The sequence below is a fragment of the Clostridia bacterium genome (assembly GCA_017410375.1).
GTDB lineage: Bacteria > Bacillota > Clostridia > RGIG6154 > RGIG6154 > RGIG6154.
In genome coordinates, this window is sequence record JAFQQW010000061.1 from 1 (window position 1) to 57,671 (window position 57,671).

The following is a 57,671-nucleotide window of genomic DNA, read 5'->3' on the forward strand; positions in this document are numbered from 1 at the left end:
AGGGGATGTAAAAAAAGTCCGGATCGCAAAAACGCGAGTATAAAGGCAAACAAAGTTTGTACAAACTTACAAGAACGACACCAAATGAAGAAAACACGCAAAGTTTTGCGTGTTTTCTTTTGATAAATGCGTTTTTGCTATCCCCCAAAAAGGAGCTGTAATAAATTTACAGCTCCCTTGTTTTTATTCTGCTTCGTAGGGTTTGGTGGTATCAATGTAAATGGAGCCTGTTGCTTCATCCCAGAGAACCGCAAAGTCAAACACCTCACCTAAATCTCTGAGCATAAAATAGTTGTTGTCCCCGATGGTGTAAGCGGTAAAGCCGATGGGCAATCCGTCTTTATACATGCGCGATGCGGTTGCCTGCGCGGTTTTAACCTTCATTTCTCCCATACTAAGCTCCCCGCCTACCGCTGTGTAAGGGGTAAGGCTCAGCAACTCGATTGCCTGTTTTTCTTCGTCCCATACCACATTATACTGCTTTTCAGTTCTGGAAATAGCCATCGCCACATCCCGAAGCTTAAAGTAATTGTTGTCTGCGATATTATACGCTTCAAATGCCGTTTCCACACCGTTTACATAAACCTTTGACGCGGTGGGCTGTGCATCACCGATAACGTTTAAGTATGCCGCACCAACCCCCTCGTAAACCGCCGGGAACAATGCTCCGATTTCATAGATGCCCGGTTTTGTGATGGTAATTGTTCCGCCTTTTACAAAGCCGGAAACATCATGAACCTCCGGATTATACGGAACAATCGTTTGGGTTGCCTGCTGTGTCTGTTCGTCATAGCTGTATTCATAAATGTTGCCGACAGGCTCTACAGACATACTGCTGTAATAAAGCTCTCCATCCACCGGAATCAGCTGTCTTGCCGGGAAAAAGCAAATATCGTCAATCACATTTGTAACGGTTACCGGTGCCTGGCAAAGATAAGACTCGCGCACACCCATCCCCGTATCTACACCGAAAACGGTATCCCAGCCAAGAACATTGGTCACCTCTAAAACCGGCTCAGTCAGATTTCCGTACAAAACCTTTGTTTCTGCCGCCATAACCGCCGATGCATTTGCAAAAAGCAACACCAGAACGGTTAAACAAACAATCATTCTCTTGTAATTTTTCATGCTAAACACTCCTTTTTGTCATTATGGCGATATTATATCAAATATACCGTTTTTTGTCAATCACGTCAAAAGCTGCGTTTCTTGTTCGGATTCCCATTTGTAATCCACCTTTCTCGCTTGCTTTCTCCTTTTTGCGAAACAAGCCACGGTTGTTTCGCAGATATCGGCTTCGCCGTTTATGATTACGTCGATGAATTCAAATTTGAAAGCACCGCCTATCGGCGGTGCTTTCGAATTAAAGCTTTATTTTGCAGGATACAACGTCAGATTTTCCCAGGTGTATTTCTTTTCGCCCTCTGATGTGGAATTGTATTGTGTAGCGCTCTGGTTACCCGAAACCACCAGCACGCAGGTTGTACCGCGGTCTTCGTAATCTTCAACCGTGCCTTCAAAATCCAGAGTACTCTGGTCTGCTTTGTGACGGATGATACCTTTAATTACAAGACCCGTTACATTTTCTGCATTGGGTTCAAAGGGAAGTCCTTCTTTGGCAATTACAAAACGGAATTTACCGTTGTTCTGCCCCTGTGTATTAAGCTTGAGCAATACGGGGTCAAACCGCAACTCACTTACCTTCTTTTCTGCCGCTTCAATTTCGCCGCTGCTGCTATAGGGATGAATTGCCATGTTTTCCCAGCTGTGTGCCACATCCCCCTCGGAAGTACTGCTGTATGAGCCTACATCTATATTGCCCTTTACCACCAGTACGCAGGTTGTACCGCGGTCTTCAAAGCCTGTGATATAGCCTTTGAACGCTTTCTTGCCCTCACTGCGGGTAATCAGGTCTGCTGTAATCAGCAAGCCCCTCACATTCTCCGCTGTGGGTGCAAACGGAATGGAATCCTTTGCAACAACAAAGCGGAACTGGTTGCTGCCCGCGCCTTGGGTATTGAGCTTAATGAAGGTGGGTTCAAACTGAAGTGCCATTGCCTCTGCACTCACGTCTGCCGCTGTGCCTGTATCCGATACAGCAGGCGCTTCATATTTGATGCCCTTCTGATCCGAAACTTTCTTAGTCATCAGTACGCCTTCGCCCGAATCCTCGGTAGAGCCGTCTGTCTTCTGAACCTTCAGTTTATAATTGAATTCTGCGTTCACATCATCCACACGAACGATAAACTCGTAAGGATATACGTTGTCAGTTAATGTCTTTTCCTTGCCGTTTACGGTATAGGTTAAGGTTGCACTCTTTGCCTGAGACGGCTTGTAGGTGGTGTAAACATACGCAAAGTAGTTGTCGCCCGACATCTGGAGGGTATAACCCTTACCGGTCTTGTGGTTGGAAATGGTACCGCCGATTTCGGTCTTTTCAGCCGGGTCATAAGCAATAGATGCAAATGCCGGAGCTTTAACGGATGCAATGTTTAATTTAACCGCCTGCAGAGATTTGGCAGGGATAGTCAAAGTGAATTTACCGTCTTTAACATCAACTGTACCGATTTTACCGGTCTTGTCATAAAGGGTTGCAGTGCCGGTATAATTCTTGTCTGCACCGAATTTTTCGCCTAAAGTGATGGTTGTGGTGGTTGCCACTTCGTCCTCGTTCATGAACGCAATACCTGCCACACCGTCTTTTCTTGCCGCCATCCAGTCAACCTGAATGGAATCGGGATGTACGGTATCCTCAGCCAGCCATGCCCACATGTTATCCTCATCATAGAACTTACCTGCTTCATGACCGTACTGGTTGGAGTTAAAGTATGCATAACCCTGCTGACGGAGTGACGGGAACGAAATGTTTCTGCCCGACCATGCAAAGGTCTGGTTAATCAGGAAATCTTCCAGCATTGCCAGGAAAGGCGGAATATGATGCCAGTAGATACCTGTGTAATCAGGACCGTCTACGGGATAATTGCTTTCCTGCTGATAGGTAATAAATGCATTTCTGTAGTAACCGTCATAGCTTCTGTATCTGCCGATGATGGCATTTCTTGCAGCGGTTGCTAAGAATTCGTTGCCTGTGTATGCAGAAAGACGCATAAAGTCGCCCACAAAGGACTGCATAACAATGTTCGAGCTTGCGCCAAAGGTGGATGCCTGCTCAACGCCTAAGCCTACACGGGAAGGAATCCAGCCTTCAACCTCACGGGTTCTTTCGGTGATAATTTCGTTGTTGTGGTCAATATCGGTTAAGGTTTCACGACCGATACGCATCTGCTTAGGACCTGCCCACCACATGGATGCAGAAGTCTCAGAACCGTAGTGGAAACGCTTTTTCATTTCAGGCAAATCGTTTGCCATAACGGGTGCAGTTTTCTTTTCACCGTCCACGCCGGGCACCCAAAGACCGGTCGCCATCCATTCTGCCACGTATTCTGCGGCATCTAAGTATTTCTGATCCTTGGTTACTTCATAAATATCCATCAGGGATGCCAGGTTCGGATAGTAGGAAATGTAGATAAAGCTGGTCCAGCCGGGGAGTGTATTGCTTTCCGCATAAACGGTTTTTTCTAAGTATGCATCCGCCCCTGCGATTGCTTTATCCAAGTATGTTTTATCGCCTGTATACTTGTACATAGAAAGGTCATTCACGAATGGTGCAATAGAGCCGTAGGAGTTGGTTACCGCTTTCTGACCTTTTTCCAATGCATAATCATGTAAGAAAGGCAACGTACCGCGGGTCATGTCATACATACCGCCGATTACGTTTGCGTTAAAGCCGGAAACCGGCTCGCCAATGGGGTCGGGCGTGGTCTTGCCGCCGCCTTCTGTCCAGTAGGATGCACCGCCCGAAACACCGATACGGTTAAAGTGAATATAACCGCGGGTCAGCGCGTTTGCCAGGGTCGGGATTGCTCTCTTTTCAAGCATTGCATCGTCTTCGCTTAAAAGATAATCCTGCATAGCAATCATGGAGTTTGCAACAGAGGTTACATTCATACCTTCCATGTTGTAATGCGCCATATCTTCACTGTCCCAGCCACCGTATTTGTCATCTAACATCAGGTTTCGGGTGTTGAAGATGGTATCGTTTAAAGAATTTACATAATTTTTTCTGTAGTCGTTTACATCAAAGAGGTTTGTTACGGTATTGTGGTAGTTATCCGACCAGCTTGCCACGTCGGATACGATACGCACCTGCATATTAAAGGGCGTACCTGCCGTCATTTTAGACTGCTCTGTACCCATGACCGGTGCAAAAGCAGTACCGCGGTACATACCGTCCGCGCTGTGCATGGAAATACCTAAAACGCAGTTGTCTTTGTATACCCAGCGCTGGGGAATCCAGCTCGGTTCAAATACAACACCCTTGGTAACAGGAAGTGCATTGTACTTGTTGTTTGCATATAAGGTATAGGTACCCATGGGAGTAAACAGATACTGTTCGTTAAAGAGTTCGGGAGCTTCAGGCACACGCTTAAACTGAATTCTAAAGGGTGCCAAAGCATATTCAAACTCGTCTCTGATGAATTCGCCGCCTTCCCATGCCGCAACGGTGTAATAGCCGTCGGTAGCCGGGGTAAAGTCAATAGATACCAGCGGATAGGTTTCTTCATCCAAAGACCAGGTTGCTGTAAGCGTACCTGCCTCATTGGCAGAGGTCAAAACAATCTTATCCCCCTCAACCGTGTAATCAGTAGGTACAAAGTAGTAGGGTATACCCGCTTTATACGGGTCAGAGGTCAGACCACCGAAGGTTCTACCCTCATATTGGTAGCTCATCTTCATGCCGTATTTGTCCTGAGATACGCTGTAGCTTGCTTCGTCAGCGCGAATGGCAACATAACCTAAATCCTCAGCACGCGCCTTGGTCTGAACCCAGGCACCGTCATGCTTGGTATAGATTTCATTCTGTACCACCTGCCCCTTTGAGGTCTGTACCTTGGAAAATACAACCTTTGTGCTGTCATTTTCAATGGTGGTGCTGTCCGTAACCATTCCTTGTTCCTTTGCATAAGCCGGGAAGGAACGGTTAACCTGCGGTGTATTATTATAAGGAAGCACCAACTGAGAAACGGTATCATAGCTTTCAGCAGGTACATAGTTTAAATCCTTAGAGAGCAATACCGCGTCAAAACGGGCATAGAAGCCGGAGGTGTCATGCACATAAAGGGTGTTTTCTCCGGCAGGCAGTTCAACCGTACCGCCTGTTGCCCAGGCATAGCCTGTACCGCCGTGGGTACCGTATTTGTGTTCCATCATGGGCTGGTCGTTAAATGCAAGCTGGAAGAAACGGTCACCCTGCTGATTGGTTGCATAGTCCTTAGAACGCGCCCATACTCTGTATGTACCGCCCTGATTCAACTGGAAAACAGCCACTGCCGGCTTGTTGTTTGTGGTATCCGCATCTTCTAATTTTGCTGCCTGCTTTTCGGGCACCGCACCGCGCATTGCCTGTTCTTTAAACGCGCCTTCTGCCGCACCCTCTAAAATCCAGGCACCTACATCATTATAGGATTCCTGACCAAACAATACCATTTCGTCCGGAATTGCCGCTAAAATGGTTACGGTCTGTGTGGGATCATCCCATTTAACCTGTGCACCCAGTGCTTCGGATACGAAACGGAGCGGAACTAATGTTCTGCTGTCCTTTAATACGGCAGGCTGATCCAAATCCAAACCAACGCCTGCCACCGTTACACGGGTAGAGCCAATGGGCAGACGGATTTCCTTACCGTTTCTTTTGCCGATGGCAACCTGATTTTCATCATCCCAGGAAACAGTACAGCCCAGGGCTTCAAAAATCGCACGGAAGGGCACCATGGTTCTGTCATTCATCAAAACGGGGTCAACATCAAAGGTCATCCAGTTGCCGTTTAAGCGAACCGCAATTTCGGAAGCAGGTCTGCCGGTTACATCGCTCGCGGAGTAGCTTAAATCGCCAACCTTGTACTGATGCTCTTTAATAAGCTTTTCAACCGCATCCTTGTCGGATGAGGGGTTAAACTCCAGATCATCGGTGATAACAATCGCCGCACATCTGGAATAATTTCCTTTCATGTCAGCCACTTCAAAGGTGTATTCACCGCCAAAGGTGCCGATTGTATCTGAGCTTTGCCAGAAATACCCCTGCTTGCCGTGGTTACCGGTGTTGCACTTGAAAATATCGCCCAGGCGCACTTCAAAATAACGTGTGCCCGGATTTGACATATAATCCTTGGCATAGGTGTAAATTTTATAGTTGCCGTCTTTGGGCAGGCAAATCTGAATGGTTGCCGGGTCGTTCGGCTCACCCTTACCGGATTTACCACCCATTAAAATTCTGTGATTGGTTTCCTCATCTGCCTGGGGAATCCACGAACCGGATGCAGTAAATCCGTCAGGTCCCAGAACGATGTAGGTTTTGTCTGCTTTAAGCGTGATTTCGCTTCCGGAAGCGGATGCAAAAACAGGCATCATGCCCACAAGCATAACCAATGTGAGCAATAAAGCAATTGTCTTTTTCATACTGATTCCTCCTTTTTTCTTTTATTATATCAAGAATTCTGCTTTATTTACATAGATTTTTGTTGGTTTTCCGGTCAGAATCAAAACCCTGAAAAAATACGTTTTTTAGTTGACAAACCGATTTTAATCATGTTATAATAAATCTAAACTTAGCATTTTGTTGGTTTAAAAAGGAGGAATGGTATGCAGAATTTAGGTTATGTGCAGGACGAGGCGCGATTGCAGTTCCGCCCGCTGTATTACGGACATGAAAACTGTATGCCCGGTCACTCCTACGGTCCGGATATGCGTGCTAACTATTTAATCCATTATGTGGTATCGGGGTGTGGTGTATTTCAGACCGGGGGCAAAGAATACAACGTCAATCCCGGCGAGCTGTTTGTGATTGCCCCGGGCGAAGAAAGCTACTACCGTGCAGACGATAAAAATCCCTGGACCTATATCTGGATTGGCTTTGCCTCCAGCGAGGTGTTGCATTTAGACGATGTGATTCCCTGCCCCGGTGCAAGCGAAATTTTCAATGGTATTCAGCGGTGCGAGCGTTTTAAAAACGGCAGAACCGCATATTTAAAAGCAAGGCTCTGGGATTTGTTCGTCATTCTGATTGACAGCGAAAACTACACCACCAAATATATAGACGAAGCCTTAAAAATCATTCATTCCAGCTACATGCGCGAACTTACGGTAAACGAAATTGCCCAAGAGCTGAATTTAAACCGCACCTATTTTTCGGTGCTTTTCAAAGAAAAAGTAGGCGTAACACCAAAGGAATATTTAACCAACTACCGCATGGACACCGCAGCTTCCCTTTTGAAAATGCACCACAAATCGGTTTCCACCGTGGCACGGTCTGTGGGCTACCCCGACCTTTTCACCTTTTCCAGAATGTTCAAAAAGCGGTTTGGCGTATCCCCCACCAAATACCTGCAATCCCTGCAGGGCAGAAAACGGGATTTTGAAGAAATCCACTTGAACGGAATCTATTTAAAAGAAGAGTAAAAAAGAAACATCGCGTACGCGATGTTTCTTTTTTTTGTTATTTTTCAACAGGACCTAAAATCATGTCCGACCACTCATAAGTGCCCTGTCCTCTGTTGTCACTGCCGTATTTTGCGGAAGTAACCTTTGCGGTTGGCTCTGTAATGAGTACCATGGTTTCGCCTCTGTCCTCATAGCCGATAACCACCGTCTTAAAGTCAATGGTCTCGTTTTCTCTGGTGGTCAGAACACCGCTTAAAGTAAGTCCGACCACATTCTTTTCATCGGGTGTAAAGGAAAGACCTGCTTTATTCAGTACAAAACGAAGCTTGCCTGTGGAATCACAGCCCTGTGCCTTGTAGGTAAGGGTTGTCGGCTCAAATTTTAATTTCTTCGCCTCAGCGGTTGCCTGAACCTCCGTCTTTGTTTCTTCCTTGGGTGCTTGCGTAATCGGGTCTTTAATTCCCTTCTTTGCAGAAAGTGCCGCAGTCATGAGTGTGCCGCCGCCAAGCTCGGTTACCTTGCCGTTTAAATCGGTTTCACTTAAGGTGTAAACAAATTCCGCATTCGGGTCATCCACTTTTACAATAAATTCAAAGGGATATACCGTTGCCGTTTCGGTTTTGGTTTCGCCGTTTACCGTGTATGTCAGGGTTGCACTCTGAATCTTCCTCTGATTGGTTGTGGTGTACACATACGCATAGTAAAAATCAGGTGACATCTGCAAGGTGTAGCCCTTACCGTTCTTGTGTTCGGTTACAGTTGCACCGAGGGTAGACTTTGTTACATCAAAATTTACCGATGCAAAGGAAGGAGCCTTCACTTCCGGAATGTTCAGTTTAACTGCTCTGAAGCCCTTTGCAGGAACGGTTAACGTAAACTTGCCGTTTGCCACTTCCACTGTACCAATCTTGCCGTTTTCATCATACAAAACAGCCGTTCCGCTGTAATTTGCACCGCCCGGCACTTTAGCGCCTAAAGATATAGTCGTTGTGGTATCCACATGGTCCTCGTTCATAAATGCCACACCCATCACACCGTCTTTTCTTGCCGCCATCCAGTTAATCTGAATGGAATCGGGCAGAACGGTATCTTCTGCAAGCCAGGGCCACATACCTTCTTCTTCATAGAACTTACCGGGTGCATGCCCGTACTGGTTGGAGTTAAAGTATGCATACCCGTTCTGACGAAGAGACGGGAAATGAATGTTTTGGTTAGAATCTGCAAAGGTCTGATTAATGATGAAATCTTCCAGCATTGCCAAATAGGGCGGAATGTGATGCCAGTACAGATTGGTATAGTCAGGTCCTTCCTTGGGGTAATCCACTTCCTGCTGATAAGTGGTATACGCCGCTCTGTAATAGCCGTCATAATCGCTGAATCTGCCGATAATTGCATTTTTTGCCATGGTGGCATAATAATCGTTGCCGGTGTAAGCCGCAAGCTTCATGTAGTCACCTACAAACGACTGCATGATGATGTTCAAGCCATTTTTAAAGGTAGAAGCCTGCTCAATACCAAGTCCTGTACGGGAAGCCAGCCAGCCCTCTTCCAAACGGGTTCTGTCTGTGATATTCTTTAAGGACTCGGGGTTTTCTGCCAAGTTTTCTTCACGGCCTGCGCGAAGCTGTTTATCGCCTGCCCACCAGTAGGTTCTGCCGGCTTCATCCCTTGCAATCCACACTCTCTTTTGCATTTCTTCCCAGTCGTTTACCATGACAATCTTGTCTGTCTTTCTGGTTCCGTCCACACCGGGCACCCAGAACGCAGTAGACATCCATTTTGCGGTTTCTTCTGCGGCATCCAAGTATTTTTTATCCCCGGTTACTTCATAAATATCCATCAGCGAACCAAGATTCGGATAGTATGAAATCCAAATAAAGGATTCCCATGCAGGCATAGTGGTATTTTCATTGTAAACCATGTCTTCCACATACTTGTCGGCAGTTGCCACAGCCTTTTGCAGGTATGTCTTGTCGCCGGTGTATTTATACATGTTCAAATCGTTTACAAAGGGTGCTACCGCTCCATAGGAATTGGTAACCGCCTGCTGACCCTTTACCAGCGCATGCTGATGTAAAAACGGCACCATACCGCGGGTCATTTCATACATACCGCCCCAAACGTTTGCGTTAAAGCCGGTAATGGGACCGCTCATCGCTGTCGGATCATCAACCTTTTGGAAATAGTCGGTATCGGTTGTACCTACACGGTTAAAGAACAAACCGCCACGGGTTAAAGCGTTAACCATAGTCGGAATTGCACGACGCGTAAGCATATCCTCATCTTCGCTCAAAAGATAATCCTGCATATACTGCATGGTGTTTGCATTGGAGGTTATGTTACCCGACTCCATGTTATAGTGGTTCTTGTCATAAACATCCCAACCTCCGTATTTGTCATCCAAAGCGGTTTCACGGGTATTGAAAATGGTCTGATTCAACGAAACCACATGATTTTTTCTGTAGTCGGTTACGTCAAACAGATTGGTTACAATATTTTCGTAGTTAGTAAACCAGTCTGCCACGGTCGAAATCATACGAACCTGCATATTATAGGTCTGTCCTGCAGTCATTTTGGATTCCGCAGAACCCAGAACAGGTGCAAATACCGCCCCCTGGTGCAAACCGTTCATATCGTTCATGGTAATGCCGAACAGGTTGTTGTCCGCATATACCCATCTTACCGGAATCCAGCTTGGCTCTACCGCCACACCCTTGGTTACGGGGAGTGTGCTGTATTCGTTGTTTGCATATAAAGTATGTGTACCCATGGGGGTAAAGAGATACGATTCTGTGAATAACTGTGCCTCATCGTTTACTCTCTTATAGGCTACACGGAAAGGCGCCAGTGCATATTCAAAACGCTCAAACTCAAAGCCCTTACCTTCGTTTACACCGATGGTGTAGTAGCCGTCCTTGGCAAAGGTAGTGTCTATAGATACCAAAGGCGCTTTGTTGTCATCTAACGACCACTTCGCGGTCATACTACCCACATCATTTGATGCGTGCAGAGTAACCACATTCCCTTCTACGGTATAATCGGTGGGCACAAACCATGTGCCTACACCTGCTTTATAGGGATTAATGGTCGCACCGCCAAAGGTTTCTCCCTCGTATGAAAAGGTGGTATACATGCTGAGCATTTCTCTGTCTTCGGTATATCTTGCTTCATCGGCACGCATAACAATGTATCCTAACTTCTCGTCTCTGCCGGTGGTTTTTACCCATGCACCGTTGGATTTAGAGTAAATTTCACGCTGAACAACCTGCCCCTTGGAAGTAGGCACCTTATAGAACACAACCTTGGTGTGTTCGTTTTCAATGGAATGGGATTCTGTGGGTGCAGCCTGTTCAAGGGCATAATTCGGGAAGTTAAACTTCACGTTAGCCGCCGCATTTATAGGTGTTGTAAGAGTTAGAAGGTTTGCATACACTTCATCCGGCTTGTATTCGGGGTCTTTTGTCAAAAGCACACCGTCAAAACGGGCATAGAAGCCGGAGGTGTCATACATTTTCAGCTGATGCTTACCTGCCGAAAGGTCTACCGCGCCCAAAAGCTCCCATCTGTAGCCCTGTGCACCGTGGTCACCCATACGGTTTTCCAGCATGGGCATATCATCAAAGCCGACATTCATGAAACGGCTGCCCTGGGCATTGGTTGCAAAATCTTTTGCGTGACCCCATACATAATAGGTGCCACCCTTAACCGAAAAGTTTGCAATGGCAGGTCTTGTGTTGGAAGGATCTGCGTCCTCCGGCTTTGCATTGGGTTTAGCGGGAATCATACCGCGCAACGCGCTGTCGTTAAACGCATCTGAAGATGCAGGCTCTCTTGTCCAGGTACCCACATCTACAAAGGACTGCATGTTGAAAAAGACCGTTTCCTCCGGAATGATTGCCAAAATCACAACCGTCTGGGTTGCATCTATCCATTTTACCTGCGCACCTAACGCTTCCGAAACAAAGCGCAAAGGTACTAGGGTTCTGCCATCTTTTAATACAGCCGGCTGGTCAAGCACTTTCGCTCTGTTCCCGACCAGTGCATTGGACATACCGATGGGCAATTCGATGCGCACACCATTCCGCTCACCGATGGCGGTCTGATTCTCGTCATCCCAGGATACGGTGCAACCGAGCGCTTCAAAAATCGCACGGAAAGGCACCATGGTTCTGTCATTCATCAAAACGGGGTCTACATCAAACTGCATCCATTCGCCATTTAAATTTACTGCAATTTCAGAAGCCGGTCTGCCCGGAAGGCTTGTTTCATCGTAGGAATAGTCACCCTGCTTATACAAATCCAGTGCCAAAGACAAGATTTCAGCCTTCGTGCTTTCAGGATTAAATTCCAAGTCATCGGTAATGACAATCATCGCAACACGCGCGCTGTTACCGCTGGAGTCTTTGATTTCCAGGCTGGTTTCACCGCCGAAATAAGAAAATTCAGGAGAAGCCTGCCAGTTAAAGCCTTCTTCACCGTGATTACCCAGGCGCTGTACTACAGAATCGCCGATAACCACCTCAAAATGTCTGGTGCCGGGTGCGTTGTTTGCAAAATCCTTTGCAATGGCATAAACCTTATAGATTCCGTTGTCCGGCAAAACGATATTGGTCTTGGGGCTACGGGTTGCAGGCTTTGCCGCCGCACCGCCGGTCATATAGGTAATGGAGCTTTCTTTATCCTTTTCAATATGCCAATCGCCTAAGTCTTCAAAGGAAGAATTGTTAAAAATCAGATAATTCTTGCCTTCCTTTAAAGCTTTTGAGGGTTCAACCGGACCCTCCGGCTCAACAGGCGCAGGTGTTATCTCCGTTGCAGGCGCATCCTCCTTGTCTTCGGGTGCACCGCCGGTGGATTCACCAATAATAACCGCATCCTTTGAAGGAAGGGTTCCTTGCACATACGCAGACTCCGCAAGCGCCTTTACCGATGCATCATCCGCGCCCGGCTTAAAGCTTAAGTCGTCGGTGATCACAATCATCGCACAACGGGGATAGTTACCGACTACATCTTTAAAAGAAAAGACCGCTTTACCTGCCTGAACCTTAAGCTCGCCCGAGGACTGCCATGCAAAGCCCATCTGCCCATGGTCACCGGTGCGATAGGACACATCGCCCAGATACACATCATAATAACGGGTGCCCGGGGCTGTGGTGTGGTCTTTGGACAGCGCATAAATTTTGTATGTACCGTCTTTGGGCAAATTGATTTCAATAGACGGATTCTGCTTTACCGCCTTACCATCCTTACCGCCCAAAAGATACTCATACGCGGCACTACTATCTGTAGTAACAGTCCACGCACCGAGATTTTCAAAGGTACGGGGTGTCAGCACGATGTAGGTTTTTCCGCTCTTTAAAGGCGCATCTGCCGCCATTACCCCAAAGGGCATAAGTGCCAAAACCATACAAAGTGCCAACAAAAATGCTGTAACTTTTTTCATATTTTTTCTCCTTTTCTTTTTTTAATCGGTTTAAGCCAACCTTACTCTATTTTTAGTATATCATAATTTAAAATTCTGTCAAATGCAAAAAATTGCTCTCTTGTTGTTTAAAATTATCTTTTTGTTGCCTAAAATGCTATTTTTCATTAAAAAAGTTGCACTAAAAAAAGAAGTGTCGTACTCGACACTTCTTTTGTTTTTTTATTCTACGGGACTTAATACTACATCCGACCAGCTGTATCTGCCGGAAGAAGTCGCACCGTAATTTTGTGCATGTATTGCCTCGGTGGGCGCAACAACCAAAATAATCTGTGTGCTGTTGCGATCCTCAAATCCCAATATTCTGGACTTGAATTTTTCTTGTTTGCCGTTTGCTGTAATGTTGATTACACCGCTGATGGTAAGACCTACCACATTGTCCGCGTTTGCTTCAAAGGGCATGCCCTCCTTTTCGATTACAAAGCGAAGCTCGCCCGTTTTACTGCTCCCCTGAGATTTGCAGGTAACAGGAGTCGGGTCAAATTTCAAAGCCTTTGCCGCTGCAGTCGGTTTCACCTCAGGCACAGGTACCTCTTTTTCAATCTCAACCACAACCGGTTCTTTAATACCTTTCTTTGCAGAAAGGGCTGCGGTCATGAGTGTACCGCCACCCAATTCAGTTACCTTGCCCTCTAAGTCTGTTTCACTTATTGTGTAGGTAAACTCTGCATCAGGGTCATCCACTTTTACAATAAATTCAAAGGGATATACAGTTGCCGTTTCGGTTTTGGTTTCGCCGTTTACCGTGTATGTCAGGGTCGCACTCTGAATCTTTCTCTGATTGGTTGTGGTGTACACATACGCATAGTAGAATTCCGGCGACAGCTGTAAGGTATAGCCTTTACCGTTGGTATGCTCGGATACGGTTGCACCAAGTGTTGCGGAGGTCGCACTGTAATCCATGGATGCAAAGGCAGGTGCTTTCACTTCCGGAATGTTCAGTTTAACTGCTCTGAAGCCCTTTGCAGGAACGGTTAACGTAAACTTACCGTTTGCCACTTCCACTGTACCAATTTTGCCGTTTTCATCATACAAAACAGCCGTTCCGCTGTAATTTGCACCGCCCGGCACTTTAGCGCCTAAAGATACGGTTGTGGTGGTATCCACATGGTCCTCGTTCATGAATGCCACGCCCATCACACCATCTTTTCTTGCCGCCATCCAGTTAATCTGAATGGAATCGGGCAAAACAGTATCCTCTGCCAGCCAGGGCCACATACCTTCTTCTTCATAGAACTTACCGGGTGCATGCCCGTACTGGTTGGAGTTAAAGTATGCATACCCGTTCTGACGAAGAGACGGGAAATGAATGTTTTGGTTGGAGCTTGCAAAGGTCTGGTTAATTAAGAAGTCCTCCAGCATCGCCAAAAACGGCGGAATGTGATGCCAGTAAATACCTGTGTAATCGGGTCCTTCAACAGGATAGTTGATTTCCTGCTGATAGGTGGTGTAGCAGGTTCTGTAATAACCGTCATAGTTGCTGAATCTGCCGATAATGGTGTTCTTTGCAAGGGTTGCATAATAATCGTTGCCGGTGTATGCCGAAAGCTTCAGAAAATCCCCTGCAAACGACTGCATGATGATGTTCAAGCCGTTTTTAAAAGTAGAAGCCTGCTCAATGCCAAGGCCTGTACGGGAAGCCAGCCAGCCCTCTTCCAAACGGGTTCTGTCTGTAATATTCTTTAAGGATTCGGGATTTTCAGCAAGGTTTTCCTCACGACCGATACGCATTTGCTTGTCGCCTGCCCACCAATAGGTTCTGGTGGTTTCCTGTTTTGCTATCCAGTTGTCCTTCTTCATGGTTTCCCAATCGTTGACCATGATGATTTTATCGGTCTTTCTGGTACCGTCCACACCCGGTACCCAGAATGCAGTAGACATCCATTGTGCGGTTTTCTCTGCCGCATCTAAGTATTTCTTGTCACCGGTAATTTCATAAATATCCATCAGCGAACCTAAGTTCGGATAGTACGAAACCCAGATAAAGGTTGTCCATACCGGCATTTCCGCATTTTCTGCGTACACAGATTCTTCTAAATATTTGTCTGCCCCCGCAATTGCCTTATCCAAGTATTGCTTGTCGCCTGAATATTTGTACATATACAAATCATTCACAAAAGGTGCAATGGAGCTGGATGCGGAATTGGTTACCGCCTGCTGCCCCTTAAGCAATGTCTGCTGGTGCAAAAACGGCATCATACCACGGGACATTTCATACATACCGCCCCACACGTTGGCATTAAAGTTTGCAATGGGACTGCCTATCGCAGAGGGATTGCTTACCTTCTCAAAGCCGTCCTCATCGGATGTACCCACACGGTTAAAGTGGAAGCTTCCGCGGGTCAGCGCATTTGCAACAGAGGGAATGGTACGTTTTTCAAGCATCTCCATATCCTCGGTCAGGAGGTAATCCTGCAGAGCCTGCATACCGTTTGCGTTAGAAGTACGGTTGCCGTTTTCCATGTTATAGTATGCCTTATCATACACATCCCAACCGCTGTATTTGTCATCCAATGCGGTTTTACGGGTGTTGAAAATTGCCTGGTTTAAAGAAACCACATAATTCTTTCGGTAGTCGGTTACGTCAAACAGATTGGTTACGGTATCTTCGTAGTTTGCAAACCAGTCTGCCACGGTAGAAATCATACGAACCTGAACATTATAGTTCTGTCCTGCAGTCATTTTGGATTCTGCAGAGCCCAGTACAGGTGCAAACAAGGCTGCCTGATGCATATTGCTTGCATCATTCATGGTAATACCGAACAGATTGTTGTTTTCATATACCCATCTTACCGGAATCCAGCTTGGCTCTGCCACAACACCCTTAGTTACAGGAAGTGCCGCGTATTCGTTGTTGGCATAAAGGGTGTGGGCACCCATAGGTGTAAAGAGATAAGATTCGGTATAAAGCTGTGGTTTTTCACTTACACGTTTATATGCCACACGGAACGGTGCCAGCGCATGCTCAAATCCTTCATACAAAAAGCCCTTACCCTCATGCACACCAACGGTATAATAACCATCCTGCGCAAAGGATACATCTACCGAAACCAAAGGTGCAGTATTGTCATCCAATGACCAGGTTGCGGTAAGTGTACCGTATTCATTGGACGCACAGGAAAGAATTACCTTGTTCCCGTCTACCGTGTAATCGGTCGGCACAAACCATTTTCCGACACCTGCCACATACGGATTTGTGGTGCTGCCTTCAATGGTTTCACCACCATAAGTAAATGTAGTCTGCATATTCAGCAGGTCACGCACTTCGGCATAAGAAGCCTTGTCTGCCCGCACCACATAGTAGCCTAAATCCTCATTTCTGCCGGTGGTTTTTACCCAAGACCCGTTTGATTTGGAATAAATTTCTCTTTGTACCACCTGTCCGTTGGAGGTGGGTACTTTATAAAATACGACTTTCGTCTTGTCGTTTTCAATGGAATAAGATTCGGTCGGCACACCCTGCTCATTTGCATAGCCCGGGAAGGGGAATTTAATATCTGCCGCACCCGAAACAGGTACAACATCCTGTACAATAAGTTCATAGGATTCGGCAGGAACATACTCAGAATCGGTGGTTAAAAGAATACCGTCAAAACGCGCATAGTAGCCGGAGGTATCATATACCTTAAGCTTGTGTCTGCCACGGGTTAAATCCACCGTACCCAAAAGCTCCCACACATAGCCCTGCTTGCCATGGTCACCCATACGGTTTTCCATCATGGGCATATCGTCAAAGCCGACATTCATAAAGCGAGAGCCCTGTGCATTGGTCGAAAAGTCTTTTGCGTGTCCCCATACATAATAGGTACCGCCGTTCACATCAATGTTTGCAATCGCAGGTCTTGTATTTGAAGGATCTGCATCCTCGGGCGTTGATTGTGTGCCCGCAGGTTTTGTACCCTTCATCGCCTGATCATTAAACGCATCGGTAGACTTGATTTCTCTGACCCATGTCCCCATGTCCACAAAGGATTCAAAGGTCAAAAATACTTTTTCGGTAGGTACGGATGCAGAAATCGCAACGGTCTGGGTATCCTCAAACCATTCCACCTGTGCACCTAAAGATTCGGATACAAAGCGGAGCGGAACCAAAGTTCTGCCATCCTTTAATACGGCAGGCTGATCCAAAACCTTTGCCACGTTGTTTACAGAAACATTCAAAGAACCGATAGGCAAAACAATTTTCTGCCCGTTTCGCATACCGATGGCGGTCTGATTCACATCATCCCAGGAAACGGTACATCCCAGCGCTTCAAAAATCGCACGGAAAGGTACCATGGTTCTGTCGTTCATCAAAATGGGGTCTACATCAAACTGCATCCATTCGCCGTTTAAACGAACCGCAATTTCGGATGCGGGTCTGCCGGTCACATCCCCTTTGGTATAGGTATAATCCCCTGCCTTATACAGCTTTTCTTTCAAAGCAGTCATCTGTCTGTCATTGCATTTGGGATCAAAATCCAAATCGTCTGTAATGACCAGCATTGCCACACGCGGTTGATTCCCGCTGGTGTCTTTTAACGTAAGCGCCATTTCACCGCCAAAAACGGTAAAGGCTTCGCTTTTTTGCCATTCAAAGCCGTTTTTACCGTGATTACCAAGTCTTTCGGAAACAATTCCGTCCCCCAGCACCGCTTCAAAATGACGGCTCCCCGCCTTATTGCGTGCATAATCCTTGGTATAGGCATAGAATTTATAGGTTGCATCCTTAGGCAACACAATTTGAATAGCAGGATTGTTCTGTGCAGGATTTTCGTTCGCACCGCCAACCAGATAGGTCACGCCATCTGCCGTCTCAATCTTCCAGTCGCCCAAATCCTTAAAGGAAGTGGTGTCAAAAACCATATAAGTTTTATCTGCCTTCAGTGCATAGGGCGCAACGTTCTTGTCGCGTACCGCACCGGGCAATTCGCCTGTGGAAACGCCTGTAACGGTTGCATCCTTTACGTCTGCGGCAGAAGCCTTTACATTTGCCTTTTCGGCAATGGCAGCCACACTTTCATTGTCAGCGCCGGGATTAAACGAAAGATTATCCGTAATTACAATCGCTGCACAACGGGAATAGTTGCCCGATACATCCATAACCGACAAAGTGGTTTTGCCGGCGGTAACCTCTATTGGCTCGGAAGACTGCCAGCTAAAGCCCTTCTGACCGTGATTGCCTGTACGATAAGCGAATTCGCCCAAAACAATATCATAATAACGGGAGCCTGCCCCCTCGTTGGAATCCTTGCTTAATGCATAGATTTTATAAGTGCCATCTTCAGGCAGAATCACCTCAACAGAAGGATTCTTTTCTGCAGTAACGCCCGCTTTACCGCCAATCAGATAGGAATAGGACTGCTCGTCCGTCTTATCCTTTGTAAGCGACCAGTCTTTTAAATCCTTAAATGCGTGGGGCATCACCACCACATAATTCTTGCCGTCACCAAAATCAGCTTTGCCAACCGCAGAACCGCTTGCAGACGGTTTTGCAGGCTCTGTCGGAGCAATGACTTCGCCCTCTGCATTCGCCTCGCCCTGAATGGTTGCTTTCTTTGTGGTCTGGATTTCGTCCGGCTTGTACTTAATTTTGCTCAAAGCCGCTACAGCTTCGTTATCCGAACCGGGTGCAAATGTCAGATCGTCTGTGATAACAATTGCTGCACAACGGGAATAGTTACCCGAAACATCGGTAAGCGTCAGAGTCGTTTTGCCTGCAGTTGCCTGCAATTCTCCCGAAGATTGCCAGCAAAAGCCGTTCTGACCGTGGTTACCGGTACGATAAGTCACATCCCCTAAAACCACATCAAAATAGCGGGTACCGGGGGCAGAAGTACTGTCCTTGCCCAATACATAAATTTTATAAGTACCATCCTTCGGGATTTCCACATCCACCGACGGATTTTCGGTAACAGGCGTACCTTTTTTACCGCCCAGCATATACCCGAAGGATTGTGCCTGGTCCTTGTCGCTGGTGTGTGACCAACCTGCTTTGTCGCTGAAAACCGCAGGTGTAATTACAATGTAGGTCTTGCCGTCCTTGATGGGTGCATCTGCCGCAAAAGCCGTAAAAGGCACCAAAGACAGTACCATACAAAGCACCAACAGCAATGCTGTCATCTTTTTCATACTTCTCTCTCCTTTTTTCTTCTTAATCAAAAGTGACTTTTATCACTCTATTCTTTCTTTAAGTGTACCATAATTTCAATCATCACGCAACAATGAAAGTTGACCGATTCATGTTTAAAGTTGACATTTGCACAAAAAGCATTCCCTGCTGAGGGTCGCTGTCATGCTGAATACATGTGAAGCATCTCCTGCACAGAACGCACAAAAAACGGAGCGGAATTCTCTAAGAATTCCGCTCCGTTACTTACTTTTAATATGATTAAAACGCTTATTTCTGCAACTTATTGGACTTGGAGGTCTTCACAACAATGCCCGCAAGTGCCACAAGGGCAATAACGTTAGGCAAAACCATCAACTGGTTAAACATATCCATCAAAGCCCAAACCAGATCATTTTTCATAACAGTACCTAAGAAGATACACAAAACGCTGATTACAGAGTACACAATAACTGCCTTTTTGCCGAACAGATACTGTGCATTCACTTTACCAAAGAGATTCCAGCTGAGGATGGTAGAAAACGCAAAGAAGAACAGACAAACCGCTACAAAAATTGCACCGATTTTTGCACCAAGATTCCCTGCGAATACAACCTGGAATGCATTTTGTACCATATTGGTATTTGCAAGACCGCCTTCTACGGCTACCTTTGCACCGTCAGCAGTAGACAGCACACCGTTGCCTGCATAAAGGGTGGTGATAACAATCAACGCAGTCATGGTAAGTACCACAAAAGTATCAATAAACAAGCCTGTCATCGCTACAACACCCTGATCGTGGGGCTTTTCAACCTTTGCCAAAGCGTGCGCATGCGGTGTAGAACCCATACCGGCTTCGTTGGAGAACAAGCCTCTCTTTGCACCCTGGCTGATTGCAGCTTTGAGTGCCGCACCAAACGCACCGCCAATGATTGCCTGGGGCTGGAACGCATATTTGAAAATCATACCAACTGCTTCGGGCAGATACTGGATTCTTGCAATCACAATCGCCAGACCGCCAAGCAAGTAAATAACCGCCATAATCGGTACCATTTTTTCGGTAACGGAAGCCAATCTGCTTACACCACCGATAAAAATAAATGCCGAGATACCTGCAACAACCAGACCCACTACAAAGCTCGGAATTGCCGGTGCTGCGGTTGCCACAGAGCCTGCAATAGAATTAGACTGTACCATTACACCGATAAAGCCCAGTGCAATGATGGTTGCAATCGCAAAGAAAACAGACAAAAACTTACCAAAGCCGTTCGGGAACGCCTTTTTCATGTAGTAAACAGGACCGCCCTGAATGTTGCCGTCTGCATCCACTTCACGGGTTTCCTGTGCCAAAACAGCTTCGGCATAGATGGTTGCCATGCCCAAAAATGCAATAATCCACATCCAGAAAATCGCGCCGGGACCACCTGCTAAAATTGCACCGCAGGCACCTACGATGTTACCGGTACCAACCTGTGCCGCAATTGCAGTAGCTAAAGCCTGGAACGAGCTTAAACCGCCCTCCTGCTTACCGCCTCTTAATGTAAATTTACCAAATACCTTCTTAAAGCCTTCACCAAAGCAACGCACCTGTACAAAGCGGGTTTTAATGGTAAAGAACAAGCCGACACCAACCAACAGCACAATCAGAATATAGTCTGAAAGATAGGTGTTGACGGTGTTTACAATTTCCAATAATTTGTCCATTGTTTTTCCTCCTTAAAAAATAAAAAAGTTACTGAAACAGAATCAGCAACTCCGGAAAACACACAAAGACCGCCAAAAAAAGTCTTGTGCTACCTCTATCCTTTTGCCTGAGAGATTCGGATTTTAAAAATCCTTGCACCTTCGGCACTCAAGTAAGCTTGAGATTCTCCAGAGTTCCCTCCGCAGACGGTCCTTATCGTTCCGAAAGCATCAACGGGGATATTCAATTTCGAATATTACTATACCACACTTTTCTACAAAATGCAACCTTTTTTTAAAAAAAAGAAGCGTGTAGTTTCCTACACGCAAAAGTTTAATTAAAAATAACACCAAGAGCACTGATATCCGACTCTGCACAAACCTTCCAGGCGGTTAACCCGTCCTGCTCCTTTTCTTCGGTTAAAAGAAGGGTCACATAAACAGTTTCTCTGGGTGCGGAAAGAATCACCTCTGTATTGATTTCCGCTTCCTCAGGTGTTTTCCAGCCATTTGACGCAATGATATCCATAAAAGTCTGCAATTTGGGTGCCGACACCTCACAGCGCACCACACATTGCCCGTCCGAAAACCGCACATTCTCCTTATCCGCCACTACGTTTTTACCGTTTTGCATACAAACCCTGAGAATTTCTTCGTATAAAGCTAAGCTTTCATCGGTTACACCCCAGTCCGGGCTATTGATACCGGGCATTCTGGTTTCCAACTCCGTTTCCGCCATGGCACATGCCTCGTCCCATCTTAACTCTGTCAGATTATTCAGAAATTCAATCGCAGCACCTGCCGCATCTTTTCCTTTTTGCTTCTGCTCTTCAAGCTTTGCCTTTTGCAGATTGGCTTCTCTTTTTTCCTGTTCTCCGTTTCCCATATCACAGGCAGTAAACGATACCAACAACAACCCTGCAAGGAAAAGCAACCCTATTCTTTTCATTTTCCTTTTCTCCTTTTTATCAGTATACCTCCAGAATCTTGTCTTCCATGTCGGAAATCAGCCACTTGCCGTCTATATTCTCCAGGCTGAATTTCACATTCACGGAATTGGCTGACACCGTTTCCAGTTCCTTTTCCAGTAATTCATAGCTTTTCAAGACAACAGCCCCCTGACTTTCGCTGCCGTATGCCAGAAGAATTTCTTCACTGGTTAAGATTTTATCCCAGCAGTCTGTCGGGTCCTTTACCGAAAAGACAACGGTTACGGTCGCTTTCTTTCCGTCTGTCTCTGTGTCCATAACCTTATAGCTTACAAGCTGTTTATTTACCTCAATGATTTTTTCCGTAATGGCTGTTGCTTCCTTTTGGTCAATGCCCACCTGCTCGTATTCTGCAATCATATTCGCACGGTTAAAGTCAAGCTCCGGATTCAGTAACTCCGTCTGCCCGTCTTTTAAGCATTTTTTCGCCGCATCCGCATCTAAGCTTGCCAACGCATCCGAAAAAGCCACAACCGTATCCCTTGCACCGTCTGCATTCTTCGAACCGCCGCATGCCACAAACGAGAGCATTAAAACAAATGTAAGAAGCAGAAACAGTATTTTCTTATGCATACCAAAGACACCTCTCAATCTTTAAATAGTATACCGCATTTTCAGACAAATGTCAATTCGAAACAGAAAAAACGCTTTCCTTTTTTCAAAGGAAAGCGTTTTTGAAAATACAAATTAAAATGCAGACACACCGTTTAATGTATCGAGCACAGATCCGGAAAAACCGCCATCTTCGCTGATTTTCCATTCACCGTCTTTCAAAACAAGCGGCATTTCATATTCCTCGACAGAAACATCGGCATTTTCCAACGCATCCAGCATAGCCTCTTCCATAACAGGGAGAACCAAGTCAAAAATTGCGCTCATCAGTTCTTCTTCGGAAGACTCCTCTGTAATGGTTCCGTCTTCAAGTAACCCCATAAGTTTTTCTTCCATGGCAGGATCCGCCAGCATAGCATCAAAATCAATGTTCTCTAAAGCGGTCGTATCTTTAATGCTCAAAGCAATTTTTGCAACTGCAGTATCGCCATCTTCTTCAACACTCTTGACTTCATAGGAAATAGCTGCCGCTACAATCTTTTTAATCAGAGCTTCAAACTCGCCTGTCGAAGCACCAAAATCCTCGCCCATGCCTTCCATAATAACCTTCAGGTCAGCCTGCTTCAGCTCTTCGGGCAGTTCACCATCCACATATTTGCTCATTTCAGCACTATCCAGGCTCACAACCGCCTGCATAAAGCCCTCTACGGCATCTGCCACAGGTGCCGCCGTTTCAGACTTTGCTTCATTTGGTGCTTCTGTAACACCGCCTGCCGGTGCTTCCTCTTCACCGCAAGCTGCAAAGGACAACGCCATTGCCAGAGCCAGCATCATGCAAAGTAAGATTTTCATTGTGTTTTTCATTTCTCTTCACCTTTTTTCTTAAATATTTGCGTTTATCCGCATCTCCATTATATGCCTCATTTTCCTTTTTGTCAAGCCGAAAGAATTCTCACATTGTACTTTTCAAGCCAGTAATTCACCTGAAGCAGGTACGCAATTCTTTGCGGTCCCGCCATCAGCTGACCGAACCAGGGCTTGCCGTAATCATAATTGTCCTCGGTCAGCTTGTTTGCATATTCCAAATCAATCAAATCGCGAATCGGTGCATTTCTGTCCTGCAGAACCGCCTTTAATTCCTGCTTTACCAGTTTTTCAAAATCGGGGTTGTGGGTTTTAGGGTACGGACTTTTTTTACGGCACCGCACCGACTCGGGCAGAATGCCTTTTGCCGCTTCTCTTAAAATGTGCTTTCGTTCTCCATCCTTTGCCTTCATATCCCACGGAATATTCCACACATACTGAATCAGCCGATGGTCGCAAAACGGCACCCGGACCTCCAGACCGCTTGCCATGCTCATTCTGTCCTTCCGGTTCAGCAGGGTTGCCATAAACCAGTATAAATTTAAAAACCCCACCTCCCGACGACGCGTATCCAACGGATTCCGATAGGTAAATTCGGGCATTTCGGATAAAAAGCTTTCGTATTTTTCCTGCACATATTCCAAAAGTCCGATTTTTCCCCGAAGTGCAGGTGCCAAAACGGCTTCTCTGCCCGCTACATCGGGACACCAGGGAAAGGTTCCGCAATTTAACATTTCCTCCTTGAAAAACCACGGATACCCACCAAAAATTTCATCCGCACACTCGCCCGAAAGAGCAACGGTGTGTCTTTGCCGCACCTGCCTCAAAAAGCCCAAAAGCGAAGAATCCACATCCGCCATGCCCGGCAAATCCTTGTACTCCACCGCTTTATACAGATTTTCCACCAGCTGTACAGAGTTCTGATACAACACCTTATGGTCGGTCTTAAAAGTTTCTGCCATAATATTGATATATGCCCCGTCTGCATCGGGCTGAAATTCGGAGGGCTTAAAATAGCGGTCATTTCCCTCGTAATCAAAAGAATAGGTACAAAGAGGGGCTTGCTGATTTTTCGCCACAATGGCGGTAATCAGACTGGAATCCAAGCCTCCCGACAAAAAGGTGCAAAGGGGTACATCCGACACCGTCTGCCGACGCACCGCATCACAAAGCAGATACCGCACCGTGTCCACCGTTTCCTCATAGCTGTCGGTGTGCAGAGCAGAATGCAGGCGGTAATACGGCGTTAAACAAAGCGCTTCCTCTGTCAGATATCCTGAATAGCCGGGCTTTACCTCGTGGATATTTTTAAACACACCGACCCCGGGTGATACCGCAGGACCGATACCGAAAATTTCGCAAAGCCCCTCCCGGTCAAGCTCTGCCGGCACGCCAAAGGCAAAAAGGGCTTTTATTTCAGAGCCAAACACAAAAAAACCGTCCTTCATGGTATAGAAAAGAGGCTTTACTCCAAATCGATCCCTACACAAAAACAGCTTTCTTTCCGATTCATCCCAAATGGCAAACGCATAAATGCCATTTAACAGATGCACAAAGCCCGGTCCGAAATACATGTATGCCAGAAGCAACACCTCGGTATCCGACTCGGTAGAAAGCGACGCCCCCTCCCGTATCAGCTCGCGACGGATTTCCTTGGTGTTGTAAAGCTCACCGTTATAAACCACTGTATATGTCTTTCCGTTTCTGGTTCGGGTCATGGGCTGATTTCCGCCTTCTAAATCAATCACCGCCAGCCGTGCATGGGCAAGCACCGCGTTATTGTACGCAACAACCCCTTCCGCATCGGGTCCCCGATGGGAAAGGGTGTGTGCCATTTTTTCGCCAAGTGCTTTGTATTCGGGCTGATTGAGTGGAATGCTTTGGTGTACAAAGCCTGCAATTCCGCACATATTCACATCATCCTTTCTCCTATTATTTTATGGAGAAAAACGGATTTTGTGACTCAGCCGGCTTGTTTTAGCTGGTCTGTCGGAACAAGGTGAAGTCTGCGCTGTCTTCCGCGCTTGGGTGCGGTACACTTTGCAAAGAATGTACCCAAAACCGCAACACCTGCGCCCAGCAGAATCTGCCGTACCATTTCCCAGTAGGTAATACTTTCTGCATCCGCGGCATCCACCGCCCCTAAAATCAGAACAATCCCTAAAAAAGCAATGCATTTAAATAATTTCATATACAACACTTCCTTTCTTGTTTTCAGTATAACAAAAAGGTTGTCCCATAAAACGGACAACCTTTCCAGGAAAGTGTATTTTTTTATAAAGCCAGCAGGAAATTATAAATTCTTTCTGCCAAAATTGCATGACCCTTAGAAGAGGGATGCAAGCCGTCAGGCATTAAGGTTTCCTTAATTTCGGGGATTGCAGGCTGCATACCGCTTACTGCAAACAAATCCAAAACCGGGAACGAATAGTAGGTAGCCACTTCCTTAATGGCATTTACATATTCCTTTAAAACATGACCGTTCTGGTCAATATTGTCTTCGCCTGTACGGTGAAGCGGTGTTAAAAATACAATGGACTTACCCACATATTTTTTGGCAAGACCTTCGCACAAAACGTGCAGCGCACCGTAAAAGGTATAGGGGTCACGGCTTTTAAAGGTGCCCATTTTAGCATCCCCGTGACCGTAGTCATTGGTACCGCCAAATACCAAAATTACGTCTGCATTGTCATCCATTTCCGCAAAACGGGAAACATAATCCTGATCGTGTACCGCATTTTCGCTGGGCACGGTTTTTTTGGCAATACGCGTACCGCCAATACCGTAATTGTTCACTTTTTTTGCCTTGGAAATTTTCTTTAAAACTTCCACATATTTTTCTTTCGGGTCGGATGCCCCTGCCCCTTGGGTAATACTGTCGCCAAGACAGTTAATGATTTTTCCTTTTAATTCCATTTCAAACCACTCCTTTACCTCAAAATTGTAACACACTTTTTCACAAAAGTAAAGTCAAAAAACAGAAAGTTTTTATTTTAACTCTGTGGTAAGGTGTATATGTCCTTCTGAGCGAAGCGAAGAATCCCTTATGCAGACGCCTACCTGACGCAGAGCCACGCACCAAAAAACGCAGGGACTCTGTTTCAAATGTTGCTACAACCCATTTGTCCTCTATATCGTTTATGCGATGTATAATTGCAATAATCTCGCCTTCAAATTTTTCCAATAGCTAAATTTTGCAACAAGTTGCAAAGCTAAATTATCTCACTCCGTTCGATAGCTAAATTGTTTTTTCAAAACAGCTAAATTAAATTCTCTTTTAGCGTGCGAAGCACATTTAGCTGCCGCAGGCAATTTAGCTGAACTTGTTCAATTTAGCTCGCGTTAGCGAATTTAGCTGAATTCAACTTTGTTGAATTCATTATAAAATCAGTGAACGATTTAGATGCCACCAAATTTTAATGAATTGACAACATCCGTTGTCATGAATTGGCTAAAGCCATGAATTGTTGCTGTCGCAACATGAATTGAATTACCTTTAAATGCACGAAGTGCAATTCATGAGACGTTAGGCTCAATTCATGAAATCTTTAGATTTCAATTCACGCCGTAAGGCAATTCATTGATTTCATCTTTGATGAAATCATTATAGAATCAGTGAACAATTTAGATGCCATATCTTGACTTAGCAAACATGTATTATAAAAACATCTACTCTAATCGTCATACATCTACTTCATTTCTTTTATTTATTAATTGTTAAATAAATATTAGTGCAATTACTATTGTTTTTTTCTGAGCAATATTTGAATTAATTTTGGTATAATTCTAAAAAGCAACATTATTACAAACAAAGGCAAAGTTATAGTACTTATTAACATAAAAATATCATCAATATAATACTCAAATATTACGTGTAGCAGTAATATTGCATTATATATACCAATCACAGATAATACTACATAATACAAAATATTAGTTATGTATTTTCTTCGCTCTTTTTTGTTCTTAGGCAAATTTAGTGCACATATTCTAATTAAAGGATATAACGACCAAAGAATAACAAAATTACCCAAGACTCTAGTTAATGGAAGTACCGATAATATTGCCGATCCAACTGAAATGTATGTAAACATTGACATATATCTTTGCTTTCTTTGTTCTGATAAATAATCAGGCATAATATGTAATTCAATTTCAGTTAAAATCTCTTCTGGTATATTATTTTCAATTTGCTCAATTTTCTCATATTCGCTTTTTGTATTTTTGTATTTAGTAAAACTTTCAATTAAATATTTTTCATCTTCTTTCAATCTATCGAATAATACAGTTCTTCGAGCTTCAAAGGGTATATCCTCTTTAATAATCTTATTTAATCCCATTACTTTTTGTTGCATTTCATTTTTTTCTTTATGTAACTGTTCTAATTGCTCTTTTGTTAAATCTCTATCAATATTGTTAGCAGCAATTCTAAAAAGATATTCATAATTTTTTAATTCTTTTTTAGACTTTTTTGATTCCAACCATCCTCCAATACCAACAATGGTTCCTATTAATGTTGCAACACTTAATATAATGTTGTTTTGTATTAAATCTAAAATATATTTTACTATATCCATAGAAATTCTCCTTATCTGTCGTATATATTTTCAAAAATCTACTCAGGATCCATTGGAAAATGTATTATAGGGTTTGCTATACAATTTTTAGTTGTTTCAAGTAATTTTATTAGATTTTCATTGTTTTTTCGTTTATGAAGTTTATGCGAAGAATTGATATATCCAACAATGATTTCTTTTTGCTTGACCGAGAAAACAGTTATTGTATTATACTTATACTTCCATTGACTATCACCATAATCATATTTTTATCAAATGCACTTAAATCTGTAACAAAAAATATTCATATCCTTCATTTATGATATAATTAGGCGACAGGAAAGATGTGCCAATTTTACATGCAAATATTAAGCATTAATTACTTCATTATCTCTCTTTCGCACCTAGCCATGCACTCTTTCATAGATAGTATTGTTTCTTCATACTTAATATAGAATTTCGCTTCGCCTTCTTTTGAAATCAAGTTGTTATTATTTTTTCTACATTCAAACAAGATATCAATTATGGATTGTATATTGTCTATACATTTATCAAATCCTATATCTTTCCTTACAATAGTTGATGGATGTGTATCTGAATAAACAATTAAATCATGAAATTTAGCAACAGCTGGATTCCATAACTGCTCAAATGAATAATCCTTTCCAGATCGTTCCTTATTAAGTGATTGAAAACCCAAAAACATATGATAGCATTCTTGTAGTCTTGATAAAAAATCTTTTAAAACATCCTGTTTATATGTATTAGTTCTTTCATTATTTTTTAATTTCGCCAAATACATTTGTTGAAATACAAACAATATAATACCGTTACAAGTAATAGGTATGGCAAGTAAGAGCCAATCTTTAATTTCCATAAGCACCTCATACAAATCCATTTCGATACAAAATTTACATTTGTTCTTTTTATGCATTTTTTGTTTTTCTAATAATTTCTTCCTTTTTATTTTGTAGTAGCGACAACGTATTATCTATATATATTCTAAAATCTTTGGGGAAGTTAAAACAATAGTAATACTCGTAATAGTTCGGAACATCATTTCTTTTCTGATTATCTAATAATTCCCACCCAAGTGCATAATCTAAATATCTATGAAAACATTCTGGCATTTCTGAATTATAGATTAAATGGTGTTTATTACGAATAATTTCAATTATTTTTTTATCAATTGGAATTTTATATGTATTCACATAATGAATCCATATCTTTTGTTCATCATCCGTTAAATCACTTATGCGGGTTTGATTTTCCAAGAAAACTTTTCTTCTTCCAAACATTTCAAGTATCCGTTCAAACAATAATCTTTTCTCGCGCAATAGCATTGATATCGGACCATAAAATTGAGAAATTTGTTCTTCAACAAAATCTTTCTCCCATTTCATTTTTTGTAAATTCAAATTCTCCCTATTTTTTGTTTTTCTATTTTAATGTTTTGATAATATGGAATTATCCACCCAAACACAATTAAAATTAGACTAATAAATGTTAATAACAATTCTATTACACTTACACTTTGTTCAAAAGACATAACTACCTCCATATACAGTAAATACAACACTCAAATTATCTAAAATAGTATCCACTATAAAATCACTCCATACATGGAGACCAATATGTATCCGTCTTCCAATTCGTTATTCTACAAAAATCAAATTGATCATAATTATCAATTTGGGATTTGGGAACATCAATAATTATTCTTTTATTCTCCAATCCATATAGTTTATGTTCTCTAAGAACAGGATACTTCACACTAATAAGAACATCATTGTTATTTTCATCAGTAATAATAGCGCGTAAATCTTTGCATACAACAACACTTTTACTTGTATTTATAAATCTAAAAATACAATGTATGCTCTCTTCTAAATCTAATATATCCTCTACCTCAACCCTTTGTACATTGTTTTTTTGGCTTTTTGAAAGAGCTGAAACTGCATCCAAATACTCGTCTCGTATTCGTTCCCAAATATTATTATCCAACTCGTTTAATTCAAATTCCTCTATTATTTGATCTTTAAAATCATTTAAACGTTCTTTATCATTCATTTTAAACCATATTTTTGATGGATCAATAGCCCCTTTTATATCCTGATATCCAAAATTAGGCAACAAGATTGCAGTATGTTGCTTTGCCTTTATCCAAGTTGCTCCCATTTCATTTAAACATGCAGGACTTTTATAATAATTATCCGACAAAAACATAATTACATGAGTGTCGTTTTCAATTTCTTTTTTTAAATATTCATATATAGATTGCCCATTCGGTATATAATATCCTGATACTGAACTACAAAATATTCCCCCTCTGCCAGCAAACCCTATTCGCTCTAATAGTTTAATAAAAGCATTAATATACTCAATATCTTTGGATGAATGGCTAATGAAAATCTTTTTTGTTTCGCAAGTACATATATCTGTTGATACCGGAACACAATTTGCATATTCGTCTAATAAAGCTTTTAAATATGACATCATACGATCATAAGCAGCTGTACCATAATCATTATTTCTACCATCAAATGTTTTTATAATTTCATCATATAATGGATGATTCTTTAGCTGATTCTCTGTGAGAATCTTGATTTTGTTCATCCACAGATTATACTTATCCCCAGCAATATAAGGCAATAAAAACAACCCATCTTCTTGCTTTACATCATGGTATTCTTCGCACTTAACTCTTATCCCCTCTTCTATCAATGAATTAATCTTATTATACAATAAAAACATCTCCCATCCTATTTCTTTATTTATTATACCATAATTCGCCAAATATTGCAATTGGCAATAGGGAGAAATATATAGGCTGAATTTTAGCATCCTGCAACATAGTGATTAAATTGATTTTGTTATTTCGATTCCGTCTACATATTTGATTTTAATTTTATTCTGTGAAATTATCAGAACCGATTCAACCGTATTCCTTACAACTGCGTCAAAATATTCAAGCATATTCACTTCATTCTCATTTATAAAATCTTCAATGTCATTCATTTCACATTTGGTGCACTCAATAAGTTTTGAATTTAGTATTTCAAATTCATTCTCATACTCCTTAATTTTATCAAGATACACTTGGTTATCATCTGCTTCATTCACAATTTGATTTAACACTCGAATTTCCTCTTCAAGTTTCTTGACTTTTGATTTTATTGTATATTCATTCTGCTCATCATTCTTATGAATTACAGTCCCGATTTCATTCTTAACCATTTCGGTTATATTTGAAACATCAAGGGATGCCTGAGATAAGCCTGACAGAATTGCTTGTTTTAATTTATCTTCAGGAAGTGACGGAGAATTCTTACAATTTTTGATTCCATTTTCAAGCCTCTCTGAGCATCTCCACACAATTCTCTTCTTACCATTTCGTGCCCAAGTTACTCTCCTATACCTCGCACCACATTCTGCGCAAAATACAATTCCGGTTAAAGCATAATTAGCGGAAAATGAAATGGACTTGTCTCCTGTATAGTTTCTTCTTCGTTTTATTTCATCCTGAACCATATCAAAAATTTCTCTAGATACTATTCCCTCATGACTATTTTCAACATAGTACTGTGCAACCTCACCTTTATTTCTTGCAACAGTTTTAGTTAGGTAATCAACCGTGTATGTCTTCTGTAACAACGCATCACCTTTATACTTTTCGTTCTTGAGAATTCCACTTACCGAATTTGAACTCCATCTCTTATTGCCTTTTGGAGATTCTATCTCATTTTCTTCAAGCCATTCGATTATGTCCTTTATAGAATTTCCCTCAAGATACAAATAGAATATTTTACGAACTATTGCAGCTTCTTCCGGAACAATTTCAGGTTGTCCATTTTGTCCTCTTTTGTAAGCATACAATGAAAATGGAAACGGAAATTTACCTTCCTTGTATCCCATTCTCTTTCCTCTTGTTATATTCATGCTAAGCGATTCACTTTCTGCCTGAGCAAAGGCACTGAACCAGGATAGAAAAATTTCACTTGATGGATCAAGAGTGTTTATTCTCTCTTTATCAAATCTGATTCCTATATTCTTTAATTTTAATTTCCTTATGTACCCCAAACAGTCAAGCTGATTCCGTGCAAATCTCGAAATTGATTTTGTTAGAATCAAATCAATTTTACCTTTTTCACACATTTCAATCATTCTCATGAATTCTGTTCTCTTCGTGTCATTTAAACCACTTACACCGAAATCGACAAAAACATCTACAAGAGTCCAGTTAGGATTCCTTTCAATTTCATTCTTATAATGCATTGTCTGAGTTTCAAGACTATTTTCCTGTTCTTCCTTTTCTGTGCTTACTCTGCAGTATGCTGCGACATTAAGTCTTGCTTTATCGTCTTTGATTTTAGGAAATATGGTGGCAGGTATTTCAATTACTTTCTTCATCACTAATAACCTCCATATATTTCTCTATTATTTTCAGCATCATTTCAGCAGAAATCCAACACATGAAATGCATTGCAATTTCTTTGTGTGCATAGGTGCCACCGCCCCTGCCTTGCCTTGATACAATACCAATAGCTTTAGTTCTGTCAATCCATATCTTGGGTGTAAGAGTCATTCTTTTACTCAGAATTAAATCAACAAATTTCTCGTTGTGTTTTTTCTCCCAAAGTGCAAGAAACTTAACTGTATTTTCATCCCTTAACCAATTGTGAATTGTATATCCGGCTTGAATGTTACTACAACCTTTTGCCAATTCTGTCAATGAAATGTACCCGGGATTTTGCTTCGCCATTGTTTGTTTAGGTTCTCGTTTCTTTTTGTTAAATTCTACTCTTGGATTTTTCATTCTGCCGTATTTCCAGAGTTCGCATTCATCATACAAATTTTCCAACACTTCGTTGTATACTTCAATGCTAATCTTTCCTGAATTTAATAATGGTTTTAAATATTGTTCATTTGCAATAACATACTGTAGTTGATTTTGAATTGCTGATTTGCTCATATATAATTACTCCTTTCTTATTTATGGAATAATTATATACCAAATCTGCAATTCTACATATCACCATCTTCTTCTGTCGTTTCTTGCCCTAAACATTTTTTCTTTAATCGCAGTACGATAATCTTCATCTGATACTATGTAGCAATTATTCACATTATCTATAGTTTTACTAATTGTAACAACAGACCATTCTTCCTTACCAGTAGGAGAATTGATTCCCATTCTGATTAATTCTGCCTGAATTTGCAATAAACTCAAGCCCTGAATGCACATCTTATACATCCACCTAATTATTTCAGCTTCATCTTCTTTGATGTATACCATGCCTTTGTCATCTCTTACAAACCCGTAAGAAATTCTACCGAATGTTCTTGATTCATATAAACCTAATTTTGTCATTTTGCTTTCCTCCATTTCATTTGATAAATTGTCCATCATTTCATTGCTATTTTCAAACATATTTCTCATCATCTTATCTCCTTTCTACAAACAAAAAAACACATCTTGATTTCACTCAAAATGTGTTTTGTAATTCTATATTAATTTTTAAATGTTAAGCATACTCATATTTAAACACTTTTTTCAACCTTCATAATCACCATTGTCCTTGTGCAATTCCTCCATTCCTGCCCCTTCGTTTTGTTCAATTTCACTCAATTTCATTCTAAACCTATTCATTCATAGGTTAATTAACTATGTTAATTAATTATACCACATTTAAATCAAAATTACAACCGTCAAAACAAAAAAAGATTCTCCCTTCCTTCAAATTTCTTCGAAATTCATCTTACTTCGACGTGTCCTACAGAGACACACCGCAATAAAAGTAGGAACTTTTTACTTTGTGGGCTTTTTTTACAAATTTTTCAAAATCATTGCTTTTTACAAAAGAAACTGGTATAATTTAGTATATGTATAATGCATGAGGAGGATGAATGCAATGAATCAGACAGTCAGAGACTATCTTAACAAACATACCCAATACAAACCGCGTTTAGATACCGATATCCTGTTCCCCTACGGCAGTGATTTTTCCTACAGCGGTATTGTAAACGATATGGCAACCTTTGTTCAGGAACGCCAGCTGAAAGATGTGAGAATGTGGCAACGTTTTGTGGACGTGTATCGCTCCGATTGCGATGGCGAATCCAGATCCTGGCGCGGTGAATTTTTCGGCAAAATGATGCGCGGTGCCTGTATTACATATCGCTACACCAAAGATAAAGAATTGTATCGTATTTTGGAAGATGTAATCAAAGATATGCTTACCGCACAGGACGAGTTGGGCAGATATTCTACCTACAGCACCGAAAATGAATTTAACGGTTGGGATTTATGGTGCCGTAAATATGTACTTTTGGGCTTTTTACATTTCCACGAAATTTGCAAATGCGACAAATTAAAGAACGAAATTATTGAAAGCGCGAAAAAACATCTTGATTATATTATAGAACGTATCGGTCCCGAAGAAGAAGGGAAAAAACCCATTACCGAAACCTCCTGGAACTGGGGTGCGATTAACTCGGCATCTATTTTGGAACCGACACTTCGCCTTTACAACATCACAGGCGAAAAGAAATATTTTGACTTCGGTGAGTACATTGTGAACATAGGTGCTTGCAGAGACGGTGACATTTTCACCATGGCATACGAAAACAAAATAGCGCCGTTTCAGTATCCGGTTGTCAAGGCATACGAAATGATGTCCTGCTTCGAGGGCCTGATTGAATACTACAGAATCACCAAAATTGAAAAATGGAAGCAGGCAGCAATCAACTTTGCCAATGCGGTTATCGAAACCGATATCACGCTCCCCGGCAGCTGCGGCTGTACCCATGAGCTGTTTGACAACTCTGCGCTGATGCAGACTTTAACGGGCGTGCGTGGCAGAATGCAGGAAACCTGTGTAACCGTAACCTGGATGAAATTCCTTACCCACATTCTTTGCCTTACAGGCGACCCGAAATATGCAGAAGAAATTGAAAAATCCGCATTTAATGCCCTTTATGGTGCAGTAAACACTGCAGACAGCCCGAAAAACGGCGGTCTGACCTTTGACAGCTATAGCCCGCTCTTAAAATTCTACAGAGGCAATGCCATCGGTGGTCTGATGTCTTTGTGGACTGCAATTTACGGTTGCTGTAATGCCATCGGTGCGGCAGGCACAGGCTTTGTTCCGCAGTTTACCCTGTTCCAGGATAAAGACGGTGTGGTATTTAACACCTATGCCCCCGGCGAAATTTACACCGTAACCCCGTCCGATAACCCCCTTTATATGGATGTGGAAACCGAATATCCCAAGGGTGACAGCATTTCGGTTATCGTAACCCCTGAGCAGGCAGAAACCTTTACCGTAAAAATGCGTATCCCGTCCTTTGCAAAATCTGCAACCCTTTCGGTTGAGGGTGAAAGCTTTACCGCCCTCCCCGGCACTTATGCGGAAATCACCAGAGCTTGGAATCCGGGCGACGAAATTCAGTTAAATCTTGAAATTGTGCCCGAAATCATCTTTGCAAAGCCCAATCCCAAGGACGAAAATGCCCAAAAGCATGTGGCAATCAAGCGTGGTGCGCTGGTTTTGGCAAGAGATACCGACATCACGCCCGATGTGGGTGAGGTGCTGGATTTTGACAAGAAAATTACTTTGCGTGAAATCCACAGTCTGGATGTGGAAAGCCAGTGTCAGTATTTGGTTTCCACCGACAAGGGCTGTGCCACCCTTATGGTTGACTATGCTTCGGCAGGTAAAGGTGTTGAACCGCCCGAAATGGAATGCTGGTTCCCCACCGAAGAATTCAAAACCGAAAACATCGAAATCATCTGATGAAAATTTTGCGAGCGCACACTGCGCTCGCTTTTTTCTGTCATACAGAATAACCGGGAAAGCCTTCCCCTTAGAGGGGAAGGTGGCAGTCGGCAGACTGACGGATGAGGTGTCATTCTGAGCGATAGCGAAGAATCCCCTATACAGAACACATAACAAACGGAGCGGAATCCATTGAGGATTCCGCTCCGTTACTTACGTTTCTAATTTTTATTTCTCGTTCTTAAAGTCACTCATCAATTCCTTTACCGAAGTTGCAAGCCCTGCCAAGCCCTGCATGTCGGACGGAATGATGATTTTGGTCGCCTTGCCGTCTGCAGCCTTTTCAAAGCTTTCTAACGCCTTGATTGCCACATACGCATCCGACGGATTGGCTTCATTAATCTTACGGATACCTTCCGCAATAGCCGTCTGTACTGCCAAAATCGCTTCCGCTTCACCCTCAGCCTGCTTAATGGCAGTCTGCTTAACCGCTTCCGCCTTTAAAATCGCAGATTCCTTTTCGCCCTCTGCACGCAGTACTGCCGCCTTTTTCTCACCCTCTGCAATCAGAATAGCTTCACGGCGCTCACGCTCTGCTTTCATCTGCTTTTCCATGGCGTTCTGAATTTCTTTAGGCGGAATAATGTTTTTCAGTTCTACACGGTTGATTTTAATGCCCCAGGGATCCGTTGCATCATCTAAGATAGAGCGCATCTTTACATTTACGGTATCGCGCGAGGTTAAAGTTTCATCCAGCTCTAAGTCACCAATGATGTTTCTAAGGGTGGTGGCAGTTAAGTTTTCAATTGCCATCATGGGACGCTCCACACCGTAAGTAAACAGCTTCGGGTCGGTAATCTGAAAATACACAACCGTATCAATCTGCATGGTTACATTATCCTTGGTAATAACCGGCTGCGGCGGAAAATCCACAACCCGTTCTTTTAAATTCACCTTTTTCGCCACGCGGTCAATGAACGGAACCTTAATGTGCAGACCCACATTCCAGGTAGTGCTGTACGCCCCGAACCGTTCAATAATGTACGCATATGCCTGTGGCACAATCTTAATGTTTGCCACAAAAACAATCACAACAATTGCAAGAATAACCAATAAAATTTCCATTCAAAAACCTCCTTACTTTTTAACAACCAACTTAACACCTTCCACGGCAGTAACGGTCACTCTGTCTCCCACAGAAAGCGCCTCTCCCTTTTCAGGCTTTACCTTCCAGTCCACATCATTGACCGACGCCTTCCCGTCACCGTTTTCCAGAATTTCTTTAACGAAGACCGTCTCGCCGATGATGCGGTCCAAATTTGTTTTGGTTTTTTCGGGTGTTACATATTTGAGCGCCGCTTTCCGGAGCAACAACGCACAAACCACCGACACCACCAGAAAAATCAGAATCTGTACCATCGTGCTTGCGCCAAGCAGGTTTGCAATCAATGCCACCAGACTTCCGCCCGCGAACCAGATACACACAAGTGTCGCAGTTGTCGCTTCCAGAAGCACAAACAGCACAATCGCCACAATCCAGAAAATACTGTTTACCATGCTTCACCACTCTCCTTTCTTTTCATTACAGTTTACTGTTCCCCGACAGCTTTTATCGCCTGCACAAATGCTCTCTTGTCTTTTTCGCAAATGCCAAAATTCAGATGTGCCATTTCTTTGTCATACCCACAAAGCATATAGGCATCCCCAAGGCTCTTTTCCAGACAGAAATAGCGGAATGTATCGGTATCCGTTTCATATACAATCGCCACAAAAGGAGAAATAAGCATTCTGTCCAATTCATCCAGCACCACTTTTTCGCCAATATCTGCCATATTCAGCAAAACGCACACATCGGTATCATTAAGCATAAAGAAATCTACTGCAAAATTCTGCTCCGCCCAAAGCTCATATTTTTCGGCAACCACGTCAATGCGGTCAAACACATCCTCTGCATCGGTTGAAAAAGTCTTATCAGTCTCCAAAAGATACGCTGCCACCACATTATCTCTGGCAGGCGTCCATACCTGCTGATCCAGAACGGTCATAATCGATTCCGAATCGTTTAAAATCAATTCTTTAAACACCTCTGTATTTCCAAACAGCAATGTCGGCAGATAATTTTGCTCAAAGCTTAAGCGCGAGCTGTAATGCAGTTTGCTTTTTGTCCCGTCATCTCCCGTAAAATCAATTTCGGGGGCACCGAAATCAAAAATATCCTTTTCTTTTGTAATCAGAACCGTATTGGTATCCCCGTCCCATTGCACATCGCAGTCAAATGCCTCCGAAATGGCACGTACCGGCACTAAAGTTCTGTCATTTACCACCGTTGCAGGCACATCCAGCAAAAATTCTGTACCGTTTACATACATTGCAGGGGTATCCACACGCAAAGTAACCACCGTATCTCCCATAGTGGCGGTGATTTTTTTGGTAGCATCCTCATAGTCAACCGTCGCACCCAAAGCTTCAAAAATAACCCGAAGCGGTACCATGGTGCGATCCTGAATCAGCATGGGCGGTACATCAAACACCAGCACCTCTCCGTTCAGCTTCACGGTAATGGGCGCTTCTGCCTGTACAGAAACTATCGCAGGACAAAGTAAAAACATACAAAGCAGGAAACAAATTAATCTTTTCACGCCAAAATTCCTTTCTGATTAGTATCCAACGTACCAAGGCTCCTCAACTATTGAAGCATTCTAACCCCACGCACAACGAGAAAACCCTTTAATACGGTCGGCTACTAACGTTTTTTTCTTAAGTATACCATAAGGAAAAACAAAACGCAATAGGCAACTGCTCCCATTAAGACGCTTTTTTTGGGGTCCAGAGAGCAAAAACGATGCGAGCCATCAAAAGCACCCGCATCGTTTATAATCATAACGCCTATGAAAGTCTTGTCAGATACTGACAATATACATATACATTCTGAATCTTCTTCGCCTCCACGCCGTCGTCTGCCTGAATCACCGGCTGCGTTTCGGAGGGCGTAATGTACAGCTTAAACACCAAGGCATCTTGCCCGGCACGCATATTGCGAATTCGTTTGTACTCAAAATTTCGTTTTGTGACACCTAAGTAGTCAAAAATCACTGTTTCGATATCTGCATTGCTGAAACAGCGCAGCACATCTTCCTCTTCATGCACTTCTAAAATGTGCTTTGCATCTTCAAAGGACAGATTACGGCATTTAAATTCGCCTTCGTTCAAAACAGACATCATGGAGCTGTTGTCTAACAATAGTAACGGTAAGGATTTCGGATCTTTCATGGGGTAAACCTCCTTCAAATATTTTTTTGTTGTCTATATTATATCTTATGCATCTTTGTTTGTCAATACCTTTTTTTAATTTTTTGCAAGTTTTTTATTACGAACTTGCAAAATTAATAAAATATAAGCTTTTTTAGCTATATAAAAACCGTTTTTCTGCATCACAAGTTATTTTGAATTGCAAAAAAACTGCCCGAAGGCAGTTTTTTGCGAGAATATTATTTTGAACCGGCTTTGGATTGCTCCAATTTTGTCTGACGGCGGTTCTTTACCTCGTCGGGCATAGGCTTGATATCGCCGGCTGCGGTCAACGCCTGACGGGTCAGCAACGGACCGACCAGTTCATAAATCAGCACCGCAAACAAGGTGATGTTCCGAATCAGATTGCCCTGCGCGCCCAATTGCATCGCGGTGGCACACATACCAAGGGCAACACCCGCCTGGGGCAAAAGGGTAATCCCTAAATACTTGCAGATTTCGGGCGAGCATTTGGAAATCTTTGCACTGAAAAAAGTACCAATATATTTACCCAAAGAACGGAACATAATGTAAACCACACCGATAATCACAACAGCCACATCGGTAAACACGCCAAGCTCCAATTCTGCACCGCTGATAACAAAGAACAACGCAAACAAAGGTGAGGTCCACTTGTCTGCCCGTTCCATCATATCATTAGACAGCGGACAGGTATTACAAAATACCGTACCCAGCATCATGCAAACCAAAAGGGATGAAAAACTGATGTGTACCGGACCGATATGGAAATCCAACATAGACAGTGCCGCGGTTAACAGCACAAAGGAAATGGTTACATTCAAACGGTTTGTGTTGGAGTTAAAAAGCTTTTCAAGCTGGGTAAGTATGTAGCCCATAACCGCACCCAGAGTCAGCGAAGCTACAATTTCCACCAAGGGATTTACAATAATGGAAACCATGTCTACAGACCCAACAATTAAGGTTTTTGCGATACCGAACGAAACCGCAAACACAATCAGACCCACCGCATCATCCAACGCAACAATAGGAAGCAACAGATTGGTCAGCGGACCCTTTGCCTTGTACTGACGTACAACCATTAAGGTTGCCGCAGGTGCGGTTGCGGTAGCAATTGCGCCTAAAGTGATTGCCTGCGGAACGGAAATTTTGCCCGGCATGAGCCAAAGCAATCCAATCAAAGCCAGATCCACAAGAAGCGTTGCGGTAAGTGCCTGCAAAATACCGATGGTAAATGCCTGCTTACCGGTTTTTTTCAAATCGGAAAGCCTGAATTCGTTACCAATGGAGAACGCGATAAAGCCCAGCGCCACCTCCGAAATCAGCGAAAGTGCCTCTACCGCTTCATGGGAATCAAACCCAAGTCCCGGAATTCCGCATCTGCCGAGGCAATAAGGGCCAACCAGAACGCCCGCAATCAGATACGCAGTTACCGACGGAAGCTTAAAGGGCTTAAAGGCACGGGTCATCAAAAGCCCTGCCAGTAAAGCAATAGAAATAGATAATAATGTACTGCTCATAAATCCTCCTTAACCAAACTTCTGCATAATAAAAGCCCTGTACACAAACCGGCTGGTACCGCGTGTAACAAGGGGTAGAAGTCGTAAAATTTATTTTCAAACCTTAACTATTATAATGCAACTTTTCGGGTTTGTCAACTGTTTTTTTTCACTTTTTATAAGGGCTTTCATATACTGTTAAAGGGAGGTGATTTTCATGATGCATTGCGGTTGCGGAGCAAGAGTTTCCTGCGGTGCAATTGCCTTTGTGGCAAGCCTGATTTTAGGGATTGTGGCAGCGTTTTTACGTTTAAGCGGTGCACTGGTCATCGGCACAGCCTTTTTCTGGGTCGCTCTGGGCGTTGCCGTGGTTTACCTCGGCATCCTGCTGTTAACATCTGCCTTTTTACAGGGTGCAGGTCCTAGGGGTTGCTCGGTTTGCGGAACCATTCCGCTTGTGCTGGCAGGCATATTGGGTACAGCCTTGACCTCAGCTCTGCTTTTGGCATTCACCTTTGTGGCAACCAGTGTTTTAGGCGCGGTGCTCACAGGGGCATTCATCTTTTTTATCGCATTGATTTTAACCGCTGTCGCCTGCCTGATTCAGTGTATTGCAGGCTGTAACGGGGAGTAATGCCTGATTCATAGACCAAAAGGAGACGGAGGGTTTTTTCCGTCTCCTTTTCTGAAAACTTGACAAAATCTTAACTTCGTTTTATAATGGAAGCGAAATGATTGGAGGTTTTGATTTTGTTTTGTAGATATTGCGGAAAACAAATAGAAGATGATGCTTTGCGTTGCATGCATTGCGGTAAACTGCAATGGGAAAAGGAAACACCGACGCCCGATGCACCGAAGGAAAGCAATGGTTTTATGCAGGCACCGTCTCTTGAAGATGCACCGGTCACCGAAAGTCCGCAGGCAGTAGAGCCTGTTGCGGTGCCACCCACACAACTGCCGAGAGAGAATGACCGCGTATATCCGCCCCGGAACACGCCTCTACATAATGCAGAGGACTTCTCCGCTTCCGTGGAACAGGACGACGATATACCTTCCTTTATACCGTCCGCACAATCCGTCCGTCCGCCCGTTATAGGGTATGTCCCGCCCACAGAAACACCGGCAGAGGACTTACCCACCCGTATTGAAAAGAAAAAGAAAAAGGGTGCAGGCAAAAAGATTGCAGGCGTGCTGAGCGCATTGCTGTTTTTAGTCATTATTATTGTGGTGGGCTGGTCCTTTTCCAACCACAGTCGCTTTGCATTGCAATGGGAGCAGACCGAACGGGATGTGGCAAGTGTTGTATCCGGCAAGTTAGACGGTGAAAAGCTTGATATGAACGACACCGAAACCGACCTCTCCATGGGTAGTGCTTTTGTGGAAAACGAGGATGTGGATTCCCGTTATTACCGCTTAGACAGCTTTGAAAACGTAGGCGAAGCCGAACTGGTCTGCCATTTTGAAAACAAAAAGCTGAGCGGTGCAGAGCTGTTCTCCACAAACCGCGAAGCCTTAATTGACTACATTTGCGACACCTTTGACATCGATCCTGCCGTAATGGAAAACCAGGCACAGCTGGAATACGAGGGAACCTATGTGGTGCTTGTCGCAGAAGACAACGGTGCAAGAGCCATGTTTGCCGACACCACCTACGGCGGCGCTTGCTCAGTGGCATTAGAACCCTACTTTGGAATATAAAAAAATCTGCTTGATTTCTCAAGCAGATTTTTTTATATTCCGAATAAGATAGATAGTCATGCGCAGATGATTGTATGCCAAAGCAAGCTTCGCATGCTTTTTATTCTTCTAAAGCTTGTTGCCATACCTGTTTTAGGTTCGCAACAAACCGTCTTTTACATTTTCTTTAGTGCACACTTATACGGGAATATTTTACATACATCCTCTTCCTTCATGTCGGGAGGCAGTTCAAACAAAAATGCATAATCCGAATGCCCCGTTTCGCTGTCATATGTAATATCCACCTCGGTTACATGAATGTGCAGTGCACTAAGCTTCTCCTCGGCAAACCGCTGAAAATCCTCCTGATTTACGTTGTAAACCGTCAGCTTTTTATGCTTTAAGGTGCGGAAAAACCGCGCATTCATGTGGAACAGGAACTGCACCAAAAGCATAATCACCGTTGCGACAATCCCCATAAAATACATGCCCGAGCCAACTGCCATGCCAATACCTGCCGTACACCAGATGCCTGCCGCAGTCGTTAAGCCTACAATGGTCTGGCGGTGTACGAAAATCATGCCTGCGCCCAAAAAGCCGACACCTGTTACAATACCCTGCGCCATACGGGACGGGTCAAGACGTACATCCACCCCCGCATAAATGGGGTCGGAAAGCATATCCTCAAAGGCATACTTTGAAATAATCATCATAAGTGCCGAAGCTAAGCACACAATACAATGGGTACGAATCCCTGCTTCCTTAGAACGGTTTTTACGCTCAAAGCCGATAGCAATTCCGCAAAAGCAAGCCACCAGCAAGCGAAGAACATAGTGTAAATCATACTGATAGAAAAATTCTGTCATGCAAACAAAACCTCCCTTTTAAATATTTCTCTATAAAAAGGCAATGTCGCCGTTTTCAGGCGACAACCGAATGGCATTTATGTTATCTATAGTATAGCACTTTTTAAAAAATATGTCAAGCAACATAAAAAAGGCTTGACATTTTAAGCGATTCATGCTACAATCTATTTAGATAAACGTCTAAATAGATTGGAAGGATGTGAGAAAATTGGGTATAAATGAGACTTTAAAAGCCATATCTGACCCGGTGCGTCGGGACATATTGCAGATGTTAAAAAACGGCAAAAAATCCGCAGGCGAAATTGCAGAGCGCTTTCAGTTAACCGGTGCAACCGTTTCGTATCATCTGGCAAAGCTTAAAAACGCAGACCTGATTGTAGAACAAAAATACAAAAATTTCATCTATTACGAGTTGAACACCTCAGTATTTGAAGAAGTATTAACCTTTATTTACACGTTAGGAGGGAATAAATCATGAAATGGATAAAATGGAGAACTCTTTTAATAACCTGCCTGGTTTGTCTGTCACCCATCGTACTTGGCATCGCCTTATGGGATGCTCTGCCCGATACCATGGCAATCCACTTCAACTTCTACAATCAGCCCGACAATTTTGCTCCGAAAGCCTTTGTGGTGTTCGTTCTTCCGTTTTTAATGGCCCTTTTGCAAATTATCAGCTGTCTGATTTATGACATCAATGCAAAAAAATATGGAGAACGCAAAAAGTTTGAACGGGTAACCAAGTGGATTGTTCCGCTTCTTACGGTTGTTTTGCAAGCGATTACCCTTGCCTACGGACTTGGAAAAAATATTGATATCCGAAAATGCGTACTGCTGATTCTCGGTATTATGTTTCTTGTAATCGGCAACTATCTGCCCAAGCTGGATTATGTAAAGAACGCCGATATGGACACTGAAAAAGCAAGGAAAATAAACCGTTTTATTGGATTTGAAACGGTGATTTTGGGTATATTAAGCCTTGTAAGTATATTTTTACCACCTGTTTTCTCCATTGTATGGCTGATTTTGCTGATTCCCTATGCCATAATCAGCATTGTCTACGGCATATATGTCGGGCGTGGGAAATAGGGTTGACAGCAAAGTAAAAATTTGGTAAAATAAAGAAAAAACAAAAGGAGGATTTTAAGTTATGGAATTAAAAGGATCTAAAACCGAACAAAATTTAAGAGAAGCATTTGCAGGCGAAAGCCAGGCAAGAAACAAGTATACCTACTTTGCATCGGTTGCAAAAAAGGAAGGCTATCAGCAGATTGCGGCAATTTTTGAACAGACCGCAAACAACGAAAAGGAACACGCAAAATTGTGGTTTAAGGCTTTAGGCGCTTTGGGCGATACTGCACAGAATCTTGAAAGTGCCGCAGAAGGCGAAAACTACGAATGGACCGATATGTATGCGCGTTTTGCAAAAGAAGCGGAAGAAGAAGGCTTTACCGCTCTGGCAGCACAGTTTAAAATGGTTGCAGAAATCGAAAAGACCCACGAAGAACGCTATCGCGCGCTGTTAAACAACGTGGAAATGAAGGCTGTTTTCGAAAAGGCAGAAGAAACCATGTGGGAATGCCGCAACTGCGGTCACCTGGTAATGGGCAAAAAGGCTCCCGAAATCTGTCCCGTTTGCGCACACCCTCAGGCATATTTTGAAGTCAGAAAAGAAAACTACTAATCTGAAAACACAAATCAAAAAAGGACTTGCTCGCAAGTCCTTTTTCTTTATTTTAGAAAGATTTTACGTTTCAAAATAAGCAAAAAAGTGACATTTTTGTTGACAAAATTTTGTTTTTTCAATATAATAAAGACAGGAGGTGCAAAAATGAAACAGATAACACTCACCGATTTATATACCATGCGATACATCACCCAATTGAGTGCAGTCACCAAGGAGCAATGGCGGGACGGATTCAAATGGAGCTTTGGGGACAAAAGAAACGGCAGCGTTTTATTATATGTAAATGCCTGCGAAATTGTGTATACTTTTAACAACAAAATTCTGCTTACCGCAAAGCCCGGTGATTTTATATACATCCCGAGTGATTCAAGATACACATGTACGTTTAAAAACTGTGACACTTCTGCTCCCTATCAGGGTTTAAAAATAGATTTTCTGCTTTATGACATCCACGGTGAGCGTCTCTCGTTTTCGGACAAAATTACAAAGCTGAATGCGTTTTTTACATCAACCACCCTGCATCGGATGGAAGAACTGCACCGTTTGCATAACATGCCCGAAAAGCCAGTCACCTGCGCCTGTGCAAAATTAGAGCTTCTGATTCACGAGATGGCACTTTTGGAAAAGCAACAGGGCAAGGGCGGTCCGCGGTTTAGGGGCATTGTAAAGGGTATTGAGTATATGGAGCGAGACCCTGACCAGGATTTAAGCATTGCTGAAGTTGCCGCCATGTGTCCTGCCAGCACCAGCTGTTTTAACCGCTTGTTTAAAGAATACAGCGGTATGACCCCCATAGAATACCGATACGCCAAAAAAATTGAGCAGGCAAAGGCTTTACTGGCGCTGGATGAAGAAAACGTAAAATCCATCGCATACGCCTTAAAATTTGAGACTCCCTCTTATTTTTGCCGGATGTTCAAGAAAAAGACAGGCATGACCCCGAAAGCCTATCGGGATAGTTTAAAGAAAGAATAGAGAGATGGGTATGCATATACAAAAAGCAAAAGAGCTATATAAACACGCAGAGGAAGTCTTATTTACAAAGAATCTAACCACCTTTGCAGGGCATGACGGAAGCCTGCTTCGCATTTCGGACACCTATTCGGGGGTGTGGCTGGAGCATGCCTATGACCCGGTGGTTTTTGCCTCATTATATCCTGAAAAAAAGGATGTTGCCCTATCCCAGGCACGGATATTTTTGGAAAATCAGACAGCTGACGGACAGCTCCCTGCTCTGGTACGGGATGCAGGGGATGATTGGAATAGCGGCAAAGTATTTGTAAGCTACAAGCATATTCAGGAATGCGTTTCCTTTGCCGAATTATGTTATGAAACTTACCTTTTAACTAAGGACAAAGCATTTCTTGCCGAGGCGTATGCTGCCCTTTGCAAATGGGATGCCTGGCTTTGCCAAAACAGACAGTCCCAAAATTCAGGACTGATTGAAACCCTTTGCGAATGGGACACGGGGCATGATAATGCTTTGCGCCTTAAAGGTGCTCCGCACGATGTGGACGGTTTTTCGGCCGAACATCCCTTTTTACCATTGCTTTCGCCCGACATGAACGCGGTGTTTTACGGTGACCGTATTGCCCTTTCCAAAATGGCAGATTTGCTTGGGAAGCCCAAGGAAAGCAAGGCGTGGGCTGACAAGGCAAAGACGGTAAAGGAAAAAATGTTTTCTCTGCTGTATGACGAGAAAGACCAGTTCTTCTATGACCTGGACAAAAACGGAAATTTCCGCAAATTCAAAAGCATCGGAATCACCAATGTATTCCAGGAGCATCTTTTATCGCAGGAACAGTTTGACGAAATTTATAACCGCTATTTCACAGACGAAAAAGAGTTTAAAACCAAAATTCCGTTCCCTGCCCTTTCGGTAAGTGACCCAAACTTTATACAGAATATGACGGGGAATTCCTGGAATTTCTATGCAGAGGCGTTGGTTGCGCTCCGTGCCGCACGATGGATGCCCCATTACGGAAAACAAGCCGACTATGAGAATTTATTAAAGGTATGGATTGAGGCATACACCGCATCCGACTTACCTTTTGGGCAGGAATTCCACCCCTTGACAGGTGCCCCGTCCGACAGTTCGCCCAACTATTCGTCTGCAATGCTGTTTTTCATCCGCGCGATGCGTGAACTGAAATATGTGTGAACAAAATGATACCAAATGCGGAAGATTTGCTAAAGACATATAAAAAAAGTGTGCTATACTATACATAGACGTATATTTCATTTAAGTTTAAGGGGGAAACTTCATGAAAATCAGCGTTTCGAATGACAACGAAGCAATCCGTTATGCAAAAGATGAGCTTAAAAAATACATTAAATTAATGGGATGCAGCGAAGCGAATGCAGATATCACATTAAAACTGCTTGAAAATCCCGATGTAGAGGATGTATTTTTCGATGACCTTTTTGATATTAACATTCAAAACGGTAAAGGGTATATTGCAGGCAGTAACCCCCGAAGCGTGCTTTTTGGTGTGTACGAATATTTAAAATCCTGCGGTTGCCGTTTCATCCGTCCCGGTAAAGACGGCGATTTTATTCCGCAATTTGATATTTTAAAGCACACTTTTACCTGCACGAAAAAAGCAGAATTAAAAATTCGCTGTCAAATGATTGAAGGTGCCATCTCGGTAGAACATACGCTGGATTCTATAGACTTTATGGCGAAAAATTATTATAATTCCTTTTACATTCAATTTGTGCATCCTTACTCTTTTTACCGGCGGTGGTACGAACATCAGTACAGCAAAACCAAGCAACCCGAAAATGTTTCTTATGCCGAAATGGAAGAATTTACAGACCGCATTGAATGTGCAGTTAAACAAAGAGGACTACTTTTGCACAATTTAGGGCACGGTTATTTGTTTGAGCCTTTCGGCATCCGCCATTATGGTGTACAAAACAACCTTTCTCTTCCCGAGGAGGTCAAACAATATGTAGCGTTGGTAGACGGAAAGCGTGACATACACGGCGGTTCCATCAACTACACCCAGCTTTGTAACTCTAATCCCAAAGTTCGTAAAATATTAGTTGACTATATGGTTCAGTTTTTAAAGGAACGCCCGCGTACCGATGTTTTGCGTGTGCTTTTAGCAGACGGTGTCAACAACCAATGTGAATGCGACGAATGCAGAAAGCTTACGCCCTCGGACTATTTTGTTATGTTTATGAATGAATTAGACGAAGCGTTTACCAAAGAAGGCATACAAACAAAAATCTTTTTCTCCCTTTATGTAGACATTTTGTGGCCGCCTGTTCGGGAATATATTAAAAACAGCAACAGATTTTTTGCAAATGTTGCTTTTACAAAAAGCAAAGACAAACCCTCTGCCGAGAAAATTCCTGCTTTCGAACTGAATAAATACAATCCGTTCCGTGGCGGGACAGTAACGTCACTTGATTATATGGATGCCTGGAAGCCGTATTACAAGGGTTTGTTTTCAACCACTTCATACTGTATGTACGCAAGTCATTTTTACGACCCGGGACTTTTTGAACTTTCGGAGAACTTTGCATCGGATGTGCCGGAAATGAAAAAATTAAATCTGGTTGGTGTTACTTCCTGCCAGACCATGCGCTATGGGTTCCCTACAGCACTTCCCAATGCAACAATGGGTGCCGTAACCTTTGACAACAATTTTGACTTTGAAGGCTTTACCGATGCATATTTTGAGGGTGCCTACGGTAAAGACTGGCAAAAAGCAAAGGCTTATTTAAAAGAAATTACAAAGCGTTTTTCTCCGTCTTCGCTGAAAATTGACGAAGATGTAGTGCTTCAGGACACAGATCCCGAAACGGATGCGCCCATTGTCAAAAAAAGCTATGTTGGAAACCCCGAGGTGCAAAAAAACTTAAAGAGCATTTCCTCTTTTGTAGACAGCTTTATGCCAACCGTTGAAAACCGTTTGAATGAACAAAATCCCTGCCACAAGCTTTCGTGGGAATATTTAAAATACCACGGTGAATTCTGCAAGCGATATGCCCAAATTTTCTATAATTTCTCTGAAAAAGATGTGGAAACTGCATACATCAATGTAGAAAATATGATGCAATGGCTTTCCGAAACAGAAGACATTTTTGGCAGACATTTTGATATGTTCCTGCTCAATCACCGCATTCTGCGTATCACCATTATCCGTATGCGACGGAAATTGGGACTCCCTGATACAATTGAATTAAAGAAATAAAAAAATGCTGAACGGAAATCCGTTCAGCATTTTTATTAGTAGATACTGTTTATGCCGTTATAAAGTGTGTCGGAGGGCTGATAGATTTTGTTGCCGATGATTACGATATCATCCGGCACAAAGGTAACCTTTTGGCCCAGACCCTCAGATACGGCACGGACGGGAACAAGTGTTCTTCCGTTTTCTTCGTATGCAGGGGCATCTAAGGTATAGGGCGCACCGTTAATCAGCATTTGGTCGCTTCCGATTTGCAACGCGATGGTATTTTCACCCATGGTAATGGTAATGGCACGGGTTGCATCGTCATAGCCGACCGTTGCCCCGAGTGCTTCTGCGATAAAGCGGATGGGCACCATAGTGCGGTCATTTAAAAGCTTGGGCATAACATCGGGATTGCTTTCGTCCACCGAAACCTTTTTGCCGTAGGTCAGCGCTTTGTTGTTGTCAAGCTTTAAGATGAGGGCATCACGCAGGGTAATGGCACTGTCGTCCGCAATTGCTGCTGCAGAGGCACGGACTAAACCGCCGTATTCGGTATCAATGGTCACGTTGATTGTATCGCCTGCTTTGGCTGTAACTCTGCCAAGCTTAATCCAGCCGCGCGCACCGGAGGTGTCTACCGTTTTGTCCACCTTCTGTCCGTTGTGCTCATACCAGATATGCACGCCTGTACCCGACTTGGGATGACCCACATTATAGTACAAAACATCGTACTCGGCATCCTTTTCGGCGGTCATGGTGTAGGTTGCACTTGCGGTTTCGTCGTTAAATTCGTTGGCATACTGGGTTTTTAAGCCATTGTAGCCGGGCTGACTGCTCTTTTTCCAGGGGCCTTCCAGCACTGCGTTTACCACAGGGTCTTTCGGTTCGCCGTTATAGGATGCAATTTCGCCGAAGGATACGTCGGACACATCCATGGAATACCGTCTTGCAGGCTCGGTTTCCCAGCCGGTGGTGCAATAGAAATTCGGGTCGTCGATAAGAATCCACTGGTCCTTGGTTGCTTCGGAAATGAACTCGATATAAAGCTCGTTATCGGTTACTTCAATATTTTCAAAGGAAAGCTTTACCATTTTATCGGATGCCGGGATGTCCTTTTCCAAAACGGTTTCACCGTTGAAGCCGGAAAGACGAACCTTTGCGGTTTTCTGTCCGCCCGAGGACATGGCATACACATCAAAGTTATAATTGCCGTTTGCAATATAGTAAAGGCGCTGGGCGGTGGTTACATTATAATCCTTGTCCGAGCGGTGTGCCAGAACATTGTTGCCTCCAACCGCATGGTCGCTGTATTCTACCGTGCTTGCTTCCGCGTCGCCGATTTCCATCCAGCAAACGGGGTCCTGCGGGTCGGTGCCCTGACCGAAGTCGGGATTCTGATTGAATTCAAATTCATAACCACTGATTAAGTTGATGTTTTTCATGGGTGCCGCAAAGAAGCGGAAATAGTCCCAGGTTACATCTGCGGGGAATTTGGATTTGTCAATCTCGATGGTGTTGGACAGGTCTAAGTTTGCAAGACCTGTAATCCACACATTCTGCTGTGCGTTGTGGAACACGATATCGTCACGGGTTTTGTGCTGAATCAGCTTGCCGTTTAAGTACCAGTTGATTTCATTGGGCAGCCATTCATAGGCAAACACAAATTCCTGCGAGGTTAAATAGTCGCGTACCGGCTGGAACGCAAAGCTTTTGTGTTCACCGATTTTCTGTACAGCATTACAGGTAATATCGTAAGGCATATCCGAATCGATTTCATAGCCGTCCAGTTCATACACCAGGTTGTTTTTGGGATAAACCACGCCATCACCTTTTCTGCCCATAGACCAGAAAGAGGAGTGTACACCGCCTGTTTCGGAAAACAGTCTGCAGGTGATTTCATAATAGCCGTAGCCGAAAAGGTCTTTGGAGATGATACCACCGCCCGTAATCATTTCTTTGCCGTCAATGGTATCAAAATAAATGTTTTGTACAAGCTTGCCGTCTTTAATTTCCACATTTTCGGGACGATTCATACCGCCAAGTCTTTCACCTGTACGGTAGTTCCATACGTTTTCGTTTAATTTGTCCCCTTCAAACTCGTCTGCAAAAACCAAAACATAGTTTTCGTTGGGTACGTTGGCATAAACGGACGGGTCAACGGTTGCGGGGTCAATTACAATTTTTTCACCGCGGACAACCGTTTCGGGTTCTTCGGGCTGTTCGGGTTTCTGCGTTTCGGCAGGCTTGGATTCGGGCAGAACAACGGGCGTACCGTCTGAGGGTACAAGCTTTGCCGCGCCCAAACGGTAGTTAGGCTTAACGGTACCGCTCAGATAGCTTTCTGTTCCGTCAAATTCGTAAATACCGAGTGAGGTCCAGCCGGTTTCGCCTGTTTTTAAATTAAGGGTTGCAATGGGGGCTGTTTGTCCGTTCTGGGTAAACAGAATTTCCATGGCATCGGTGCTTTTTTCATGCACGCACTTCCAGAAAAACAGCTCATATTTTCCGGGTGTGGGCACTTTTAAGTCAATTTTAAAGGTTGCTTTGCCGTCAGAGCTCCAGATGTGTGCCTCTCCGTCATAATTCGGAACGGCTTTGGATTTGCCCCAGGTTCCGGTGGTTTCGGAAACCGGGAAAATCAGTTCTGCATCTTCTGCCAGCACGGGCAGAGCGATTGTGGATGCACAAAGCATAATCGCAAGACACAAGCAAAGTAATTTTTTCATATATATTTCCCTCCTGCTTTTTGCATTTTCCGAAAAAATGCATTCTTTCAACTACAGAATAGCACTTTTCTTAGAAAAAATCTACTTTTTTCTTTGCAATCCATTCCGTTTTTTTGCAAAAGTTAGCGTGGTATGTGAAACAGAGCGTGCATTTTTACCAAAAAATCAAGTAAAAGTCATCTAAGCGCTTCGCACGGCATGGCGGAAGGAGCAAGCCCCTTCCCTGCACGAAACCCTCTATCCTATATTACGGCGCTATACATATCATCCGCTCAAGCCAGAGATTCTTCGCTTTGCTCAGAATGACGCGAGCAAAGTGCTCTTCCCGTAAAAAGTTATCTGCGTGCTTCGTGGGCATGGCGGAAGGAGCAAGCCCCTTCCCTACACGAAAACTTCTATCCTATATTACGGTGCTATACATATCATCCGCTCAAGCCAGAGATTCTTCGCTTTGCTCAGAATGACAAGCATAATTTCAACTTGCGGTTAAGCGACTTTTTTGACGGTCTAAAAGAAAACAACAACGCATTTTACGTTGTTGTTTTCTTTACAGTCTCTTTTATTTTGTTATTCTTTAACCTCTCCAACAACTAAGAAGTTACCGAAATAGAATTCGTTCTTGTCGTATTCGGCTTTGTTCGCCTGGTAGTCACTCATGGAGGTTTTATTGGGTTTTTCGCTGTCAAGTTCAAAGGTTACGGTATGCTCGCCATAGGGCAAGGTAGGCGTAAAGATGTACTGATGACGAAGCTTAGAGCTGTGCGGTGTGTGACGGTTTAAGGTAATGGGTGCGTTGTCATCTATAGTCACTTTGAGCTGACCTGCATAGGTCCCGCCTAAGTCAAACACACCGATGGAGGTACCGGTAAAGGTTACGGTTACCTTTGCGCCCGGCTGTTTTGTACCAATCATTTTGGGGAAGATTTTCTGGAAGGTGGTCATGTAACCGCCGGTATAGGGATACGAGGGGTCATAGCCTGTGCCGTTTGCGGTGTATTCTGTCCACTCGCCTTCAAATTTTCCGATGTTGTAGTCATACATTTTTGCATTTTCCCAGTTATCTGCATGTAAGGGGGATTTTAATTCATGATTACGGGTAGAACCGCTGTTGGTATGCTTATCCATGGTGGCAATGGCACGGGCAACTGCACCTGCGTACAAAATAGAGCCGTCCATGGTGGGATGGGTGCCGTCCGAAGAGAAGTGGATTTTTCCAGGCTCCGCACTACCGCTTAAGGTTATCTGACCTGCATCATAGTATTCTGCAATCTGGTATGCAAAGCTTACAGAGGGTACGCCATAGTGTTCGGCAACATTTTCATAGCCACGCTCGTAAGTGGGAACTCTGCCCAGGCTGTAATTGGGAATATTGCCTGCGGTTGCCGTGTAAACCAAAATAATATCGGTGCTGTTATCCTGCGCCCAGATTTTACGGATGATACCTTCCATATTCTGTTCCGTACCGCCGTTTACCGCATATTCCACAAACACCAGATCGGGGTTGTGAGCTAAAATTTCACGGTCTGTACGGCATGCTGCAAGGTCTGCGCCTGTTCCGCTCAAAGAGGTGTCTATCTCTACAACGTTTGCTTTGGGGTACTGGGCACGAATCCAGTCTAAGGTTTTGCCTCTCCAGCCGTCCTGCTGGGTGATGCTGCCGCCTAAGAAGCCGACTACAACCGTTTCGCCGTTTCTTAATTTGTTGATGGTATTCACCATTCCGTTGCGTTCTTTAAATTCGTTGGGATTGAAATAGTCTAATTTATAATCGTTTTCGCCAACCGTTCCGCTGTAGCCCGAAAGGTCTTCGTCTACCACAGCAAAATCTAAAATTTCGCCGCCAAAGCCCTGTACGGCACTGTCTATCAAATCTTTGTCTACATCCGCATCAAATTCCAAATCCGAAATGATGATTAAACCTCTCGAATCCCAGAACACCTTTTTGCCCATGGCTTCCACCATAGCACGAAGCGGGATGAAGGTACGGTCATTATAGGTATTTGCAGGGGTATCCAGCACAACGGTTTTGCCGTTTACTTTCATTTCTGCCTGACCTAAAACCAAAGAGAGGTCACGATTGCCTGCCTTTACAGTAACCGCCTGGGTTGCATCGTCCCAGCCTACGGTTGCGCCAAAGCTTTCGGCAATAAAGCGGACGGGAACTAAAGTTCTGTCGTTTTCGGTAAAGGGAACCACTGCGTCATTGGTTGTATCTACTTTTGTTTCTTTGCCCATTACATAAGCCTTGGGATTGCCCAAATAGAGCATAACAGCCTTGCCAAGCTTATTTGTGGGCACATTGATTTCGATTTTTTTGCCGCCAGTCATTACATATTCAATCTCCTTTGCAGACGGGCCCACAAAATTGGGGTCGTTGGTAATTGCAAAGCCTTCGCATCTTGCATAAAAGGCAGAGGCATCAATCATGGAAAAAGTGTGTGTGCCTGCTTCCAGCGAAATTTCTCCCAATTTTTGCCAATTCCAGCCGGATTTGCCGTGGGTACCGCCCTTTTCAGGCATTTCGGTTTCGTCTATTGCCACCGCAAAGAAACGGATGCCGGGACGGTCATTGGGGAAGTCCAGTCCGCGTGCCCAAACAGAATAGGTACCACCCTGCTTGACTTCAAATTCGGCTTTAGCAGGCTGTGCAGAGTCGGGTGCATTGTCGGTTTTGCCGTAGAAAATGGGCAAAATCGAACCGTTCGCAGGATCTGTAATTTTCCATGTACCCAAATTCTCCGAAAAATCTTCCACCTTTAAGAATACAGCTTCTTTGTCTGCCGCGAGCTTGTACTCGGTTTCGGTCGGCTTGGGTGTAGGAGCTGGTGTGGGTGTGGTCGGAGCAGGTGTTGTGCCTGCTTTTGCAGGCGAAAGGGTAATGTCGTAGCTGTAGTTTTTATCTTCGGTGTTGTCCATATCCATTTTAAAACCCTCGGGCACTTTAAAGTCGATGGCGGTCATTCCGTTTCTGACATCACTTTTTAACACAACAACATCCTTAAAGAGTACTTCTTTGGAAAAATCTTCTGTGCCATTGTAGGTGACAACACCATTGAGCAAACAGCCTGCCAGCTGATTGGCTTCTGTTACTTCAAAGGGGAAGTTGTCGGTTTTGACCACCCAACGCTTGTTGCCTGCGCTGCCGGTGTTGTTGACCGTGATTTTAAACGGTTCAAAGTCGGTTGCGTCTGCTGCAAAAACGGGCAGAAAGCTCAGCACCATGCAAAGCACCAGACAGATTGCGATAACTTTTTTCATAGTATCCCTCTTTCTTTATGAATTTAAATTTATTATACACTTTTTGCATTTGGATGTCAACAAAAAAAGAGACCGCAGTCTCTTTTTTAAAATAATTTCTTAATTTTTAAGAATATGCCGACTATAGCAGTGGCTACGACCGATATCACAACAGGAATCCAGAGGGGTGCACCCATGATATGGGTAACATTCATGCCGTAGATACTGGCAATCATGGTGGGCACAGTGAGTAAAATGGACAAAGAGGTTAAGGTTTTCATAACCATATTCAAGTTGTTGGAAATAATGGAAGAAAAGGCGTCCATAGTACGGGACAGAATGCTGGAATAGATTTCGCAGGTTTCAATCCCCTGACGCACTTCGATGAGTACATCCTCCATTAAGTCCTGGTCTTCCTCGTACATTTTAATCAGTCTGCCACGCATGAGCTTTTGCAATGTGACCTGATTGGATTTTAAGGATGTGGAAAAGTAAACCAAGGATTTTTCCAAGTCCAGAAGCTGAATCAGCTCTGCGTTTTTCATGGAAGCGCGTAATTTTTTCTCCACATGGGTTAAGATTTTGTCCATCTGCTTTAAGTATTGCAGGTAGCGGTTTGCCACGGTATAGAAAAGATTCATGGCAAACTGGGTTTTGTGTTCGGTTTTGTAGTTTTTTGCCGAGCTGTTGGCAAATTCGCGGATAATGGTATTTTCGCGCAGGCAGACAGTCACCACATTTTCCTTGGTGAAAATCATGCCAAACGGCATGGTGGAATAAATAACCGCTTCATCCTCGCGCTCAACACGCGGAATGTCGATTAATACCATGGTTACACCCTCGTCGCTTTCCACACGGGACGATTCTTCTTCGTCCAATGCGGCACGCAGGAAATCGTCTTCAATTTTTAATTCTTCTTCCAAAAAATCAATTTCCTGTTCGGTGGGGTCTACCACGCTTACCCAACAGCCGGGTACTCGCTCGTCTAACTGCATGAGCTTGTTGTCTTCGGTCTGATAGTAGTTAATCATGAAAAAAACCTCCTTTTTCAAAGAGGCAAATCAATTATATAAAATAGTTGATATTGCCCTGCATGCAGGGCAAACAAACACAGTGCTACCCTGTCGCATTAAATTTTTAACTTTAAATTAGGGTACGGGTCCGCACTCATGTTTTCAACTCCTTTTTTGTTTTTATTTATTTAACCAATGTCAAAGGTGCATTGGTAAAAATCTCTTTTGCATTCTTTGCAAAGTCTGCAACCGTTAAATCACGGCTGCGCGAAAGTGTTTTGGGACAACCAAAGCGAATTTCGTACATAAACACACCATTATAGTTTATGGTTTGCAACGCACTTAAAACCTTTTCCCAATTGATATTCCCTTCACCCGGCAACCAATGTCTTTCATCTATAAAATCAAAATCAGACACGTGCAAGGTGATAATTTTATCTCCCAATGCCAAAATAGCATCTTCGGGTTTTTCAACCGTAATGTGGTTGGTGTCAAAGCAAATTTTAATGCGATCGTCCTCCGCGGTTAAAAATTGCATTTCTGCAATGGAATTGCCAAGACAAGTACGAGGCAAATCTTCCACACAAATTTCTGCACCGTTTTTTCCACATATATCTGCAAGAAAAGAGAGCGACTGTCTTGCATACAGCAATCTTTCTGTACGGTCGGCATCTGAAACCGGCTCCAAACAAGGATGTACCACAAATTTGGTTACACCAATTTCCGCACCTTTACAAATGATTTCATTAAAATGTGCAAGTGTTTTCTCACGGAAATCCTTATCGCAGGAAGCAATATCACAACTCGATACAAAAGGCAGATGCAAAGACCAAAGGTTTACACCGTATTTTTGGGCAAAAGAATATATCTTTTGATAATCAAAACAATCATATTCCGTTTCGGAAATTTCCATATCCAAAACATTGTTTTGGGCATAATCCCGGAACAACGAATCGTTAAGCTCCTTGCCGCAGGAAGAAAGACCAACACGATACATAGCTATTTCTTCTTTCTTTTCTTGTTTACACCAAACAGTATACTCCTCTTTTTAAAAAAATGCAAGCTTTTTTTCTTGACTTTCCCCATTTTTACTATATAATATAGGTATGAAGATTAAAATGATTGTTTTAGGCAAGCTGAAAGAAAAATATTTAAAGGACGGAATCGGGGAATATGTAAAGCGTATGTCCCGTTTTTGCGATACCGAAATCATTGAATTAAACGATGAAAAAATTCCCGACAACCCTTCGCAGAGCGAGGAAAAAACGGTGCTTGCAAAGGAAGCGGAGCGCATCAAAAAGCACATCGGACAAAAAGATTATGTTATCTCCCTTTGTGTGGAGGGCAAACAGCTTACTTCCGAGGAGCTGGCATCTAAAATGTCCGACATCTCCCTTTCGGGGTACAGCACGGTGGATTTTATCATTGGCGGCTCTCTGGGACTTGACCCTGAAATCAAACAACTTTCGCATTTAAAGCTCAGCTTTTCTAAATTCACATTCCCCCATCAGCTGATGCGGTTGATTCTGACAGAACAGCTTTATCGGGCGTTTAAAATCAATAATAACGAAACCTATCACAAATAAAACCAACAAAAAGACAACTTTTTGTTGGTTTTGTTTTATGTGAAAATCCCTGTGCGCCCTTTTAAAAACAACAAGCTTTAAATTTTTCTCCAAAATGGAATGAAACCTACAAAAATCCATGTAAAAAGAGTTTTTTTACTGATATAATGAAGAAAAGGAGGATTTATATATGAAAAAGTTACTTTCTGTTTTGCTTGCTTTATCTCTTTTGGCAAGCCTGATGCCTATGACGGCTTTCGCAGCTGACGAAATCGTTTTTAAGGCAGACAAGACCTACATTGTATTAGGTCCTGACGGATTTACAAGCTACGGCGCGTTTAAATCCGTTGAAGACGGTACCACCGGCTATAAAATCATCACCGGCGGTATTGACAAAGACATCAACACAAAAGACACCGCAGACATTAAAATTTGTCTGCCCAAGGACGGTGTGTACA

At 43.3% G+C, this 57,671-nt stretch carries 40 protein-coding genes and 1 riboswitch (1 of these 41 running past the window's edge); of the genes, 12 read left to right on the forward strand and 28 right to left on the reverse strand.

Annotation, left to right across the window (positions count from 1 at the left end):
• Nucleotides 1–183 precede the first annotated feature (183 nt).
• Nucleotides 184–1,128, reverse strand: a complete 945-nt coding sequence (locus IJE10_10075) for a hypothetical protein (protein ID MBQ2968450.1) — start codon at nt 1,126–1,128, stop codon at nt 184–186.
• A 243-nt stretch (nt 1,129–1,371) separates the two neighbouring features.
• Complete coding sequence (locus IJE10_10080) at nt 1,372–6,516, reverse strand: hypothetical protein (GenBank protein MBQ2968451.1); 5,145 nt, start codon at nt 6,514–6,516, stop codon at nt 1,372–1,374.
• Nucleotides 6,517–6,699: 183 nt separating this feature from the next.
• Here IJE10_10080 and IJE10_10085 point away from each other — a divergent pair, with 183 nt between their 5' ends.
• Nucleotides 6,700–7,515 carry an AraC family transcriptional regulator gene (locus IJE10_10085; GenBank protein ID MBQ2968452.1) on the forward strand — a complete coding sequence of 272 codons (816 nt, stop codon included), beginning with the start codon at nt 6,700–6,702 and terminating at the stop codon, nt 7,513–7,515.
• 37 nt (nt 7,516–7,552) lie between these two features.
• On the opposite strand, the gene IJE10_10090 is transcribed toward IJE10_10085, so the two are convergent.
• From IJE10_10090 to IJE10_10165, 16 genes are all read right to left on the reverse strand, one after another.
• Nucleotides 7,553–12,940: a hypothetical protein gene (locus tag IJE10_10090; protein MBQ2968453.1), complete on the reverse strand. Its 5,388-nt coding sequence runs from the start codon at nt 12,938–12,940 to the stop codon at nt 7,553–7,555.
• A 201-nt stretch (nt 12,941–13,141) separates the two neighbouring features.
• Entirely contained in the window at nt 13,142–19,090 is a 5,949-nt protein-coding gene (locus IJE10_10095; GenBank protein ID MBQ2968454.1) for a hypothetical protein, read from the reverse strand.
• Between the two features lie 268 nt (nt 19,091–19,358).
• The gene (locus IJE10_10100) at nt 19,359–20,771 is read right to left on the reverse strand and encodes a sodium:alanine symporter family protein (GenBank protein MBQ2968455.1); all 1,413 of its coding nucleotides are present in this window, start codon (nt 20,769–20,771) and stop codon (nt 19,359–19,361) included.
• 85 nt (nt 20,772–20,856) lie between these two features.
• Nucleotides 20,857–20,953: riboswitch (glycine riboswitch) on the reverse strand.
• A 131-nt stretch (nt 20,954–21,084) separates the two neighbouring features.
• On the reverse strand, nt 21,085–21,699 hold the full coding sequence (locus IJE10_10105; GenBank protein MBQ2968456.1) for a hypothetical protein: 615 nt from the start codon (nt 21,697–21,699) through the stop codon (nt 21,085–21,087).
• 19 nt (nt 21,700–21,718) lie between these two features.
• On the reverse strand, nt 21,719–22,312 hold the full coding sequence (locus IJE10_10110) for a hypothetical protein (GenBank protein ID MBQ2968457.1): 594 nt from the start codon (nt 22,310–22,312) through the stop codon (nt 21,719–21,721).
• A 114-nt stretch (nt 22,313–22,426) separates the two neighbouring features.
• On the reverse strand, nt 22,427–23,155 hold the full coding sequence (locus IJE10_10115) for a hypothetical protein (GenBank protein ID MBQ2968458.1): 729 nt from the start codon (nt 23,153–23,155) through the stop codon (nt 22,427–22,429).
• 71 nt (nt 23,156–23,226) lie between these two features.
• On the reverse strand, nt 23,227–25,065 hold the full coding sequence (gene asnB, locus IJE10_10120; protein ID MBQ2968459.1) for an asparagine synthase (glutamine-hydrolyzing): 1,839 nt from the start codon (nt 25,063–25,065) through the stop codon (nt 23,227–23,229).
• Nucleotides 25,066–25,118: 53 nt separating this feature from the next.
• Nucleotides 25,119–25,346, reverse strand: coding sequence for a hypothetical protein (locus IJE10_10125; GenBank protein ID MBQ2968460.1), 228 nt, complete (start codon nt 25,344–25,346; stop codon nt 25,119–25,121).
• 83 nt (nt 25,347–25,429) lie between these two features.
• Nucleotides 25,430–26,071 (reverse strand): SGNH/GDSL hydrolase family protein, encoded by a 642-nt coding sequence (locus IJE10_10130; protein ID MBQ2968461.1) that lies wholly within the window; start codon nt 26,069–26,071, stop codon nt 25,430–25,432.
• Between the two features lie 824 nt (nt 26,072–26,895).
• Nucleotides 26,896–27,732, reverse strand: a complete 837-nt coding sequence (locus tag IJE10_10135; GenBank protein MBQ2968462.1) for a hypothetical protein — start codon at nt 27,730–27,732, stop codon at nt 26,896–26,898.
• Nucleotides 27,733–28,090: 358 nt separating this feature from the next.
• Nucleotides 28,091–28,588 carry a hypothetical protein gene (locus IJE10_10140; protein ID MBQ2968463.1) on the reverse strand — a complete coding sequence of 166 codons (498 nt, stop codon included), beginning with the start codon at nt 28,586–28,588 and terminating at the stop codon, nt 28,091–28,093.
• A 49-nt stretch (nt 28,589–28,637) separates the two neighbouring features.
• On the reverse strand, nt 28,638–29,129 hold the full coding sequence (locus IJE10_10145) for a hypothetical protein (protein ID MBQ2968464.1): 492 nt from the start codon (nt 29,127–29,129) through the stop codon (nt 28,638–28,640).
• 193 nt (nt 29,130–29,322) lie between these two features.
• Nucleotides 29,323–30,456 carry a TIR domain-containing protein gene (locus tag IJE10_10150; GenBank protein ID MBQ2968465.1) on the reverse strand — a complete coding sequence of 378 codons (1,134 nt, stop codon included), beginning with the start codon at nt 30,454–30,456 and terminating at the stop codon, nt 29,323–29,325.
• Nucleotides 30,457–30,570: 114 nt separating this feature from the next.
• Complete coding sequence (locus IJE10_10155; protein ID MBQ2968466.1) at nt 30,571–32,121, reverse strand: recombinase family protein; 1,551 nt, start codon at nt 32,119–32,121, stop codon at nt 30,571–30,573.
• Nucleotides 32,105–32,683: a KilA-N domain-containing protein gene (locus IJE10_10160; protein MBQ2968467.1), complete on the reverse strand. Its 579-nt coding sequence runs from the start codon at nt 32,681–32,683 to the stop codon at nt 32,105–32,107. Before IJE10_10160 ends, IJE10_10155 begins: the two co-directional genes overlap by 17 nt.
• A gap of 60 nt (nt 32,684–32,743) precedes the next feature.
• Nucleotides 32,744–33,151 (reverse strand): recombinase family protein, encoded by a 408-nt coding sequence (locus IJE10_10165; protein MBQ2968468.1) that lies wholly within the window; start codon nt 33,149–33,151, stop codon nt 32,744–32,746.
• Nucleotides 33,152–33,623: 472 nt separating this feature from the next.
• On the opposite strand from IJE10_10165, the gene IJE10_10170 reads away from it, so the two are divergent.
• A complete protein-coding gene (locus IJE10_10170; GenBank protein ID MBQ2968469.1) occupies nt 33,624–35,507 on the forward strand; it encodes a glycoside hydrolase family 127 protein in 1,884 nt (627 codons plus the stop codon).
• A 210-nt stretch (nt 35,508–35,717) separates the two neighbouring features.
• On the opposite strand, the gene IJE10_10175 is transcribed toward IJE10_10170, so the two are convergent.
• The 5 genes from IJE10_10175 to IJE10_10195 all read right to left on the reverse strand — a co-directional run bounded on the left by IJE10_10175 (nt 35,718) and on the right by IJE10_10195 (nt 40,276).
• A complete protein-coding gene (locus IJE10_10175) occupies nt 35,718–36,614 on the reverse strand; it encodes an SPFH/Band 7/PHB domain protein (protein MBQ2968470.1) in 897 nt (298 codons plus the stop codon).
• 12 nt (nt 36,615–36,626) lie between these two features.
• Nucleotides 36,627–37,046, reverse strand: coding sequence for an NfeD family protein (locus IJE10_10180; GenBank protein ID MBQ2968471.1), 420 nt, complete (start codon nt 37,044–37,046; stop codon nt 36,627–36,629).
• A gap of 32 nt (nt 37,047–37,078) precedes the next feature.
• Nucleotides 37,079–38,128 carry a copper amine oxidase N-terminal domain-containing protein gene (locus tag IJE10_10185; protein ID MBQ2968472.1) on the reverse strand — a complete coding sequence of 350 codons (1,050 nt, stop codon included), beginning with the start codon at nt 38,126–38,128 and terminating at the stop codon, nt 37,079–37,081.
• 247 nt (nt 38,129–38,375) lie between these two features.
• Entirely contained in the window at nt 38,376–38,759 is a 384-nt protein-coding gene (locus IJE10_10190; GenBank protein MBQ2968473.1) for a hypothetical protein, read from the reverse strand.
• 218 nt (nt 38,760–38,977) lie between these two features.
• Nucleotides 38,978–40,276, reverse strand: coding sequence for a cation:proton antiporter (locus IJE10_10195; GenBank protein MBQ2968474.1), 1,299 nt, complete (start codon nt 40,274–40,276; stop codon nt 38,978–38,980).
• Nucleotides 40,277–40,472: 196 nt separating this feature from the next.
• On the opposite strand from IJE10_10195, the gene IJE10_10200 reads away from it, so the two are divergent.
• Complete coding sequence (locus IJE10_10200) at nt 40,473–40,889, forward strand: hypothetical protein (protein ID MBQ2968475.1); 417 nt, start codon at nt 40,473–40,475, stop codon at nt 40,887–40,889.
• A 116-nt stretch (nt 40,890–41,005) separates the two neighbouring features.
• The gene (locus IJE10_10205) at nt 41,006–41,953 is read left to right on the forward strand and encodes a zinc ribbon domain-containing protein (protein ID MBQ2968476.1); all 948 of its coding nucleotides are present in this window, start codon (nt 41,006–41,008) and stop codon (nt 41,951–41,953) included.
• 155 nt (nt 41,954–42,108) lie between these two features.
• On the opposite strand, the gene IJE10_10210 is transcribed toward IJE10_10205, so the two are convergent.
• Complete coding sequence (locus tag IJE10_10210; GenBank protein MBQ2968477.1) at nt 42,109–42,798, reverse strand: MgtC/SapB family protein; 690 nt, start codon at nt 42,796–42,798, stop codon at nt 42,109–42,111.
• Between the two features lie 208 nt (nt 42,799–43,006).
• On the opposite strand from IJE10_10210, the gene IJE10_10215 reads away from it, so the two are divergent.
• From IJE10_10215 to IJE10_10240, 6 genes are all read left to right on the forward strand, one after another.
• Nucleotides 43,007–43,276 carry a winged helix-turn-helix transcriptional regulator gene (locus IJE10_10215; GenBank protein MBQ2968478.1) on the forward strand — a complete coding sequence of 90 codons (270 nt, stop codon included), beginning with the start codon at nt 43,007–43,009 and terminating at the stop codon, nt 43,274–43,276.
• On the forward strand, nt 43,273–43,887 hold the full coding sequence (locus IJE10_10220) for a DUF1648 domain-containing protein (GenBank protein ID MBQ2968479.1): 615 nt from the start codon (nt 43,273–43,275) through the stop codon (nt 43,885–43,887). The genes IJE10_10215 and IJE10_10220 overlap by 4 nt, the downstream gene beginning before the upstream one ends.
• Nucleotides 43,888–43,948: 61 nt before the next feature.
• On the forward strand, nt 43,949–44,482 hold the full coding sequence (locus IJE10_10225) for a rubrerythrin family protein (GenBank protein ID MBQ2968480.1): 534 nt from the start codon (nt 43,949–43,951) through the stop codon (nt 44,480–44,482).
• A gap of 147 nt (nt 44,483–44,629) precedes the next feature.
• Nucleotides 44,630–45,460 carry a helix-turn-helix transcriptional regulator gene (locus IJE10_10230; protein MBQ2968481.1) on the forward strand — a complete coding sequence of 277 codons (831 nt, stop codon included), beginning with the start codon at nt 44,630–44,632 and terminating at the stop codon, nt 45,458–45,460.
• Nucleotides 45,461–45,470: 10 nt separating this feature from the next.
• A complete protein-coding gene (locus tag IJE10_10235) occupies nt 45,471–46,646 on the forward strand; it encodes a hypothetical protein (protein ID MBQ2968482.1) in 1,176 nt (391 codons plus the stop codon).
• Between the two features lie 103 nt (nt 46,647–46,749).
• Nucleotides 46,750–48,690, forward strand: a complete 1,941-nt coding sequence (locus IJE10_10240; GenBank protein ID MBQ2968483.1) for a DUF4838 domain-containing protein — start codon at nt 46,750–46,752, stop codon at nt 48,688–48,690.
• A gap of 35 nt (nt 48,691–48,725) precedes the next feature.
• Here the strand turns inward: IJE10_10240 and IJE10_10245 are convergent, their stop codons facing one another.
• The 4 genes from IJE10_10245 to IJE10_10260 all read right to left on the reverse strand — a co-directional run bounded on the left by IJE10_10245 (nt 48,726) and on the right by IJE10_10260 (nt 56,645).
• Nucleotides 48,726–51,398: a family 16 glycosylhydrolase gene (locus IJE10_10245; protein MBQ2968484.1), complete on the reverse strand. Its 2,673-nt coding sequence runs from the start codon at nt 51,396–51,398 to the stop codon at nt 48,726–48,728.
• A gap of 567 nt (nt 51,399–51,965) precedes the next feature.
• The gene (locus IJE10_10250; protein MBQ2968485.1) at nt 51,966–54,656 is read right to left on the reverse strand and encodes a hypothetical protein; all 2,691 of its coding nucleotides are present in this window, start codon (nt 54,654–54,656) and stop codon (nt 51,966–51,968) included.
• An 86-nt stretch (nt 54,657–54,742) separates the two neighbouring features.
• Nucleotides 54,743–55,666, reverse strand: a complete 924-nt coding sequence (locus tag IJE10_10255; protein ID MBQ2968486.1) for a magnesium transporter CorA family protein — start codon at nt 55,664–55,666, stop codon at nt 54,743–54,745.
• 166 nt (nt 55,667–55,832) lie between these two features.
• The gene (locus IJE10_10260) at nt 55,833–56,645 is read right to left on the reverse strand and encodes a sugar phosphate isomerase/epimerase (GenBank protein ID MBQ2968487.1); all 813 of its coding nucleotides are present in this window, start codon (nt 56,643–56,645) and stop codon (nt 55,833–55,835) included.
• Between the two features lie 109 nt (nt 56,646–56,754).
• On the opposite strand from IJE10_10260, the gene rlmH reads away from it, so the two are divergent.
• A complete protein-coding gene (rlmH, locus tag IJE10_10265; GenBank protein MBQ2968488.1) occupies nt 56,755–57,234 on the forward strand; it encodes a 23S rRNA (pseudouridine(1915)-N(3))-methyltransferase RlmH in 480 nt (159 codons plus the stop codon).
• A 169-nt stretch (nt 57,235–57,403) separates the two neighbouring features.
• Nucleotides 57,404–57,671, forward strand: partial view of a glycoside hydrolase family 127 protein gene (locus IJE10_10270; GenBank protein MBQ2968489.1) — the 5' portion only. Its footprint extends 4,487 nt past the window's final position; the window shows 268 of its 4,755 coding nt (coding positions 1–268); its start codon is at nt 57,404–57,406; the stop codon falls past the right edge of the window.

Excerpts from the sequence above, each read along its gene's own strand:
- IJE10_10075 (MBQ2968450.1), bottom strand. The coding sequence starts at position 1,128 with ATGAAAAATTACAAGAGAATGATTGTTTGTTTAACCGTTCTGGTGTTG.
- IJE10_10080 (MBQ2968451.1), bottom strand. The coding sequence starts at position 6,516 with ATGAAAAAGACAATTGCTTTATTGCTCACATTGGTTATGCTTGTGGGC.
- IJE10_10085 (MBQ2968452.1), top strand. The coding sequence starts at position 6,700 with ATGCAGAATTTAGGTTATGTGCAGGACGAGGCGCGATTGCAGTTCCGC.
- IJE10_10090 (MBQ2968453.1), bottom strand. The coding sequence starts at position 12,940 with ATGAAAAAAGTTACAGCATTTTTGTTGGCACTTTGTATGGTTTTGGCA.
- IJE10_10095 (MBQ2968454.1), bottom strand. The coding sequence starts at position 19,090 with ATGAAAAAGATGACAGCATTGCTGTTGGTGCTTTGTATGGTACTGTCT.
- IJE10_10100 (MBQ2968455.1), bottom strand. The coding sequence starts at position 20,771 with ATGGACAAATTATTGGAAATTGTAAACACCGTCAACACCTATCTTTCA.
- IJE10_10105 (MBQ2968456.1), bottom strand. The coding sequence starts at position 21,699 with ATGAAAAGAATAGGGTTGCTTTTCCTTGCAGGGTTGTTGTTGGTATCG.
- IJE10_10110 (MBQ2968457.1), bottom strand. The coding sequence starts at position 22,312 with ATGCATAAGAAAATACTGTTTCTGCTTCTTACATTTGTTTTAATGCTC.
- IJE10_10115 (MBQ2968458.1), bottom strand. The coding sequence starts at position 23,155 with ATGAAAAACACAATGAAAATCTTACTTTGCATGATGCTGGCTCTGGCA.
- asnB (MBQ2968459.1), bottom strand. The coding sequence starts at position 25,065 with ATGTGCGGAATTGCAGGCTTTGTACACCAAAGCATTCCACTCAATCAG.
- IJE10_10125 (MBQ2968460.1), bottom strand. The coding sequence starts at position 25,346 with ATGAAATTATTTAAATGCATTGCTTTTTTAGGGATTGTTCTGATTTTA.
- IJE10_10130 (MBQ2968461.1), bottom strand. The coding sequence starts at position 26,071 with ATGGAATTAAAAGGAAAAATCATTAACTGTCTTGGCGACAGTATTACC.
- IJE10_10135 (MBQ2968462.1), bottom strand. The coding sequence starts at position 27,732 with ATGGATATAGTAAAATATATTTTAGATTTAATACAAAACAACATTATA.
- IJE10_10140 (MBQ2968463.1), bottom strand. The coding sequence starts at position 28,588 with ATGGAAATTAAAGATTGGCTCTTACTTGCCATACCTATTACTTGTAAC.
- IJE10_10155 (MBQ2968466.1), bottom strand. The coding sequence starts at position 32,121 with ATGAAGAAAGTAATTGAAATACCTGCCACCATATTTCCTAAAATCAAA.
- IJE10_10160 (MBQ2968467.1), bottom strand. The coding sequence starts at position 32,683 with ATGAGCAAATCAGCAATTCAAAATCAACTACAGTATGTTATTGCAAAT.
- IJE10_10165 (MBQ2968468.1), bottom strand. The coding sequence starts at position 33,151 with ATGAGAAATATGTTTGAAAATAGCAATGAAATGATGGACAATTTATCA.
- IJE10_10170 (MBQ2968469.1), top strand. The coding sequence starts at position 33,624 with ATGAATCAGACAGTCAGAGACTATCTTAACAAACATACCCAATACAAA.
- IJE10_10175 (MBQ2968470.1), bottom strand. The coding sequence starts at position 36,614 with ATGGAAATTTTATTGGTTATTCTTGCAATTGTTGTGATTGTTTTTGTG.
- IJE10_10180 (MBQ2968471.1), bottom strand. The coding sequence starts at position 37,046 with ATGGTAAACAGTATTTTCTGGATTGTGGCGATTGTGCTGTTTGTGCTT.
- IJE10_10190 (MBQ2968473.1), bottom strand. The coding sequence starts at position 38,759 with ATGAAAGATCCGAAATCCTTACCGTTACTATTGTTAGACAACAGCTCC.
- IJE10_10195 (MBQ2968474.1), bottom strand. The coding sequence starts at position 40,276 with ATGAGCAGTACATTATTATCTATTTCTATTGCTTTACTGGCAGGGCTT.
- IJE10_10200 (MBQ2968475.1), top strand. The coding sequence starts at position 40,473 with ATGATGCATTGCGGTTGCGGAGCAAGAGTTTCCTGCGGTGCAATTGCC.
- IJE10_10210 (MBQ2968477.1), bottom strand. The coding sequence starts at position 42,798 with ATGACAGAATTTTTCTATCAGTATGATTTACACTATGTTCTTCGCTTG.
- IJE10_10220 (MBQ2968479.1), top strand. The coding sequence starts at position 43,273 with ATGAAATGGATAAAATGGAGAACTCTTTTAATAACCTGCCTGGTTTGT.
- IJE10_10225 (MBQ2968480.1), top strand. The coding sequence starts at position 43,949 with ATGGAATTAAAAGGATCTAAAACCGAACAAAATTTAAGAGAAGCATTT.
- IJE10_10230 (MBQ2968481.1), top strand. The coding sequence starts at position 44,630 with ATGAAACAGATAACACTCACCGATTTATATACCATGCGATACATCACC.
- IJE10_10235 (MBQ2968482.1), top strand. The coding sequence starts at position 45,471 with ATGCATATACAAAAAGCAAAAGAGCTATATAAACACGCAGAGGAAGTC.
- IJE10_10240 (MBQ2968483.1), top strand. The coding sequence starts at position 46,750 with ATGAAAATCAGCGTTTCGAATGACAACGAAGCAATCCGTTATGCAAAA.
- IJE10_10245 (MBQ2968484.1), bottom strand. The coding sequence starts at position 51,398 with ATGAAAAAATTACTTTGCTTGTGTCTTGCGATTATGCTTTGTGCATCC.
- IJE10_10250 (MBQ2968485.1), bottom strand. The coding sequence starts at position 54,656 with ATGAAAAAAGTTATCGCAATCTGTCTGGTGCTTTGCATGGTGCTGAGC.
- IJE10_10255 (MBQ2968486.1), bottom strand. The coding sequence starts at position 55,666 with ATGATTAACTACTATCAGACCGAAGACAACAAGCTCATGCAGTTAGAC.
- IJE10_10260 (MBQ2968487.1), bottom strand. The coding sequence starts at position 56,645 with ATGTATCGTGTTGGTCTTTCTTCCTGCGGCAAGGAGCTTAACGATTCG.
- rlmH (MBQ2968488.1), top strand. The coding sequence starts at position 56,755 with ATGAAGATTAAAATGATTGTTTTAGGCAAGCTGAAAGAAAAATATTTA.